Source organism: Porphyromonas gingivicanis JCM 15907, from assembly GCF_000614585.1.
GTDB lineage: Bacteria > Bacteroidota > Bacteroidia > Bacteroidales > Porphyromonadaceae > Porphyromonas > Porphyromonas gingivicanis.
Map to the genome: position 1 here is coordinate 56875 of NZ_BAKX01000004.1, position 57671 is coordinate 114545.

The window sequence follows — 57671 nt, forward strand, 5'->3', positions numbered from 1 at the left end:
GCAACTCTTCGATTATCTGGAGAAAAACGCTCCTCTTCAAGACCAACAAGCAGGTTACGATATTGCCGATTATCTCCTCCAAATCAAAACACAAAATAGTGTACTGAAAGACCTCATTCGGCAAAATCCCAACCTTCAACTTTTGGTCGATAAACTCGGACTTCAAGTCGTGAAAGAGCAAAGATTAGCACAACCTCTTCCACAGAAGAGAAGACTGCATAGGTAGAGAAGCAAGTTTGTGTTTTGGGTTACCCAAAACCTCCTCAACGCCCATCAAACAGGACGAAATAATCCCGATGGTCTCATCAATAAAACAAAAGGAACAATGAAAACAGAAGACAAAAAGAAAGGGGGACGCCCCACTAAAAAACTATCCGAGAAGAGAAGCTACTCCGTCCTACTAAAACTGAATACGATGGAGTACTTCACTCTCAAAAGTAAAGCCTCAGAGGCTGGTATCAATAAGAATGACTTTCTGAGAATGCTTATCTCAGAAAGTCCCATCAAGCCCAGAATTACTCCTGAACAGATGCGAGAGATACGTCAGCTCTCTGGAATAGCAAACAACATCAATCAGATAGCTCATCGCCTTCACACTTTTGGCATCTCCACCATACCAACCGAACTACGAATGCTCAAACTTTTAGTCGATGAACAACTCAAAGCTCTGAAATCATGATAGCCAAGATAATCAAAGGGACATCCTTTTCTGGAGTGCTCGCCTATATCCTCGGGAAGCAAGAGGGAAAAGCAAGAGTTCTCTATGCAGAAGGAGTTAGGAGGGATGCTTCGTCCCACGAGATAGCCAGCGACTTTGCACTACAAGCCTCAATGCGTCCTAATGTGAAGAAGCCTGTCTGTCATACCATTTTGAGTTTCTCGGCTGAGGATGCTGAGCGACTGGACGACAAGACGATGAATAACTTGGCACTACAATACTTGCAAAAGATGGGCTATGGAGATACACAATACCTCATAGTACGCCATCTCGACAGAGAGCATCCCCACGTACACATCTGCATCAATCGTATAGACAACAACGGCAAGACAATTTCCGACAGCAACGAAAAGTACCGATCAACAAAGGTTTGCAAAGAAATCACCGAGGCTAACCAGTTGAAATGGGGCGAAGGAAAAGAGGCAGTAAAACGTGATCGGCTTCGAGGGAATGACAGACTTCGGTATGAAATCTTCGATACCATCAAAGCTGTATTGCCTCAGTGCAAGAATTGGAACGAACTCTCTTCTGCTCTGAGACTGCCAAGGGATAGACATACAATTCAAGACAAAAGGACAAACTGAGCAGGTCGAGGGCGTACTCTTCAGCAAAGATGGCGTAAGTTTTAGTGGTTCACACATCGACCGCTCGTGTAGCTACTCCAAACTCTCCTTTGCTTTAGAACAGAATGCAAAGCAAGCTCTTTCTTCGCCACTACCTTCCTCTGAAACAGGAAGTTTTATCGGAGAGCTGGGCGAAGCCATAGAAGACCTTGGTGAGAGGCTTTTCGATAGCAATGCGCCTGCCGTGGATGTCGCAGAACTCGTATTCCAACGTAAACTAAGAAATCAAGCTAATAAGAAACCAAAACGTAGAAGATTATGAACGAACAAATGAACATCCTTCTCGAAATACTCGAGGAAATCAAGCAACAGAACAGAGAACTCAAAACGAGTATCTCCAACCTTGCATCTCAACCAATCTCAACAACTACATCATCAGAAGAGGATGGCATCTCTCTTACGGATGTAGCACGCCTTATTGGGCAAAAGATTGAAATAGATGGCAAATTCAAGAGTGAACTGACAGATGTCGCTATCGTCCTAGGCAAACGAATCCGAGAAATCAAAGATGGCATCACAAAGACCCAAGAGCAACAAGCCGAAAGCATAGCCTCTCTATCCGAGAAAATTCAAGAAACTCAATCTCCTCCAACAGTCAAGAAGTACTACCTCTTTGATGTCAAGCGATGGGTGGAGTGGCTCATCTGGGGTATATCTTTTGTACTCCTCGCCTGTACAATTGGCTGGGCAGTATATCTCCATAATGCCAATCAGACTCTCGAAAGCTACGCCCTTCGCTACCGCATCCTACGTATGGAGCAAGGCTATAATAGCCCCACTATCGCCCATCTCGACAGTCTCTTCACTTCCGAAGACTCCTCCGACTCCATTCACCAACTCCGCCACCAAGTCAGCAACTACGAACTCGCAATCCAACGCCAAGCAGAGCTCGTCCTCCAGCAACAACGACTCACAGAGGAGCAAGCTATTATCTTCCAAAAACTAAAACGATGATTAACAACCCCAAAAAACATAAACAGGATTATTGCTGTCCGGTAAAACTCAAAATCACATATTTTTCCAGCCCGAAGGCCTTTATAATAGGCCTTCGGGCTTCTATTTTCAAAAAGCAAGCCCCCTAATCAAATAATGATGGCTCCGGTGGTGGTGAATTTTCCCTTTCCGCAAGAATGGCGCACTCATCTTTCATCGGATTCTCCATGAAAGCCATGAAGTCGGTGTAATACATCAAGGTCAAGCGGAGCATGGTCACGATTTGAGAGAAAGAGACGTACCTTTTTATCATCCTCGAGAGTATCGTACAGAGCAGATTAGCGATGAGCACCACCCAAGTTTGGATTTGTATGGCATTGACACTCTCTCCGTAGAAGAAATGCAGGGGGAAATTTTGTTTGAGCTGTTTGTAAAGCGTTTCTATCGCCCATCGGCGCTTGTAGATTTCGGCTAAATCTGTGACGGAAAGTTCAAAATTGTTGGTCAGCAAAACGACAGACTTCTTCGTATCCTTACTCCATAACTCTACGCATCTTGCTTGATGCCTTATTTCCCCTTTTTCAAAGAGGATATGCTTGTCAATATGCGTTACCAGTCCATCGGGAGAAACATAGGCCGTAGAAGACAACTCCTTGTATTTGAGGTTCTTCTTCATCTTTGTTACATAACATACTCCCTCCTCCGTCAGTCTCTGAAATTAGGCATAATCAATGTAGGCTCTATCCATGGCTAGGGTGGAATCTTTGGGAAGATGCACCTCTTTGAGCAGGTAGTGGTTATGTTTGGCAGCAGAGGTAAGTTGAACTACCATAGGAACGCCTACCTGATATTTCATGACCGTGTGCACCTTCATTCCCCCTTTCTTCTTGCCACTCTTAGGGTGTCGCCCCACTCCCTTTAGGATATTATCAAAGAGAGTAATGGTGGTTGAATCCATCATATAGAGCTGTTTTATCCATGGTTTTTCGTTGCCTGCAGAGCGGCTGTCCGCTAAAAACGGGCTGTAGCGTTCCAAGAGAGAGGCATAGACCTTGGCAAAGAACTCCTAGGGGCGACGTTGATTGGCCTCTGCCAATGTACTGCGACGCACAAGGTAGTTGAGTCCCAAGTGGGAGAGTTTCCTAGTTTCGGCTTTCATGCCAATCTCTAATTCACGCAGAGAATCAAAGTGTTTGAGGATGCCAAAAAGCATGATGATTAGATGATACCACCCTGTCAAACGTTTGACGTAACGCTCGCTACCCAAGGTATCAAGGCTTATTTGTTGGATTTTTGCCTTGTCCAACAATTTTATCACTTGACTATAGACCGGCTGTCCGGTAAAATATGTACTTTTGCCCACCCTACTCGTGTTTTTCTTTACATACAAAGTAGCAAAAAAGGTTGGAGACCTCCAAGAGGACTTCAGCCTAATTTTATATCAGAAGAAAAGTGTTTACCGGACAGCAATAAAACAGGATTTTTGCCTTGCGCCAAACTCCCTATAAGAAAGCGTATAGGTCTAAAGTAATTACCCAAAGATAGAGGACATATAAATCCACAAAAGGACTTGTTTCGCGAAACAAGTCCTTTTGTCATAAGTCCCCAATAATAACTCCTTATTCTATTCTTTCTTTGTTATTTCAGAATCCTCTCCTAGCTCCTTTAGCCATTCTGATATATTAACGCTTTCATCTTTACTGAGAATACCTGAGCCGAAATTTCTTGTATGTATATCACCCATACCATAGTATAGTTTTATTTTCTTGTTTTTGGGCAACCAAACAAGATGATGCTGATGAAGCCAAAGCAACATAGCAGAGATTTTCTTACTGAACAGTTTCTTAATACTTGAATATCTTCGAACAAAGTCTGAAGGTTCATAATTCCTGATTTTCTGATGTATAAAACCTTTATTATCCATATAAGCATAGCCACCGTTCTGAGCATGATTGGCTCCTATATCTTTTGGATAACGAATCATTCTCTCTGTTAGGATAGGCCAAAACATAGTCTTTCCGTTAGTATTTAGATACTCGAGAAGAAAATCTTTACGAACGAATAATGCTCTATGACCACTTGAGTACATATAGTTATCCAATACAACAACCTCGTTTTTACCATTTACCCATACTCCAGTATCATTAGAGAATCTCAACTGGAGTCCTTTAAATAACCACTCATTAGGCATCAGCAAATTCACGGACTCTTCTAATGAAATATCATCATCGGTTGAAAGCGTGTATTGTAAATAAGCAGGCTCAATGATAATACCATCGAAATTCTTGTGTCCAACAGAGAATGGTATCTTTTTGTAATACTCATCACTTACAACTTGCATATAAATTGAGGACCAATAAAACTCTCGGGTAAATATGTTATAAATATCGGAGTTCTCATGAAAGGAACGTCCTTCTATTCCTACATTGTATAAATTGTCGCATACTGTACTCAAATCCTCCTTATTGACAATATATGCTTGGATAAAAGTCCATAAATCTCTTATAGAAGACTTATCGTCATTTGGTTCATGCACAAACCTGCTATACGAAAATAAATTTACCCATTCAATTCCATTTTCATCAGTAATAAGAACATACTCACTAATCCTTGGCATATTCTTCCATGCTTTCAACCATTTAACATCACTCTTTGGTCTTGATATATCAAATTTAGGAAGTTTATATTTGCTCTGATGATGTAATGACTTGCGTATAGGATATATCGTAGGATCGATAGTTCTAGCTCTTTGTACAGGAATAGACCATTCATTACTCCAATCTTTTTCTGGGTATTTATCCATCATTCGAGCCATAATACGATACATGGCTATCCATTGATATTTCTTTCCTATACGTTCAATCTTGTTGTGATGTCGGTTGTAACTATTGTTGGTTCTATCAAAATGAACAAAGATATTAGGATCATATCCATATTCTTCAAAAATTATATGTATAGCCCAATTTGACAACATCTCGATATCCTCCCCAAAACTAGAAAGATTAGATTGGAATACATATCTACCAAAATCACCATAGCTCCGCACACCATATTCAGGAGCCATAGATGATAAGATTGAATGCTGAACCCTGTATACGTCTAGTTCATTTTCTGGAATTGTTTTCCAATCTCTATCATACTTTGCGGTTATCTCATCATTTGAAGGGATTTCTGGTAAAGAACCATCCGTAAATGGTACATGTATAGATTTCTTATCTATAGCTACGTCTAAGCCATAGCTAAGACCAAGCTCTACAATATTACAAGCATAGTCGCGAACTAAAACATGTTCAGGAACGCACTTCTGAAGAAACACATTGTCGTATACCCACTTTGCTGTGGTACAACAACTTTCTCTATCTTGCATTAGGAGTAACACCCCATAAATAGCACACCAAAGACGCTCTTGAATGTAAGGGTCATTAACGAAACTATATTTCTCCAGCAATGGCAAAAGAAGATTCTTATGCTGAGTTAAGATATTCACAATAGCATGAGTGATGTAATCTCTCAGTTCTCTCCAAGTCGTGGCTAATCCCCAAATTAGAGTCTCAAGGCATGCTTTAGCAATCTGATTATCTATTGATTTAAGAGTGTCGACCGAAGCCCCACACCCCCATCGAGCCAAATCCATGAGTTGCTTGCCATGTGCCCATGGATCAGAAATAAAAACAGTCCATATTTCGTCTCTTTGCACCATGCTTAAATTCCACAGCACATCATAAAGAGTAAATCCATTTGAAGTTTCATCTGCTCTGTAAGGACACGATAAGATAATTTCAAACAACAAACTGTATTCTTTTGCATCCTTAATCCTATGTATTAGCTCCTGACCTTTCTTTGTAAAAATATCTCTCCATACCGAACTATTAATAAATGCTTGAAACGCCTTATCCTTATCCTTTTTCTCAACAAGTTCTATCAGCTCTGTATCTTTAGTCATTGGAATAAGAATAGCTAAAGGTTCAGTAAGATTACCCCAATGATAATCGAACCATTGCGATGCTGGAAGTTTAGAAATCATATATTCAGCAATGAAATAATCACCTAGTCTTTCAAAACCAAAGTTTACATAAGTAGTACCATTGTAGAGCTCCGTTCTTAATAACCCCTCATCAATCAGCAATTCAAAGAATTCATTGGGAGCCTTTGTATATTGAGCATCCTGAGCCAACCGCATCATTACGACTTGGTATTCGAGATACCAACGACTACCAGCTGTAACCATTAACTCTGCTACTGAACGCAGTGCTTTAATTACAAGATTTTGAGCTTCGTTATATTTAAAATCTATCGCTATTTCATGATTGGTATCATTACAGTACTCTAGAAGGGTTATCCAGAAATTTGTAAACACCAATGGACGATGACTTCTTTCATGATTGCGACAGTACTTGATTAAGAAAAGAGGATTTGAAAATTCCTCTCCATATATAGGCCAAGTCGGTTGCTCTATCCCGAAAGATGAGAACATGTACTCACAAGCTTCACGCTCATATCCTTTGAACCCATGGTGTTGATATACTGCGTATGCTGGATTGTGGGCAACATCATAAAACCAATTTTTACGATCAGATATGCGGAAACTTATAACAAGGCGCAGGTACTCACATGACTCTATTTCTTGCAAAAAGGCCAACAGAAATTTGCTCCATAACTCCTCGCCAGCTCCTTCATTAATAGCATCAATAAATATTACCACAGGTTCTCCTATTCTCCTTCCATAATTATTGAGTTGCGTCAATAATTTCTCCTTCTTGCACTTGATATCCAATAACTCTCGAATTTGGGAGAGAGGATCAGATGATAGTGTGAAATGTTGCCCCAAAAGTAATATGGATGGCTCGTGAATACGTTTTCGTTGAGTTACCATATCTCCTATGAGATGGGATTTTCCCGTACCAGCAACACCTGTAACTATAATTGTATGATATTTCTTGAACTCAATCCATCTATTGGAAAGCACTTTCTTTAGGGCATATCCATCTTCACGAATAGAATTCCCTTTTGTTTGAAATCCATCTCTATTGTTGTTCCCAGAATTATAATAAAGATCGTCAAATGCGGATAGAAATTCATTTACCGATTCTCTTAATTCAAGATAAGAAGTTACAGTTCCACTTAGGTTGTCCATATTCTCAACAAGAAGTCTACATTGAGCTAAAATTTCAGAATAAGACAGTTCTTTATCTGTATTTCTAATAAATGATTTTAATGTATCCCTGAACCTTCCTATATCCTTTTTTAGTAAAGGCTTGAACTTATCAGTGGTGTGCAATGAAGCCAATGCGAAATCCATATTTTCAAATGGAAAATTTCGTTCTTCGGAATAACGTTTGTCTAGATTCTTTATTTGCTTAGAATTTTGTTCTTCAAACCATTTCTGAGAAGGAGTGAAGTTAAATTCCTCATCAATCAGACTACATGCTTCAACTAGTTTTCGCAACTCTTCAGGTTTTCTCTTATTTGAATACCAAAGATAAAGATAATAGCCGACTGCAATTAATATGGCTATTCCAAAACTCAACCATTCAGAATTTTGGGACAGATACCCCAAAAAGGTTATTTCTTTATCTGCGGAACGGACAGAAATGTGAACTCTCAGAAGTTGAGGTATAATACCTGCAAGAGCCGTCTCTGTTGCCATAAAAGTGTAGAACACGTTACGCTCAGCATGCTTCTTCAGAAATCCTACAATTATATTAGTCCATTCCTTCCAATTTGCCCTACGCACCTCTTTTATAACAAGAGCAATAAAAGTAAATCTGGCTACAAACCACAGGAACAAGGAAAAGAATATAATAAATACAATAATCATTTAGTTGGTGTGTTTATACTCAATAAGTTTAGTTATTATAGTTATTATCGATAGCATCTATGAAGGATTTTAGTTCAATAATTAATGATTCTATACATTGGTCTTCTTGCATTATCATTGCTACTTCCTATTAACACTACCCTCCTTGGTGATTTTCCTTGAAGTGCTCCACCTGCTCCATCACTTGGTCGATAACCTCGTCATTGTACTGAGGGGGATAGCCATTTTGGTGGAGACAAATGAATATCTTGTTGTTGAGGTCTGCACGGATATTACTATTATTGAGCCAGTCGGTAAAAGAGGATTGGATGTCTATCAGCTCCTTAATCTTCTTCGCCAATATCTTACACTTGTCATTGAAGATAAAACCATTCTCCTCTTTATCCTCTCCATACTCGAAATTGTACTTATCTCGTAAGTGCATTAAAATATCATAGAATGCCTTTTCCTCAAAGGTCAGACCCAGATGTCGAAAACTCTCTCGATCCTTGCCGAGTTGTTTCAGCAAATCCAGAGCCTGCTTCGTTGCCTCTTCCATAATCTCAGAAACTGCTGTCGCTTGTGTATGCGAGGCTTCTTCTGCCGAAAGAGCAGATCGACGTTCGTGATACTTGTCCAATGTTTCCTTTAGCAACTCCTCATACTTCTCTGCTGCGATTTTATTGGTATTCTTATACTCTCTAATGGCTTTGCGGAGCATCTTTACTAATACTTCCAACTTAGTTGCGGGTAGTTTGATACCCTCGAGTTGTGCTACAAACTCAGCACTAAAAATCTGTTCCTCCACATCGGTATCAAGAATACTGACCACAGAGTTACACACCAGAGCTTCCCTCACCATCTTCTCCACGGCTCTATTCATACTCTCAGCATCGTGCTTGTCACCAGAAGTCTTTCGAATATAAGAAGCTATCGCCATAAAGCATTGCGAGAGCGAAAGTAATTCGTGATTAAGGACAGCTGATGGCTGACAGATATCATACGCCACTCGAAGGCGTTTGATATGAGCTAAGAAATAACTTTGAGCGCTGACGGCTTTTGGAGGACGATTTCCTTGGTCTTTGTTCCATCCAGACGTTTGCGACTGGACATAATTGGCAGCTTCGGAAAGGCATTCCAGTCGCTCCAATGGCTTTGTATTCTTGTCGATGAAAGGAGTGAGGTCAAAGCCCACAAAGAGCTTTTTGATGAGGTCAATCTCTACGATGAGAGCTTCCAATGCCTGCTGTACATCATCCTCACTTGGTCCAAAGTCTTCCCCTCCAAATCGACTCATTGCCTCCATCATATTCTTTCGGATACCGATATAGTCTATGACATACCCAAACTCCTTGCCTGCAAATTTACGGTTCACACGACTAATGGTCTGTATGAGCGTTTGTTTCTGCAATGGCTTATCGTTGTATAGATAGGTTAAGCAGGGGACATCGAAGCCTGTAATCCACATATCGACAACTATGACAATACGGAAGTTGGACTGCTCCATCTTGAATGCATCGTCGAGCAACTTTGTCCGACTTCTATCCCCCAGATAGTCATACATTTCTTTCGGGTCATCCTTTCCACGTGTTGCCACCATAGCAATGGTAGGCATTGGGGGCAGACTTCGTAACTCATCATCACTCAATAATGTATCATCAGGAGACTTTCGCTCAACGAACCAGTCTGGATATAAGGACTCAAACTTCTTCAATAGATTGTATGCAATAGATCTTTTGCTGCACACAATCATAGCCTTTTGGGGTACATCCGACTTGTTGTTACAAGCCTGAGTATAGTGCTCTGCTATATCCTTGGCGAGTCGCTCCAGTCGCTCATCGTCCCCCAAGATAACCTCCATAGCACTCATTGCCTTCTTGCTTGTCGCAATATCAGCCTCTGTCGCTCCCTCCTCTGCACACTGATTGTAGTAATGGTCTATTTCTTCAACTTTAGCCGTGTCGAGTGTAACCTTGGCGATGCGTGGGATATACTTCAAGTCTACGGTGATGCCATCATCAACAGCCTGCTTCATCGTATAGCTATCGACAATACCACCAAAGACCTGTATCGTTTCATCTATGGGCGTACCAGTAAAGCCGACGAAAGTAGCGTTGGGGAAGGCAGTACGCAGATGCTCGGCATAAGGCTTCGTGACAAAAGCTCCTATTTGCTCAGCCTCTTTGGGTGATGTTCCCTCCTTGGCTGTATGCCGAACCTTGAGTTGAGTGTTGAGCCGTACTTGGCTACGATGAGCTTCGTCGGAAAAGCAAATAATGTTGTGTCGTGTATTGAGCAGCCCTATCTCCTCACAAAACTTCTGGATGGTACAGATAAAGAATCCTCCCGACTGCCGAAGGGACATTTCAGTTTTCAGGTTCTCTCGGTCAGCGATGATCTTGGCTGCACCTATCGAGAGAAAATCCTCAGAACGTAAGAATAGTTTGCCCGCTTGGGACTGCAAATCCTCACGGTCTACTATCATCACAATGGTAGGAGAGCCAAGTTCGGGACAACGCAAGGAGAGTTGGCGAGCCAAAAACATCATCGTGTAGGTCTTGCCACACCCCGTAGCCCCGAAGTAAGTACCTCCCTTGTTATCTTGCCTCTCAAATGCTTGAACTACACTCTCTCGAAGCATACGAGTCGCAAAGAATTGAGGGTAGCGACAGACGACTTCTTCTTGCTTAGGATAGACCTCGTCTGGAAAGTAGATATAATCACGCACAATCTCCAGAAAACGCACAGGGGCATACACTCCCGATACGATTGTACGCACTTGGTCCAAACCTTTCTCTGCTGCCTTGTCTTCGTTATTGACTTTCTTCCAAGCATAATAATGCTCATAGGGCGTATAGGTCGTACCCAGTTTAGTATTGTTGGCGGTCGCATCGCTGATACAGGAGAGTGGACAGTATCGCAGTAGATGCGGTATATCCCTCATGTAGCGAGTGTGGATTTGCTGATAGGCATCTGCTATGGTTGCCGTGGCATCCGTAGGGTTCTTCAGCTCAAAGATACAGAGGGGGATACCATTGACAAAGAGTAGCACATCAGGAATACGCCTATCCCCTTGTATCCCATAGCCCACTTCGTATTGATTGACACAACGGAAGCGATTGTCCGAAGGGGTATCGAAGTCAATATACTCTATATCGAAAATCTCGCCATCGGAGTGACGAGTATAGCGATAGCCCTCTCGCAGAAGACGATACGTATTGCGGAGTATATCAAAGTTAGTCTGTCCCCCTGTATGCTGTAGGTGGCTGACAATTTCATCCAAATCATTAGCTTCCAATGTCGGATAGCGTTCTTGGAGGTACTGGTGTAAGTCTCTGGAAATAAGAATATCTCTATTGTTCCGTCTTATATTACCTCCGTGCGTGTACTCCCATCCTTCCTGCTGTAGCAAGTCTATGAGGGCTTCCTCATATTCACTTTCATAAAACTTCATTTTCGTTTACTTTCTTTAGTTATGTTCGGCGTACTGTAGCAGTGCTGGACATAGGGTTTGTAATTGTGCTCGAGCTTCGCTCGCAATCTTTTTTGCCTCCTCAATACAGTGATAAAGATTCACTATTGACTGCTGAACCTCAGGGGGAGGCAAGGCAATAGACACACGACACAGCTCCGTCCAATCAAAAGTTTCTCGAGCACTTCCCCAAGAATGATATATTGCATAACGGTCGAATTCAGGTTTAGTCAATAACAAATATAGATACTCAATACTCAGTTTACGACTATCCCTAACACCGAGAACTTTATTTACAGAGGTTACCACGATAGATTCTCCTAACCTATTCAATGCACAAGCAAAACATTTTTCATTTTTTGTTGTCTGTACGTATGAAATAAACATTGGAGGCACTATTTTATAGCCTGACAATTCGTTTTTATTTACCTTAGCTCCAGTTTCCTTAAACTCTTTGGCTACAGATACACTTTTAACGACTTTGATAGTATTATCTTGATTAAGCTGATTATATTCCTCGATGTACTTACCGAGTTCAACTGTTGGATATTTCTTCTTGCAGTCTACAATAAATGCTTGACAAGCCTCCGTAAGAGGAGCTATTAAGGCTTCGTTATCTTCGGCTAAACGCTTTAGTCCAGTATAAGTATCGACTAACTCTTGTTGTACTTCAATTGATGGCAACGGAATACGAATATCTTGCATATTAGCCACACGGAAATAGTTACGTGCGGAGCCAATAGCATCATACCAACAATATCTTGCAAATTCTCCTCTCTTAATATACAAGTATAAGTATTCAGGAAGAAGTTTGTCTGGTTTATTGATATAAAATATTTCGTACAAAGAAGAGCAGATAGCCTTTTCATAATCTGTATTCAAGGCTATTGAATTTAACTCCATTCGTGCTGGATTGAATACAAAGTCTTTTTTATAGAAGACATTGTACAACATTGTATTTGCATCCAATTGTTTAGGAGGAATAAACCCATCGCTAGTAACTCCTCTTATTGGAAGAGATAATCCGCTGTTCTTTTCCCGTCTTTGGGTTATATAGTCCCCGAGCCTTACCCACGGAGCTATCTTATTCTTCGCAGTCATAGCCTAATTGTTTAAGTGCTTGACGTAACCTCTTATCATTCTCTCTTTGACGCTTGAGTAGGTCAGACACTGTGTTAGCTGTTGCGGTGAGTACTTGGTGGTAGTCAATCTGGCTATCCCTATCTACAAACTCGATATAACGACTGGGAACCAGTGTAAAGTCATTGGCTCGCAGTTCGTCTATACCCACTGATCGATAGAGTTCGGGTTCGGCATATTGCGTACCGTCTGTGCCCTCTCTCTGCCAACGAAAATAGATGTCAGCGGCTTTACGTATTTGGTCTGATAGCAACTCTACCTTTTTCTTTTGTTCGCCTTTTACTGCATTGCTCGTCCATTGACGGAGATCCATAAATAAGATTTCTCCCGAGCGATTGCGTAGCCTTCGACCATGATGGGTGCCACCTCTCTTGTTTTGGTTAAGTATCCAGAGGGTAACGGATATATCTGTAGCGTAGAATAGCTCTCTGGGAAGTACGATGATGGCTTCCACTTTGTCCCCTTCGATAAGTTTGCGACGTATCTCACTGGCATCACTGTCTCCCAGTGCGCCATTGGCAAGGAGGAAGCCGGCGACACCACGCCCCGCTTTGAGCTTCGAGAGGATATGCAGTATCCACGCATAGTTGGCATTGCTCTCTGGTGGCACACCATAATCTGCCCATCGAGGATCGGTGCTGAGTGCCGTGTCGTACCACCGCTTGAGATTAAAGGGAGGATTAGCCATAATGTAATCAAAGGTGAGTCCTTTGTGTAGGTCGTTGGTGAAGGAGGAGGCATTCCGCTCGCCTAAGTGGTGCGAAATACCTCGCACCGCTAAGTTCATCTTAGCCAAACGATAGGTCGCAGGGTCGTTCTCTTGACCATATACATTGATTTGGGCGATGTCTCCACCCTTTTCCTCTACATACTTGGCACACTGCACAAACATACCACCCGAACCACAACAGATCGTAGAGTGTACCATCATAAGGCTCTATAAAGGCTGCTATCAGCTCTACAATATCGTGAGGGGTATAGAACTCACCCTCCTCTTTGGAGGCATTGACAGCAAAAGACTTGAGGAAGTATTCATAGACTCGTCCAATGAGATCTTTCTGCTCTCCGAAGACCTTGTGCGAAATCTTATTGACCTCATCCACCACCTTTTTGATGACACTCTTCTCTAAGTTTATCGAAGTGAATAGTCCTAAGCGCACACAGCCTTTGAGCGTATTGCCACTCTCCTCAAGACATTGGAGTGCATCGTCCAGCGTACTATTTAGCTTTTCACTCGGAGTTTCCAAGAAGAGACTCCATCGGGCCTTTTCGGGGACAAATGCAGTTCCTCCGTATGCTCGAGGGTTATTGAGGCGCATAGAGATGATATCCTCGTCAGTGATCCCACTCTCTATGAAACTCTGACGCAATATCGCTTGAGCATCCTCAAACTTCTCACCGATGAAGCGGAGGAATACCAATGTCAAGAGTAGGTCTCTCTTGTCGTTGAGGGTGGCATTACTCCGGAGATAGTCTCGACAGTTGAATAGTATAGTTTCGAGACTGAATGTCTCTTCCTTTTTCTTTTTAGCCATTCTATTATATGCTTAAATTGAATGTTTCAAATCTATGTTTTATCAATGCAACATACCGCTCCTGCATCTCTCCAGGAAGGAAGCTCTGGCGGATGCAGGCTTCCCATTCGGGGAGGATGTGTTGGAAGCGAGCGAAAATATTGTCACACACTTTATCATCCAGTCCTGAGACTGTCATCGCTTCGAGGAAGTGTTGGCGAGTGAGTTTGCGCTTTTTTGCCACAGAGGGTCAGTGCCAATTCTTCTGTATCCTCAGGAATAACAAGTGCCGTAGACAGCAGGTCATAGGCTGGAGTAAGTTGATATTCGTTCCTCTCTGGAGCATAGAGCGAGTAATTCTTGAGGTGCATATCGGCATTACCTATCAGCCACGAAAAGAGTCCCCGCTCCCAGTACTTGACAAGATCAAGTTTCGGCACAGAGCTATACTTGGAGATCAGCTTGGCTACCTGCTCGTGTGAGCCTTTGTATTTATATTCGGTCAGACGCTCTGAGAGCTGGCACATATCTTCCATTGGGAGCTTTTCCCCTTGCCCTGTTCGGTCTATGCGACGAGTGATGTAGCATAGTTCGCCATCGCTGAATCGCATCAGTCCATGAGGAACTGTCTCTATCTTGGCAATCTCAGCAAGGTGCATCGATACATCCTCCAGCTCGGGGAGATGCGGATAATGCTCTGTTTGAGGTTTAAGAATAAATCGCCCCCATAAGCCCACAATGGTAAATTGCTTGGGGAAATGGCTCATCTGATCAAAATCAAGAGATAGCTTGGGTTGTACTCCTGTAATTGTGGTTTGTGAACGAACAACCTCGTCTGCCAATGCTCGTACCTCACTACTTGTATAAGGCAATATCGGCGCTTGGTTTGTTCCAAACAATTTACGACAACACTTTGCATGGTAATCCACCTCTCCATCAACCAAAGGTTCGTAGCAGTATAGGCATCTATTCTTCATCTTCAATCGTTTTTAGAGGTTCGATACTTACCGCTCCAATGCAGTCTCGGCAACAAGCCAACAGCAAAGCCATTCGATCCCTTGCGTCTATCTTCCAATTCTTCTGAGCAATATCTAACAGCCATCCCTCAGGGATAAGTCCGTCAAAAAATGGATGAAGCATATTGCTTTGGAAAGGTTCTTTTCGCAAAGGCATTGTTAGGCTTATGCCTTGAGCTTCGGGCATAGTGAGATAGTCCTTGTCGTAAGCAAAGGAATAGCCTTCATCACTTTCTGTGAGGATGCCTGCCTTGAGGCTTTTCCAATAAACAATTGCCTGTTTCATACGTCATCTCCTTCTCGTTTCATCGGCACAGGACCACACTCCGAGCCAAAGAGTTCAAAGATTTTATTGACCTTGTCGAGGCGGAGCGTGGTCTTACCCTGCTCGAGTTCACGCACGAAGCGTAGCCCCACTCCTGCTTTCTCGGATAGGTCTACTTGTGTCAGTTTATATTTTTTGCGCATTTCCTTCACGTACTGCGCTATGATTGTCCTCGCTACCATTTTATATCAATTGCTGCTTGAAGTGTCACACTCTGGATATGTACCCAAAATGCCGTTTTCGGGTACACGTCCCAAAGATATGTACCCATTTTGTCTCTTTTGGTACATATTCAAGGCATATCACTATGCACGACTCACTCCGCCAAAGTCATTATATACCTTATCAGTGGCAAATATAAGGAATGGAAATCTATTATGCCCCTTTTCGGGGGTATTATTTCAATGAAAGAAGGAATTATACCCAATAAGGAGGACTATGATATTTTCCTTGCATCACTTTGCTTTGATATGCTCCGAAATGGGTACCACTAAATCCTATCTGTATATTTATTCCCCATTATCTCTTTCTTGCATCGGGAAGTAGTAGGAAGAGGTGATTTCAGGTAAGTTGCTGAGTCTGTATTTCTTGAAGTCTCTTTGTCTGGGAAAACGTCGGAGATTGAGTCACTCCTTTGTGAATAGGCTTCTTTGGGAATATTTATATGCAGCAGTAAGGTGAAATATTTATGGGAAAATGTAGAGTTGCTCTCTTTTCGTATGAAGGTTTTTGTTCTTTGTTGCGAAACGCCACGTGGATACGAGATGTGCTAAGTTCAGCCATTTTTAGGAGGAGGTACTCCGATGTCCTGTCTGAGTTTACCCACATTTTAAGCTCGTTTAGGAAGTTGTCAGCAATACAAAATGAGACGATGAAGTAATTTATTGTAGTTTTTTCTAATAGGGAGGGTTAAAGCTGCGGTTACTAACCATCAACCCTTTTGCTCAAAAGCATTAACCCTTTTGAGAGTTTGCTTGGATGGTTTATGGAGTTTGTACAGAGGCTTTTGAAAGGAGACGTTACTCGCTATTGTATTCATCTCTCCTGTGCTCTATTTTGAAAGAGTGTGAGCCACTGATTGCACTATCGTGGATTTCAAACTTTGCTACCACTTTCCAGCATAGCTCCCGACAGAAGTTTGCCCTTTTGGTGCGATAATTCAACTCTTTCTTCTAATTACGCAAAGAAGGTAGAACTATTGTTATTGTGGTTTCGTTTTTTTGAGGCGAACTAAGTCATCCTTCAGTAGTTCTATCCTTCTTTCCTTGTAACTATACACTTTCCTTGGAGGGGTTTTGTTTGTCAAATCTCTTTTAGGAGTAATTTTTTTACTCTGTGGCTAGCACCCCTCGGGAAAGATTGAGTATAAGCCTGATATGTCAAGATGTCTTCTTTAGATCTATGGACGAGTTAAGTAAGTAGCTGTGAGGAGTGTTATAGAAATGTTTGAACCCTATCCAGAAGGGCCTTTGATAGACTAAAAAGGATGGGATTCAGGGATTGTTGTGGGTTAGTTGTGATGTTTTTAACTCCTTTTTGACAACTATCAACATATTTGTTTGTATATTTGCGATGGCTCTTTAGTGATGTTGTCGTTATTGAAATAGAAAAAAGAGCTGAATGTGAAACGAAGTTTTTATATGTAATTGATAAATGCAGTTATGAAAAAAGCAATATTATTTGCCCTTACGACTCTCCTTTTTTCTATAGGAATGTGGGCACAGAATGAAAAGAAAGAAAGCGGTGCTGTAATTAGTGCCGAAGTCGTAGAATATGATTTTGGAGCCATAAAAGAGGCTAATGGTCCTGTTTCTTACACTTTCAAACTTAAGAATGTAGGCAAGGCTCCGCTCGTTATAACTCGCATCAATGCTTCTTGCGGTTGTACAACTCCTGAATTTTCTACAGAGCCTGTTGCTCCTGGAAAGGAAACACCTGTAAAGGTGACTTATAATCCTGCTGGTCGCCCTGGACAGTTTGTGAAAACAATCGCTGTCTATAGTAATGGAAAGGATGGTGCTTTTACGCTTCGTATTAAGGGTGTAGTAGAGTAAATCAGTAGATTTATCTATTACTACATATAGAAAGGACTTCTTATACCAACCTCTCTATAGGAGGGTATTGGAGGTTCTTTCTTATATGTAGCTCTGTCTTATAAGAAAAACTTGGTCAAAAAGGAGGAAAATAGAGTTTATAAACGATTGTGGGTTATGGAGAAAATTCGAATTTGCTACCTCTTTTTGCTTCTGATTTTGGGCTTAAAAACTCATGCTTCGTATGCCCAAAAGCAAAATCCAGTCTTGGTGCTGACAGATACAGTGCATAACTTCGGTAATATTGCAGAGGAGAAAGGACTTGTTACTGCTACTTTCTCTTTTATTAATGAGGGAACCATTCCTTTGATTATTACTCAGGTTACTACAGATTGTGGGTGTACGACTTCTTCCTATACTCAAGAGGCTATTGCTCCAGGCAAGAAGGGGAGCGTACAGGTTGTGTATAATCCTGCAGGTAGACCAGGACCTTTTGTTAGAACTGTGCGTATTTATTCCAATGCCAATAAGGTAGCTAAAGCCCTTGTTAAAGGTGTGGTAACTACATTGGGAGGAGCAAATTCAAAAAAATATACCCATAGTATTGGAGAGCTTCAGTTAGGTAATAAGGAGCTTTACTTCTCTATAATAACTGATAAGAAAAGAATACCTCTCCGCCTTGAGGTGCAGAATTCATCTTTACAACCTCTGCGTGTCAAGATTGTGAAGGCTCCCTCTTTTTTGAGCTTCGACAAAAAAGAGTTTCTTCTTGCATCTAAAGAGCCTGATGAGATAGAGATAACTCCTAAGATGCCTACAACTAAGCGTTCTGCTCTATATCAAGGAGATGTTGTTGTTGAAGTGTCTGATTTGAATAATGTGAAGAGGAGGGGCAGTGTTCGTGTTACAATGCCTTTCTTGCAATCGAGCGATTTAGCTTTAGAGAAGTCTCCGAAGTTAAACCTCAATACTTACCAAGATTTAGGTGTTGTAGAGCCAGGCATCTCTTATAAGGGATTTGTAGAGCTTGAGAATGAAGGTGAAAAAGAACTTTTTGTGTATGGTGTAGTGTCGGAAAATGAGGTGGTGAAAATCAATTCTTTTGACTCTAAAATTAAATCTGGAAAAAAGGGACGTATAGCCTATACAATAGAGACTCGTAAGATAGGATCAGGTAAAGAGTTCTCGACCAATATATCCCTATTGGTGAATGATCCATCGGCTCCTCTTAGAAAAGTTAAGGTGTTGATAAGGACCTTAAATACAAGGAAGAATTAAGTATAACCATTGTTGCATATTTTGTCTATGAATAACAATCCCAATAACGAGCCTTTTGAGTACGATGATGCCGAGGCTGTCTCTTTTATCCGTGCTAAAATCAGCAAATCTCTCGCAGAAAAACTTACAGACGATGAAATCTATTATTTTCTCGATCTTATAACAGAGTACTATGAGAGTAGAGGCGTTTTTGAAGAGTTTGAGGAGGAGTCTAATGATAGTTTTGTTTCAATAGATTTGAACGATATCGCTGATTTTATCATTAAGAATGCTCTTCGTGATCAGATTGGAAAATACACAGAAGAAGAAGTCTTAGAGGTCGTAGAGGCAGAAATGGAGTTCTGTGGTTTTGATGAGGTTGGAGAGGAGTAGTGGGTGCGAGATAGCTTTCTAATCAAGTCTTTCTATGGGACAGAATAAACTTAAAAAATTTGCCGATCTTGATACTTATAAGTGTGTTTTGCAGTACCCTTATGCTCGTTTAGAGGCAGAAGGGTTTCCCTATCGAGGGGCTTGGAGAGAGAAGTTCTTTCAGGCTCACCTTCCTGTTGTTGTAGAACTTGGATGCGGCAGGGGGGAGTATACAGTAGAGTTAGCTCGAAAGGATAAGGATCGTCTCTATATAGGCATTGATCGTAAGGGAGCTCGTATATGGGGAGGTGCCACTATTGCGGAGCGTGAAGTACAGACGAACGTCGCTTTTTTACGAACGGATATCAATCTCTTAGAGCACTTTTTTGCTCCTCAAGAAGTGGATGAGTTGTGGATTACTTTCCCAGATCCTCAGATGAGCAAAACGCGTGCTCGTTTAGTTTCTTCTATGGCATTTACCCTTTATAAAAAGATATTACGTCCAAATGGGCGTATCCATCTCAAGACAGACAGTCCTTTTTTGTATGCTTATACCAAAAGTTTATTGGAGGTTAATGAGATTTTTACTTTGCTTGACACTGCAGATCTTTATGGTGATAATGGAGTTGTTTTGCAGCAAATACCCAATATACAGACACAGTTTGAGCGCCAATGGCTTAGTCGAGGTAAGAGTATAAAATATCTGTCTTGGTACCTCCCAACTGATAGACCGTCCGCTTTTGTGGAACCTAAAGAAGAACCTGAACATGATGATTATCACAGTGTTCCCAGAGGGTATCAGCCTACTAAAGGGGAGAAACGTTACGATGGACGATAATGGATAGTAATTAATAAGAAGTGTTTGTGGAGATGCACTAATCGTTTGTTAAATCTATAGTTGTGGTTTGAAGAGTTTTATGAAACATTTATATCCAGCTTTGATATTAGAGGCTTTGAAACATGTTCGTTACCCAGGTACGGGAGAGGATATAGTTTCTTCAGGAATGGTACAGGATGATATACGTATAGAAGGAATGAAAGTGTCTTTTTCTATCCGTTTCCCTAAGTCCAACGACCCTTTTTCTAAATCGCTTATTAAAGCTGCAGAACAAGCAGTGCTGACTTATGCCTCGGAAAATGCCGAAATAAAGGGAAATATCACAGCTCTTTTTGAAGCTCCCGATTCGGAAATAAAAGAAAATCCGCTGGAACAGGTGCATAATATAGTGGCTGTTTTCTCGGGCAAGGGAGGAGTGGGCAAAAGCACCCTTACAGCCAACTTAGCTGTTGCTTTGGCAAGAAAGGGCTATAAAGTAGGTTTGTTAGACGCTGATATTTATGGTCCTTCTATGCCCAAAATGTTTGCATGTGAGGCTGCTCGTCCTGTAGCAGAGCAAACTCCAGAGGGCGATAAAATTGTTCCTGTGGAGGTAATACATGGCATAAAACTACTCTCTATTGGCTTCTTTGTGGATGCTGACAAGGCGTTGGTCTGGCGTGGGGCTATGGCATCTAATGCTTTGGGACAACTTATCAGAGATGGTCTGTGGGGAGATTTGGATTATTTGCTTATTGATATGCCTCCAGGAACCAGTGATATTCATTTGACTTTAGTGCAAACTATAGGTATCACGGGTGCTATTGTAGTTACTACACCTCAAGAGATAGCCCTTATAGACGCTCGTAAGGGAATTGATATGTTTACTACCGATAAAGTAGGAGTTCCTATTTTGGGGATTGTAGAAAATATGTCTTGGTTTACCCCTGCCGAACTTCCTGAAAATAAGTATTATATATTTGGAAATGGAGGAGGAAAACGTTTGTCAGAAGAGCTTCAAATACCATTCTTAGGACAAATACCTCTTGTACAAGGGGTTTGTGAGGGGGGCGATACTGGTGTGCCTGTAGCAGCTCGCGACAATTCCCTATTGGCTACTTATTTCTCAGATTTGGCGGATAGAGTTGTGGAGCAGGTATCATATCGTAATAGCAATGAGCCTCCCACAGAGAAAGTAAAAATTACTACTTGAAAGAGACTATTACGACAGTCTTTACATAATATAAAGTATAGCAAATCGGCTTGTCGCTGGTCACTCTTCTTAGAAAGAGTGAAAAGAGGAAAGTCCGGGCAACGTAGAGCACCATACTTCCTAACGGGAAGTCTTTTGTCTTTGAGAAATTGAGGACAGGAGGAGTAGTGTAACAGAGAATAACCGCCCTGTTTGTACAGGGTAAGGGTGAAAAGGTGAGGTAAGAGCTCACCGGAAAGGGTAGTGATACTCTTTGCCGTACATCTTATGGGTTGTAAGATCAAGTATACCGATGTTTATGAGGGTTGCTCGTCCTCTATCGGGGGGTAGATCGCTTGAGCTATGCGGTGACGTATAGTTTAGATTAATGACAAGCGCCGCTCATGCGGTACAGAACCCGGCTTATAGATTTGCTGTACTTTTTTAGAATAAGAAATTGTTTCTCACTGAGATATATGTGTGATTTTGAGACTGAGATAACTTATCACCTGCCTGTGTTGTGTACAGAGGCTATAAAGGCATTGATATCAAATCCCAATGGAGTATATGTGGACGCCACTATGGGAGGAGCTGGTCATACTCAAGCTATTTTGGAGGCTTTAGGTCCTCAGGGAATATTGTATAGTTTGGATAGAGACCCCGATGCCGTCGCCAATGTGCCTAAAGACAGTAGATGCACTTTTATAGCCACTAATTTTCGTCATATTGCCCAATGGATGGCATACTATGGAGTAGAGCATGTAGATGGTATTTTGGCAGATTTGGGGGTCTCTTCTCACCATTTCGATACCGCCGAGAGAGGATTCAGTTTTCGTTATGAAGATGCTTTGCCCGATATGCGTATGAATAATAGATCGGGTATAACGGCTGCAGAGATACTTAATACTTACTCAGAAGAGGCTTTAGCAGATATATTCTACTATTATGGAGAGCTCAGAGATGCTCGTAAAATAGCTTCCCTTATAGTTGGTAAACCCTCTGAAGAACGAAATTATAGAAGATTGAGTGAGATCATTGAAAGTATAGCTCCTACTCTTCCTTCCAATACACAACAGCGGAGGCGAAAGCTAAGTCAGCTTTTCCAAGCCTTGCGTATCGAAGTTAATGATGAGTTGGGAGCTTTGCGCTCTCTACTCGCTTCTTCGCAACGTTTGTTAGCCCCAGAGGGACGTATTGTAGTGCTTACATATCATTCGTTGGAGGATCGTATTGTAAAAGATTGGGCTAAGGGTAAGGAAAACAGGGAAGAGATTGCATATTCTGTATATGGTGTTCCGAAGAATCCAATAGAGCCTTTGACTCGAAAGCCTATAGTTCCATCCGAGGGAGAGATAAGACTTAATTCTCGAGCACGAAGTGCTAAAATGAGAGTTTACAAGATAAACTAATCTATAATCTGCATGGGTATAGGAGGAGAGGTATTGGAGTTTTTTGAGAGATAAATAATAGTTTGGGCAACCAAAAGAGGATAGTATGGTCAGAATAGGTTACTTTTGTGTTGTTCGAATAGGAAAAAGACATTTATTGAGATGATAAAAGTACACCACGAAGGAGTCGGTATTCTTATAAGTTTCTTCCTCGTTTTTGTTGTTGCTTCGGTGACAGCGTTCTTCTATGCTCACTGGATGATATTTTGGATTGTATTGCTATCTTCTGTTGTTTTGATGGGGTTAGCATTAAATTTTTTCAGAAGCCCGCACCGTAGTAATGCTTTGGTTAATGAACCTGGAGTTATAGTAGCTCCTGCCGATGGAAAATTAGTGGTTGTAGAAGAAACTTACGAAAGTGAATTTTTCCATGAAAGACGCTTAAAGGTTTCGATATTTATGTCCATTTTCGATGTTCATGCCAATTGGTTCTGTTGTAATGGATTGGTAAAACATGTAAGCCATACGGAAGGTAATTTTTTGAAAGCTTTTCTCCCCAAAAGCAGTGTGGAGAACGAACGCTCTGCCGTGATTATAGAGACCCCTGAGGGGTATAAGGTTTTAGAGCGTCAGATTGCGGGAGCAGTGGCTCGTCGTATTGTAACTTATCCGGAGGTAGGAGATGTTGCTACGATAAATGATTTTATAGGGTTTATAAAGTTCGGTTCTCGAATCGATTTATATCTTCCCATAGGGACAGAAATTTGTTTGACTCCTGGCATTAAAGTCAAAGGTAATACGACTATATTAGGGAAATTGCCCGTATAAAGAAAACTGCGATGAGTAAGATAAGAGCCTTTATCCCTAACTTCATAACCTTGATGAACCTTTTGTCTGGTTGTATAGCTATCTATTTCGTGCTTGTTAAGGGCGATTTTACAGGGGCTTCATGGATGATTGTGATAGCTGGAATTTTTGACTTGTTCGATGGTTCGGTTGCTCGTCTGTTGAGAGTCCAAAGCAGTATTGGTGCCGACTTGGACTCTCTTTCTGATTTGGTGAGCTTTGGGGTAGCTCCCTCTTTTCTTCTTTTCGAGTATGTGAGAGGTGGAGAGTTAGAAAACTCTTTTTTCTGGGCTCTCCCAGCTTTTTCTATAGCTCTCTTTGCAGCCTATCGGTTGGCTAAGTTTAATAATGATACAAGACAATCTACAAGTTTTATAGGTCTTCCAGTTCCAGCTAATGCCCTTTTTTGGATTGGAATTGTTGCTGTACTTCCTCAAGTGGAATGCTGTTTCTCTACGATAGCCTTGATTATGGGGCTTTACGGACTTTTACTCTTAATGGGTTGGGCTATGATCTCAGAAATTCATTTACAGAGTTTTAAGGTACACTTCCCTATTACTTTGAAAGAAGATCGTGAGAGACTTTTTTTTGCCCTCGTCTTAATAGTATTGGGAGTCGTTACTTGTTTTTTGTGGGGCTGGGGAGGAGTTAGTGTTGTAATAGTTGCCTACTTTGCAGGGTCTTTAATAATGGGTAAGAAAAAAGATAAATAGATGACATTGATTTTTTTTCTATTGATTTTTATTTTCCTTTTGATCCTTTTGATTGGAGGGAGGGTTTTGTCTGTTCTGTTGGGATTCTTCTCACAACCTTTTAGACAAAAAACGACTGGAGCTAACAAAAAAGACTCTACTCCTTCTGCTCATCGGGGAAAAGTTGATATGCAAGAAGTTAATCTGCGTCGTTTTGATAAGGATCAGGGGGAATATGTAGATTTTGAAGAGGAGAAAGATAAAGATTAGAGGGTAAATAGTAGTACTTTTACGAGAAATAAAAAATCAGATAAATAAAATAGATTATGGCTTCAAAGAGAAACTTGAAAAAAGGAATAAAGGAGATTACTTCCTATTTGGTAGACGATATTTTTCTGCTCTACAACATATTGGGCGAAGAGAGTTACGCTGAGATAGAGGCTCTTTTGGGACGTACTGTTTCTTTAAGCATAGACACGATAACAAAGGTATCTCATGCTATTGGCGAAAAAAACTCTACTTCGATAAGGAACTATTATCAAAAACTTCAAGAGAAGTTCAATGATGAGGTAGAAGAAATCGAAGAATCGATAGAAAAACTATTGCAAAAAACTATTAAGTAAGAAGCGTTGAAATTTTTTGCTCGAGCATTACTCAGGATTATGGGATGGAAGTTAATACTTCCTCCCGATAATCCAAAGAAAAGTGTGATATGTGTGGCTCCTCATACGAGCAATGCAGATTTTTTTATAGGTAAGCTCTATTATATGTCTATTGGAAGGAGTGCTTCCTTTATGATGAAAAAAGAGCTCTTCTTTTTCCCTTTAGGATATTTACTGAAGGCTATGGGAGGAGTGCCTATAGATCGCTCTCGAAAAGGAGAGATCGTAAATACGATGGTTAAGCATTTTGCACGACAAGAATGTTTTTCTGTGGCAATAACTCCAGAAGGAACTCGTAAGCCTGTGGAAGTTTGGAAAACTGGCTTTTATAGAATTGCTCTTCAAGCAGGGGTTCCTATTCAGTTGGCTATGATAGATTTTTCTAAGAAAGAGGCTGGTATATTTTCTACCTTCTATCCTACTGGAGATGAAGAGGCAGATATAAAATATATACGTAGTTTCTACTGTAGCGAGCAGGCTAAATACCCTGAGAATTTTATAGAATATAGAGAAAGATGATGAGTGAAACCCTCAAAGTAGCCTTAGCCCAAGTTGATATTGTTTGGGAAAAACCTTCTGAAAATTTAGAGATTATTTGTACCCGAGCTTTCGAAGCTGCTCGTCAAGGAGCAGAAGTAATCGTTTTTCCAGAGGTTATGACTACAGGCTTTTCAATGAGGTTAGAGAGGGTGGCAGAGGATTTGCCTTCTTACTCATTGGCTCGTGTTCGAGAGATTGCAAGAGAGGCAAATATTGCCATTGTGTCATCTATATTGATAAAGGAAGAGGGTAAATATTACAATCGAGTGTATATGATAACTCCTCAGGGCGAGGAGTATTATCAAGATAAGCGTCATCTTTTTAGAATGGGAGGCGAAGCGAAGTGTGTTTCTCCAGCCACTCATCGTACAATCTTTTCGTATAAAGGATGGCGCATATTGTTAATTGCATGTTACGACCTTCGTTTCCCTGTTTGGTGTAGGAACAAATCTAACGAGTATGATCTACTCATAGATGTAGCCAATTGGCCAGAACCACGTCGTGTGGTTTGGAGTACGCTTCTTAGAGCTCGTGCGATGGAGAATATTTCTTACGTCTGTGGTGTTAATAGGGTAGGGGTCGATCCTGAGGGTTTTGTTTACACGGGGGACTCTGCCTTGATTGACTCAAGGGGAAAAGAACTGATTCTTTGTCCTTCTAAAGAGGAGATACTACAGGTGGTTACTCTTGAGAAGACCCCTTTGCTACGTATGCGAGAGAAGTTTCCTGCTTGGATGGATATAGATCCGTTTACCTTAGATTTAAGTGCCCCTTATCCGATTTATTAACTATTTAAAAACTTAGCTCTTGATTCCTATTTTTCTTTATCTTTTCATCGCATTCAATACTTTATTCAATTTGAGCCTTTTTATGATGGAAGAGCCACAAAACTTGAAAGAACCGCAAAATATAAAAACGATCTACTTAGGGGGTGGATGCTTTTGGGGTATGCAAAGCTATTTCGAAGGTGTGCAGGGTGTGGTTGGTACCTCTGTGGGGTATGCCAATGCCAATCGCCCTAATCCTCGTTATGAAGATGTAGATACGGACTATGCAGAGGTGTTGCGCATAGATTATGATACAGATAAGTGCTCCCTGCCTTTCTTGCTGGATCTTTATTTCGATGTAATAGATCCTACCTCTCTCAATAAGCAGGGAGGAGATGTAGGACGCCAATATAGAACGGGTATCTATTACGTAGATAAAGCAGATGCTCCTGTTGTTACTCAAGCTTTGGAGCAATTGGCAAAACGTTATAAAGCTCCTATTGTAGTAGAAAATATGCCCTTGATTAACTTTTACTTGGCAGAAGAGTACCACCAAAACTATTTGAGAAAAAATCCTGCAGGCTATTGTCATATAGGGAAAGATAAGATTGCCAAAGCACGGCAAGCAAAATATGTCGATCGTGTTGCTCTGAGAGAACGATTGACAGAAATGCAGTATTATGTAACGCAGGAGAAAGGTACAGAACCTCCTTTTCAAAATGAGTATTACAATCATTTTCAAAAGGGAATTTACGTTGATATAGTAGATGGGACTCCTCTTTTTATCTCATCTGATAAGTTTGAGAGTGGTTGTGGATGGCCTGCTTTTTCGGCCCCAATAGACTCTGCTGTGGTAAACTACTATCGAGATTTGTCTCATGGTATGGATCGTGTGGAGGTAAGGAGCAAAAGTAGTGGAGCTCACTTGGGACACGTGTTTGAAGATGGTCCCATAGAGTCGGGAGGAGAGCGTTTTTGTATAAATAGTGCTGCTCTTCGCTTTATCCCTATAGAACGCATGGAAGAAGAGGGGTATGGGAGATACATCGAACTTTTGAAGTGATTTTTTAGGATTTTATATTCCTATAGCTGTTCACTTTAGCGTTATATAGAGGAATATAAAATTTTTTATTCTACCTTTGTGCAAGTTTTCTTGGAGGGAGGTCTCTCCCTCTGTTATTGGATTTTGAAATAAATTTAATTACATAGTTGTTTTAGGATATGGATGCTAAAATCAGGGAATTAACTGATAAGATTTTTAATGAGGGAGTTGAAAAAGGTAAGCAACAGGCTAATCAGTTGATTGCAGAGGCGGAACAGAAAAGTCAAGACATTCTATCTATGGCTAAGACCGAAGCCGATCGTATACTGAAAGAGGCCGAAAAGACTGCTTCTGAGTTAAAGAAGAATACCGAGTCTGAACTCAGATTGTATGCAGGTCAAACTTTGGAAGCCCTCAAAGCTGCAGTGGTGGATAGCATTACTGACAAAATTGTAAACGCTAATATCAAGTCTGCTACAGAAAATCCCGATTTTATGCGCAGTGTTATCCTCAAAGTTGTACAAAATTGGACTCCTGGCGAAGAAGTAATTATCGAAACTGCCGATGCTAAAGCTCTGGAGACCTATTTTGCTTCTAATGTGAAAGATTTACTTGATCGTACTGTAACGGTACAAGAAGCTGCAGGATATACAACAAATTTCGTTTTAAAGCCAAAGGATGGAGCCTACAAGGTTGAATTTGGTCAGGAAGAACTTGTAGCATTTTTTAAGAATTTTCTTCGTCCTCGTTTGGTTGAAATGTTGTTTTAAGTTATGGCTAAGTACTATGCCACCATATCGGGGTTGCCTAATATAGGGGTTGACGATAGGAAAATTCCTTTTTCGTCGGCTTTTTTTGTGAAGGAACTCGAGCAGGAATTAACCCCTAGGGATAAGAAATTGTTTCTTTATCTCCGTTGGGAAGAGGAAAATCATTTTTTGATAGACTTTTTGGAAGACCCTGACCATGCTCGAGAAGCAGTTGAGCAACCTACGTTGTTTTCTTTTGAGGAGTTGGAGCTTGTTTTAGAGGCTCTTAAGAAGAAAGATCGTTTGCCTAAGAACAATCTTCCTCCTTATTTTATCCCTTTCTTGAAAGAGTTTGTTATTGGGCGTGAAGAAGAAGAGGACTCTCTCTCCGAAGAAGAGAGTCGCCTTTGGCCTACTCGTTTGGAGGATAAACTTGCTGACTTTTACTATTCTTATGCTTTGGATAGTAAGAATGAGTTTATTGCTGAGTGGTCTCGCTTAAACTTAGATATACGAAATGTGTTTGCCACATTTACGAGTCGTAAGTTAGGTTGGGAACCCAAAGAGTATATTGTTGGAGACACAGAAGTGGAACGTAAACTAAAAGCCTCAACGTCTCATCATTTGGGTTTGTCTGAAGAGGATATGTCCTACATCAATACACTAATTTCTGTCCAGAACGAAAATGATATAACTCGTCGAGAGAGAATGATTGATGTACTTAAATGGAATTGGCTGGAAGAAAAGACTTTCGACTTAGTTTTTGATATAGAAAGTTTATTGGCTTACTATTTACGCTTGCGCATCATAGAGCGTTGGACAGAGTTAAACGAAAAAACGGGAGAGGAAACTTTCCGTAATATTGTAGCTACTTTGAAAAAGGAGAGTAATAGCTCTCTTAATGAGTTTAAGAAAAATCAAAAGAAATAATATATCCATGACAAAAGGAGTTGTTAAGGGGATTGTGTCCAATCTTGTAACCGTGGAGGTTGATGGTCCTGTTTCTCAAAACGAAATTTGTTTTATCACGGTAGATAAAACTCGTTTAATGAGCGAGGTTATCAAGATCATTGGTAGCAAGGTCTTCGTGCAAGTATTTGAAAGTACCCGTGGTATGCGTGTTGGCGACGAAGCCGAATTCATGGGGCACATGCTTGAAGTTACATTGGGTCCAGGTTTGTTGTCCAAAAATTTCGATGGACTACAAAACGACCTTGATAAAATGGAGGGGATATTCCTACAAAGAGGTTCGTATACCTATCCATTAGATGAGGGTAGAAAGTGGGATTTTAAGCGCATCGCTCAAGTTGGGGATACCGTAGAGGCTGGTTCCTGGTTGGGAGAAGTGGACGAAAATTTTCAACCTCACAAGATTATGGTTCCTTTTGTTTTTGAAGGAACTTATAAAGTAATTAGCATCAAGGAAAATGGACAGTATACTACGGATGAAGAAATCGCTGTTCTTGAAGATAAGAATGGGGTTAAACATTCTGTAACTATGATTCAGAAATGGCCTGTAAAAAGAGCTATCCCTTGTTATGCCGAGAAACCTCGCCCCTTTAAGTTATTAGAGACAGGTGTACGTACTTTAGATACACTTAATCCGATTGTAGAAGGTGGTACTGGTTTTATCCCTGGTCCTTTTGGAACCGGAAAAACGGTGTTGCAACATGCTATTTCTAAGCAAGCAGAGGCAGACATCGTTATTATTGCTGCCTGTGGTGAACGAGCCAATGAGGTTGTGGAAATTTTCGCTGAGTTTCCTGAATTGGTAGACCCTCATACAGGACGTAAATTGATGGAGCGTACCATCATTATTGCGAATACATCTAATATGCCTGTAGCAGCTCGTGAAGCTTCTGTATATACTGCGATGACTATTGCAGAGTATTATCGTTCTATGGGACTTAGAGTGTTGTTGATGGCCGACTCTACATCTCGCTGGGCACAGGCTCTTCGTGAGATGTCTAACCGTTTGGAAGAGTTACCTGGTCCAGATGCTTTCCCTATGGAGCTTTCTGCTGTTGTGGCAAACTTCTATGCTCGTTCGGGATATGTTTATCTTAATAATGGAAAAACTGGTTCTGTTACTTTTATCGGGACGGTTTCTCCAGCAGGAGGTAACTTGAAAGAACCTGTAACAGAAAATACCAAAAAGGTAGCTCGTTGTTTTTATGCTTTGGAGCAAGAACGAGCCGACAGAAAACGCTATCCGGCAGTAAATCCCATTGATAGTTACTCTAAGTATTTGGAGTATCCCGAGGTTCAGGAATATCTCTCCAAGCACATTTCATCGACATGGATAGAGATGGTACGTGAGGCAAAGATGAATTTGCAACGCGGTAAAGAAATTGCTGAGCAAATCAATATCTTGGGAGATGATGGTGTACCTGTAGAATATCACGTTGTGTTCTGGAAGGCAGAGCTTATTGACTTTGTTATATTGCAACAAGATGCTTTTGATGATATTGATTGCAATACTCCATTGGAACGCCAAAAGTATATGATGGAATTAGTTACAAGAATTTGTCGCTCAAACTTTGATTTTGAAGACTTTAATCAAGTAACAGCCTACTTCAAGAATCTCATAAATATCCTCAAACAGATGAACTATTCACTTTATGAAAGTGATGACTTCAAGAAGTATTATGCTCAATGTGAAGAACTCTTGAATAGTAAGGTGAATAACAATTAATAATCTCCCAAAAACTTATGGCAACACAAGCTTTTAAAAAGATATATACTAAGATAACGAATGTTACTAAGGCTACTTGTATGCTCAAGGCTACGGGAGTTGGTAACGAAGAGTTAGCTCAAATCCATGGGCGTTTGGCTCAGGTTGTAAAAATTGTTGGAGAAGAAGTTACGCTTCAGGTATTTGAAGGAACTGAAGGTATTCCTACTAATGCTGAGGTAGTTTTTATGGGCAAGGCCCCAACATTGAAAGTTGGAGACCAGTTGGCAGGTCGTTTCTTCAATGCTTATGGACTACCTATTGATGGAGGAGCTATACCCGAGGGACGTGAGGTTGAACTTGGGGGACCATCTGTGAACCCAGTGCGCCGTAAACAACCTTCAGAGTTGATTGCAACGGGTATTGCTGGTATTGACTTGAACAATACACTCGTAACAGGGCAAAAGATCCCTTTCTTTACTGACCCAGACCAACCCTTTAATGAGGTAATGGCTATGGTGGCGATGCGTGCTAAGAGTGATAAGATTATCTTGGGAGGAATGGGGATGACCAATGACGACTACCTTTTCTTCAAGAACACCTTTAGCAATGCTGGTGCTTTGGATCGTATCGTGAGTTTTATTAATACAACAGAAGATCCTTCTGTAGAGCGTCTTTTGATTCCTGATATGGCTCTGACTGCAGCCGAATACTTCGCTGTGGAAAAGAATGAGAAGGTTCTTGTTCTTTTGACTGATATGACCAACTATGCCGATGCTTTGGCTATCGTCTCTAACCGTATGGATCAAATTCCTTCAAAGGACTCTATGCCAGGATCTATTTACTCCGACCTTGCTAAGATTTATGAGAAAGCAGTACAGTTTCCAGAAGGAGGATCTATTACGATTATTGCTGTAACAACTTTATCTGGTGGAGATATTACCCATGCCGTGCCTGATAATACAGGATATATTACAGAGGGGCAGCTTTATTTGCGTCGCGATACCAATGTCGGTAAGGTGATTATTGACCCCTTCCGTTCTCTCTCTCGTTTGAAGCAGTTGGTTATTGGTAAAAAAACGCGTGAAGACCATCCTCAGGTGATGAATGCTGCGGTACGTCTATTCTCAGACGCTGCTAACGCTCAGACAAAAATGGAGAATGGTTTCGACCTTACGGATTATGACAATCGTTCTTTGGCTTTTGCCGAAGATTATTCTCGAGAATTATTGGCTATTGACGTAAATGTTGATACCGATGAGATGCTTGATACTGCTTGGAAGCTATTTGCAGAGCATTTTACCCCAACAGAGGTAAACTTGAGACAATCTTTGGTAGATAAGTATTGGGTTGGAGAGAAAAAGGCTTGATAGAGGCTATATAGGTTATGGCTATTAAGTTTCAGTATAACAGAACTTCGCTTCAGCAACAAGAGAAACAGCTAAAAATGCGTGTGCGTACACTCCCTACGATTAAAAGTAAGGAGAGCGCACTGCGTCTTGAGGTAAAGAAGACCAAAACAGAGGCGGCCAACTTGGAACGTAAATTGGAGGAGGGTATTTCCAGTTACCATCACATGGTTGGACTCTGGAATGAGTTTGATACGAGCCTCATTACGGTGCGTAATGTGCGCCTCTCTTCTAAGAAAATAGCTGGAGTGCTTGTGCCCGTACTCGACGGTATTGACTTTGAGGTGAAGTCTTTCAGTTTGTTTAATTCTCCTTCTTGGTTTTCCGAGGGGCTTGATCTCCTTAAGGTCCTTGCAACGACAGGTATCGAGGCTGAGTTCTTGGGTCTAAAGCTTGACTTTTTAGAGTATGCTCGTAAGAAAACGACACAGAAGGTAAATCTTTTTGAGAAGGTACAAATCCCTGGTTATAAGGATGCTATTCGAAAGATTAAGCGTTACTTGGAGGATGAAGAAAGTCTTTCAAAGTCTTCTCAAAAGATTATGCGTGCAAATATTGAGGAACGTGAACGTAAAGAGAAGGAGGCTGCGTTATGATTGAAAGAATGCATAAATATCTTTTCTTGGTTTATCACAAGGAGTACGAAGTTTTTTTACATCAACTACGTTCTTTGGGGGTAGTTCATATCAAGGAAAATAAGAATGCTAAGCAATTCGAAGAGTTACAGTCTTTGCTTTCTGTTAAGAAAGAGCTTGCGATTTTAACTCGTCAGGTGAAGAGTCGTCGTTCTAAAGAAGCGCCTGAAATAATGGAAACACTTCCTGCTACTATTGAAGAGGGGAAGAAGATTTCAGAAGAGATTGTTCAACTTTTCAAAGAAGAGGAACATTTGCTAAATCAGGTGGCCTCTCAGAAGAGGGATATTGCCTATTGGAATATTTGGGGAGAGTATAGTATCGAATTGTTACATAAGCTGAGGGATCAAGGCTATCCTGTTCGCTTCTATGTGGTACCTTCTCAACAATATCAAGAGGAGTGGGAAACTACATTTCGTGCTGTACGAATAAATGATTTAAGAGCTCAAACTTATTTTATTACAATAGGAGAGACTGCTACAGAAGAGCGCATAGAGGCAGAGGAAATAAAAGCACCAAAGTACACTATTGCAGAGAAAGAAGAGCAATTAGCTCTTTTAGAGCAGGAATTGCAAAACATACGCACTAAGATACAAATCTTTGCAGATAATCGTATCGGAGAGTTGCAAGGGTATGATTTGCTCTTGAGTCGTCAATATGATTTTTCTAATGCTTTGCTCCAAGCCAATGCAGAAGCAGAAGATACTTTAATGCTTTTGGAAGGATGGGTGCCTGAGAAGATCTCTGAGGAGGTAACCAAGGGCTTAGCTACTACTTCATGCTATTTTAAACAGGTAGAAATTGAAGAGAATGATACTATTCCCGTAAAACTATCGAACAATCGTTATGCACGTTTGTTTGAACCCATTACAAAGATGTACTCTTTGCCTAATTATGGAGAGATAGATATTACGGCTCTTTTTGCCCCTTTCTTTATGCTCTTCTTTGCTCTCTGTTTTGGAGATGGAGGTTATGGATTGCTTCTTCTTTTAGGAGCAACTTTTGCTAAGATAAAGACGAAGTCTCACTCTGTAAAATCTCTTTGTTCCATGATGCAGTGGTTAGGTGGTACTACGGCTATTGTAGGGTCTCTTATGGGAACTGTATTTGGAATGGTAATGCCTTGGGCTGGAGATAATCTGTTGGGGAGTGTTAGCAATGATTACTTTTTAAATCAAGACAATATGATGGCTCTTGCCGTAGTGTTAGGGCTTATACAGATTGTTTTTGGTAAGTTCATCGCGGGTTATAAAACACAAAAGCAACGTGGCTTTAAGTATGGATTATCCAGCTACGCTTGGGCGATGCTCATATTATTTGGAGCATTGGGCTATGTAACCAGTATGCTATCTGCCTCTCAGGGAGATTGGGCTAAGGCGGTATCTCAAGTGTTCTTTGGTATAGCAGCGGTGTCATTTTTGATAGCTCTCTTCTACAATACTCCAGGAAAGAATATTTTCCTAAATCTTGGCTCGGGTTTATGGGCTACATACAATAATGCCTCTGGGCTTTTGGGAGATACCTTGTCTTATATCCGTCTCTTTGCCATTGGTTTGACAGGAGGAATTTTAGGAGGGGTATTTAACAACCTCGCTGTACAGATTGGAGGAGATTTACCCGTAGGACTCAATTTTATTGTGATGGGTATTATCCTACTTTTTGGACATGGTCTTAACTTTGGTCTCTGTATGATTAGTTCACTTGTACACCCTTTACGTTTGACTTTCGTAGAGTTTTACAAGAATGCCGAATTTGAAGGTGGTGGGCGTGAATACAAACCTTTCAAACTCTAAGTATAATAAAGCAAATCAAAATAATTTTTAAATTACATTTTTAAGTATGAATCTCGTTCTAACCTACTTAGGAATTGCCATTATGGTGGCTCTTACCGGTATCGGATCTGCAATTGGTGTAACCATTTGCGGTAATGCAACCGTTGGTGCAATGAAAAAGAATCCAGATGCTCTCGGTTCTTACATCGCCCTTTCAGCATTGCCTAGTTCACAAGGTCTTTATGGTTTTGTGGGCTTCTTCTTAGCACTTAACCTTGTTAATCAGTTGGGTGCTGGTCTCGATATGGTAGCTGCTTGGGCTATCTTTGGAGCAGGATTAGCTTTGGGGGTTGTTGGTCTTTTGTCAGCAATTCGTCAAGCACAAGTTTGCGCAAATGGTATTAAAACCATTGGAGGTGGTGATAACGTTTTCGGAGCAACTATGGTGATGGCCGTATTCCCTGAGCTTTATGCTATCTTGGCGCTTCTCGTGGCTATCTTGATCTTTAATGCTGTTCCAGCACTTGTTCAAGCTGCAGCTGCTGTAGTAGCATAACTGAAGTAGTTATCCCCCTTTTGGGGACAGATTAAAAAGAGGGAGGAGTTCTCGTTTTGGGAACTCCTCTTTTTTTGTGCGTTTGGCATGTGTATTGTTTAATGGGTACGATAGTGTCCTCAAAAAGTGTGTAAGCCGATAGTGTCCTCAAAAAGTGTGTAAGCCCCGTAGCTCTTAACTTTGAGGTAAGAAGAAAAAACAAACTAAGAACAATGGAGCTTACAACATCACAAAAGTCGGCAATTATTTCGGAAATGCTATCATCGGAGTCAGGTATTAACGAACTTATTCGTGTATTATTGAACACCTTCTCGGAGCAAGAACGTTCTCTTTTTGTCCAAGAGCATAAAGGCGAACAGTGCAATGGTTTCCGTCCCCGTCGATGGCGGGGCTATGGATGTAGCTTTGAGCTTCGGAAGTGTCCGAAAAAAAACTGGGATACTGTTCTATAAAACTATATTGGACAAATGTACGTCTTTTTTTTAAACAAGTTGATTTGAAGAACTAGCTCTTATCCTTTAAACTCTATCAGTTAATAAGATTACTGGTTATTAGAGGTCAATTGCCATATTACGGATTTCAAATCTCTCTTTTTAGATACTACTCGCATTTATTTCCCAATAAACCGCTATTGTTGTTCGATGTGTTTAAGGAGAGCGTGGTGTTAGGCTCCCCCTTTTAAGCAGTATAGTGTCCTGCTAAGCGATGGGTTAGAAGGGACATTTGAGCCACTAATGCACGGGGATGTAGCACTCTAACCTCTGGACCAAAACTCAATAATCGGGCTGTAAGTTCGGGATTGATAACAACTTTGAACTCGATAATATGCTCTCCTCGTTCGTTGCACCCTACAACTTTTTGCGAGTGATGTAAGGGTTTGGTTTCGATATATGGGTAAATCTCCTGAGAGACCCACAGGCGAATAAGCTTTGCCTTCATCTTCCCATACTTCGTTACTCCGATAACATCATCAAAAAATTGGGAAGGGTCAAAATCTTTACTCTCATAGTAGGGTGTGGAGATGTCGATTTTTATTTTCTGTATGCGATCTAAGGCAAGTATAATAAGTTTATTCTCTTTGTGATAATGTCCAAATAGAAACCAACGATTATTGAATTCTTTCAAAAGATAGGGCGATACTATGAAATCGTGACTGCGCTTTGCCTTGAAGCTCCGATACTCCAATCTTAGCACTTGCCGACGGATTATATGCGTATAGAGCTGGTTCAGCCAGTGTAGACCTTTCAGATTATTGTTTTGCTCAAATTGAATGATAGATCTACTCTGTTTATTGACAAGCGAGAGATAGTCGCGTAGTTTGTTCACCGACTCTGTAATCCCAACAAAGAAATCGAAGTACTCAAATTGAGCCAATACCTCTACTGCTCTTTGCATCTCCTCAATAGCCTCGGCAGAGAGAGGAAGGTGTGTAATGGAGAAATTCGGCTCTAAGTAGCGATAGTATTTGTTGTCATAAACTTCAATGGGTGCATTGTAGCCAAGTCTATCACTGCGCATCATTTGTATGTCGGCTTGTATTGTCCTGCGAGAGACTCCATTGGTAGAGCCATCGTACTCGTAAAGAGCTTTGGAGCAGGCATCAATAAGGTCGTCAAGCGTCCACCGTCGATAGGGGTTATTCAGACAGCGGTCTATGGTTTGGTAGCGTAGTAATGCGTTACGATTTACAGGCATAGTATATTTTTTCTGCAAAGTAAGCATTTTCTTTAAGTTGCGCAGATAGGTTGCGCACCCTATGCCGACCTTTGTCGTGTCAAATTTAATTAGAAGAGAAAATGGAAGTATTTATTTCGAACCAAGTGCCCGTATATAACTGGGCAAGCACGCTTAACGAGCGTGTAATGAAGGAAGTAGAACATCTATCCAGCCTCCCTTTCGTCTTTCATCATATAGCTTTGATGCCTGATGCTCATGCAGGAAAAGGGATGCCTATCGGGGGAGTACTGGCAACCCTCGATACCGTAGTACCGAATGCCGTTGGGGTAGACATTGGTTGTGGTATGTGTGCCGTGCGTACCGATTTGAAGGTAGCAGCTATTTCAGCCGAAGTGCTACGTGAGCAAATTTTAGAGGGTATCCGAAAAAGGATCCCAATAGGTTTCGACAAGCATACAGAGCCGCAAGAGGAGTGCTATATGCCTCAAGGTTTCGATACAGATAGCTTGACCGTGGTTTCTACGCAACTAAAGGCAGCTCGCAAGCAAATCGGAACATTAGGAGGAGGTAACCATTTTATCGAGTTACAGAGGTCTGAGGAGGGAGAGCTGTGGATAATGATACACAGTGGAAGTCGTAACTTAGGTAAAACAGTGGGCGATTATTATAATAAGCGTGCCTCACATCTTAATCGACAATGGTATTCGTCCGTAGCTCCTGAGATAGAGTTGCCGTTTTTACCCCTCCGTAGCCGAGAGTTTAAGCAGTATTGGGCAGAGATGGAGTATTGTATTGAGTTTGCTTTTTGCAATCGTCGCCTAATGATGCTTCGTATTCAAGAGGTGATTCGAGAAGTTTTTCCAGAGGTGGTTTTCGATGAGATGATAAATATAGCGCATAACTATGCCGCTTGGGAGGAGCACTACGGACAGCACGTTATTGTGCATCGTAAAGGTGCTGTGCGAGCAGATAAGGGACGCATCGGTATTATACCCGGCTCACAAGGCACGGCTTCGTACATTGTCGAAGGTCTTGGAGCAAAAGAGAGTTTTATGAGTTCCTCACATGGTGCTGGTAGGCAGATGAGTAGATCTCAAGCACGCAATACGCTATCTGTCGAGGAGGAGGCAGGGCGATTGGACAATCTTGGCATTGTGCATAGCATCCGCCAACTTCGAGACCTTGATGAAGCTCCCAGTGCTTACAAGGATATTGAAGAAGTAATGGAACGCCAAGCCGAATTGGTGCGTCCGCTTATCAAACTTATGCCGATTGCAGTTATCAAGGGTTGAGTCCCAGAGAATGTAGGCTATCTTGTTTAAGTTGTGTAAGGGATTGAGTCAAAAGATGATTTTGGCTCTGTCCCTTTATTTATACCTATAATCCAGTTTTATGATGGTGTGTCATAATGTGCAAATTGCTGTGTTTGGACACTGTTCTATGAGTGTTATACTTATCACAAGTGAAATGGAGGAGTAGGGTATTCTTTACGGAGATAACATTTTGTTTCTTAGCTCTGCTTTCTTTTTTTATGACTATCAAAACGTGTAGTCCAACATTGGACTGTACTGCGGAGAAAAGAACAGTAACCATCAAGAAAGAAACGATAAGCAAAGCAAATCAAAAGCAGAGAAACCGTCCGCCTCACAGTTTAATGCGATGAAGCGAACGCCTAAAGGGAAAATCATAAAGCACCCTAGTGTGATAAGTTGTGGAATGTAGTTATCGTTGATGTCTAATGGCTTCATATTTGTCTATGTTTTGATGCAAACATAAACAGGTATTCATCACTCTGGGAAATATCGGGAAAAGAAAGAGAATCGAGTTTTCTCCTTTAGGGAAATCTTTTCACTTGTCTCACGTTTATTCGAGTTGACAAGGTCAGCCCCGATTTTAACGAAAAGACTCATTCATAGTATTCTATCTCTTTATCAACCCCAATCTTCAGCACACCAGACATCGATAAAACGGGAGTCCCACAATAAAGGAATGGATAAGACTTCCGGTATAGTTCAAGAATTTTAGAAACACAATCTGATTCGGGGATAAAGTTAGCATCATTTCCTTTTCTGTCCTTAGGAAATCTGAATAAAAAAGAATTAGTATCAAGTGACGAAATTGTGTCTTTATATTGTTCTGTTATACGACGTAAATCTTCGCTTCGCCTCTTAAAATTTGGATTAGGTATTGATTCAATAGCAGGATTTATATGCTTAGCCAATATGTCGTAGAGGTTTTTCACAGAGTGAGTATGATATACCTCTTGACAATCTTCTTCCTCTACAATATCCCCCAGTTCCATTATAGAAAACTTAAGTCTTATTTCTAAGCAATGGCGTAATAAAAATAGCAGAGGTAAGTATACATCGTTGATTGATATTTGTTTGTACTTGATTGCGTGTAAAATATCTATAATTGCAAAATCATATTGAGTTCCAACAATCCCTAAAGTGTCACATTCTCCCATATGAAATGTTAGTTCCTCCTGAAGCTTTGGATCTATGTTACCCTTAGTCAATGAATTGCCATTATCCAGGAAGCAGCAATAATAATCGCAAGCTTCAAATGCTTTTATTTTTTCTTCTTTTCCAAAATGTGGTTTTCTGTCTTTGTCTGAAATATATCTCCAACAATCTCCTTCAGAATTGCAATTTAGACAATCAAAGTATTCTAAGAATTTTGCTTCGTTAATGTTGGCTATTGGGTACAAATCAGTCAGATTGTGAGTTTTGCCATAATGATCCCAAGGGATTCCGATGTTTGATATTTCCTTCTTCAAAAACAACTCAAGAGAATGCCGCATTACAAACAAGAAGGGCATGAATTTACGGTTGGTTTGAGTACGTTTTTGCTTTGCAATTTCAAGAAAAATATCATAAAACACCTTGTGGTATTGCTTGTAGTAGTATTCCCAAGTTCGTTCGTGTTTATTTCTGTTAATTTTAAGAAGGTTCTCTTTAAAGAGGCTGTCTAGCAGTTCCTTATTTTCTAAAATCATAATTTTCAAAGTTTAAAGTATTCGCAAGAAGGAAAAGTTGATATTAGGATGTCGTACTATGAAATAATCCTCCTTGCTTTTTTGCAAATATACTCATATTTACCTCTTCAAAGAGATTTTATTGGCTGTTTCACGCTTCTTCAAATTCACAAGGTCAGCATGATTTGGGTTGTGGACACATTCTTATGAGTGAGTATCTTCAATACCGTATAAATATCTGTACTCGACACGAGTTAGGGGGATAATGAATTTGACACACCTCCATAAATCTTTCTATTCAAAGGGTACGGCAGTGTTTCTCGAAAAGGTATAACCCTTTCGAGAGTTTGCACGGGAGGTTTTGAGAGTTTGCACGGATGCTTTCTAAAGTTTACACCTATGGGAGATTTTCTCCGCATAGACCTTTAAGAACGTAGGGTGGAGTGGAGCAATATTTACATGTCTTATTGTTGGATTTATACGCTCGGGGCAAGGCTTATAGACCTCGTTAAGAAATCATTTACACATCTTATCATTGGATTTATACCACTCCTTTTCCTATGATTTTTTATTGCCAAAAACTTTTCATAGGAGTCCGATAATACATCTTCTGTATACTGCCAAAATCTTGAGTGTCTCTCGAAAGTCTTTTTAGAAGTGAGAGGGAGATGCGCTATCGTTGTGAGGATTTTCTGCAAGTATCAATGCCTCTTTTTTTAACACGTGTAGAAAAGCCTGCCGATGAGAGTAGAAACCTCCTCTCTATCGGATGCCAGTGGTATAGGTACATATCTACAATAGTTGTCGCAAAAAAAGCACCCATACCCCGCTGAGTATGAGTGCTCTCCTAAGTTAAGGAAAATGCTTTTTTACTTTGTGTAACGCTCTTCAATTACAGACCAGTTGATAATAGACCAAATGTCTTTAACGTGGTCTGCACGACGGTTTTGATATGTGAGATAGTAAGAGTGTTCCCAAACGTCGATACCCAAGATAGGATTCAACCCCTTGCGAATAGGGTTACCTGCGTTTGGCTCTTTTTCGATTGACAAAACGCCATTCTCATCAGAAGCCACCCATACCCAGCCAGAGCCGAAAAGTGTAACACATGCATCAAGAACCTCTTCTTTGAACTTGTCGAAAGAACCCCATTGCTTATTGATAGCTTCAGCCATTTTACCGATAGGCTCACCACCAGCGTTAGGAGCAAACTGTGTGAAGTAAAGATCATGGTTGAGCGTTTGACCCGCATTGTTGAAGATCTTGCCTTCGCTCTTGCGAACGATGTCAATCAAAGAAGCGTTTTCAAACTCAGTTCCTTCGATTAACTTATTCAATGTATCTACATACCCACGGAGGTGCTTGCCATGATGAAATTCGATGGTTTCTTTGCTGATTACAGGGGCCAAAGCATCTGCACTATAAGGGAGGGTTACTAATTCGTGTTTCATACGCGATTGTCTTATTATTTATTTCTACTTATTCTAAATGTTTCAATAATCTCTTTCTACAAGCAAAACACTTACTCTATAGCATTTGTTCGATGAGTTGAAAGATTTTTTTGCTTCTTAATAAAAAGTGAGGTGAAAATCTTGTTTTGAGTGTTTTTCTTGAGCTAAAATGAAGTGTTAGTACTACGAAAAAAACAGTTTATGCCAAACTACGGACTTTTAGACAAACAAAAGAAACAGTGTGTTAGTGCCAGTAAGAGATGAGTTTACGGCGAAGAAAGATAGTTTGAAGTACAGAAAAGAGCAGTACAAAAACGAGAGTAAATAACACACTCAAACCATTGAAAGCGCTTGTATTCAGTACCTCCCAATAGGAAGTATAGGCATATCGAACTAAAAGGAGAGCCACTATAACGGCTATCCATGCAATGAGATTAATGCCCCAAATGAGGCTTGTATAGGTACGTCCCACTTCTTTGGGAGTGTAGCCTATGAGATAAAGAGTCTGTATACGTTCCCTATTTTTTACCATAATGAGGTAGACACTCAGCATGAGTAGGAAGAAAGCCAAGAGCGAGATAAGTAGACCAATGAAAAGCACCACGGAAAGGGCAATCCTGAAAAGGTAGATTATTTGGCTACTTTTCTGTGCATCGCCTGCTATCTCATAACCACTTTCACGTATAGCAAGGGTAGTGGTGGGGAGTTCCGAAGGCTCTACCTCTATCATAAGTCGAGAGGGTGCTTGCTCCTGATTGTGAGAGAGTTGCTCGTTACTCCACTGCAAAAAAGGCTCGGGTACGATGAAAGCGTTTATCCTCTGGGTAAAGCCTACCACTCGCCCTTTAAGGTAAAGCACACGACCATTATCTCCAACCAGTTGGAAGTCTATCGGTATTTGCTGGATGATGCTCTCACTCAGTTGAGGAAGTCCCTGACTTTCTGCCATAGAGAAGTTGTACAGGGTCAGAAAATCTTTGGGCACAATAATCGGGATAGAGGGGGCGTTAGGGTCGAAGCTCCACTCCGAGGGAGTAATATCGAGGAAACTATCGGGTATTGACTCAAAAGAGAGTAGTGAGGCCATGCCCTCTGCTCCATAGCTACGACTAATACTTGCAATGACTTGATAGCGAGCTGTTTGGAAAGCGCCTACTCGCTTTACGCCTTTTAGTTGCGTGAGCTGTTCTATTTCGCCTGCCGAAAAGCGTTTATAGCTACCTACTCCCAAGACCGAACCGATGGTCGAGAGGCTATGTACCTTTTTGGTTACCACGAGGTATTCATTGCCAGCGAGGCTATCCTCTTTATAGAAAAGGGCAGATAAATCTTGATACAACTGTACTCCTAACGAAATGATAAAAAGCCCGATGATATTGGAGAAAAGGAATCCCAATAGTTGTAACCAGCTGATGTGGTGGGTAACTAAAAATTGGATGCCTTTGCTTTTCATAGTTGGAGGGTGTGGGTAAAGGGAAAATCTAAGGAGTACCCAACCGAGGTAACCAATAGAGAGGAGCCTTCGGAGCGAGTCTTCTGCTCGAAAAGAGAGCCGACTATTTTATTGTTTATGGGGTCTAAATGGCTTACAGGTTCGTCCAAAATATAGAAATCTGCCTGCTGACAGAGGGTGCGTATGATAGCTACTCGCTGTTGCTCTCCCAAAGAGAGTTGGTTTACGGTGCTATTTTTTTTGTCGGCTATGCCCAACTGCTCAAACCATGCCTCTATTTCTTGTTGGGTACAAGTGTTGGTAAGTTTATTTTTTAGTAATACGTTTTCAATACTTGTTAGGTCTTTGAAAAGTTTGAGCTCTTGGGGTAGGAAAGCAAGAGCGGTACACCTCAGTTGGCTCCATCCAGAGGGGCGTAGGGCGCGAATATCTTTTTGGTCAAAAGAGATAGTACCCAAATAGTCGTTTCTTAAGCCATAAATAAAAGAGCAGAGCGAAGATTTCCCCGCTCCACTCTTGGCAGAAAAGAGGTAGTGGCCTCCCCTTTGCAGAGAAAGGGTTTGAGACCACACCTCACTTGATAGATTGGTTTGATGAGCAAACACGTTGGGAAGAACTTCTTCCAAGCTAATGGTATGCATCGTCAAAGTGCATGTTTTCTTAAGGTAGTAGAGGCATGACACCCCTTTTCCCTCTCCCTCTAAAAAAGGGGAGAAACTACTTAATAATCCGATTCTTCTTGTCCTTGATCAACAACTACTGTCTCTTCGAGGTCCGAGTCCCTATCTGCCTTTGCTATGGCACGTACTATGCCCTCTAAGATATTCTTGTCGGTAGAGGCTTCGTTGTGGAAGACAAATTCTCCCGTATTACCATTACTACTAAAAGCAATAAAGGCGTCAAGATCGTAATACTCGCCCAAAGAAGTGCGTTGCATAATGCTGTTAAGAGAACTTCCCTTTCGCATATCGACGAGAAAATATCCTTTCTCATCTTTAGCCAATCGACTAAGATCGTTTTCCAAGAAAGAGGGCTTGTTGATGCCTATTGGAGAGCGAGAAATATAGACAGCTCCCTCTACATAACCTATGAATATAGTGCCGAAAAGGAAGTTCTCCAAAGAGGCTATATTATCCACATAGGTAAGATCTTCGGGGGCTATGCCCATCAGTTTGATAACGGCTTGTTGTACCTCTTTTTCTTTGCCTTTGGTTACCTGGGCTATAATAGTAGCTGTTTCGGGTAGTTCGTATATCTCCGCAAGCTTTGCTCCAAAGGCGGTGGTACCATTGAGGTTGGATAAAACGGTTCGCATAGCAGGAGTGCGCCATGTGGCAGGTAGCTTTTCGTATGCTTGTTGCCAATCCTTGTTTTTACTGCCCTGAACAAACAATATATTGGTAGATTGGGGGAAGTACTCCAATATCTTGCTATCTATTTTCATAGGCTTGCCTACCACCCCTGTGAAGAGTTTGCCCTCACGGTCGATGACCTCGAAGTAGCTCTTTATATCCTTTTTTTCAAAAGATATATTACCTACGATACGATTGTCTGCAAATGTTTGAGTATCGACACCGAAGAGCACGACCATTTCTTTTACCGACTTGACGGGGTTGATGTAGAAGCCTATGTCGCCATCGAACATCTTATCAATGCCTTTCGTATCGGCAAAAGAGGGGAGTTGCTCTTGGGTTCTCTTAATCGACTCCATGGCAATCTCTGTAGAGTTTGCGTTGTAAGCCAACCAAAGCTGACGGTCGTTGAAAAGCAATGCTTTGTCGTCAATTTGAGTTGAGTAAAGTCCATCCTCTTCCTTTACAGAGAGAGAGGCAGAGAGTAAAAGATCTTTCAAGCCTTTAGCATCGGTAACCTTGGCGGTTATGACCAACTGTTCTTCGATAGGTTCTTGGAAAGAGACAATGTGCTTCACGTCGATACACTTCGTGAGTAGTGAGAGCTGACTGAAAACAGGAGATCCCAAAACCTCTTGTAGAGCCTCACCTCCAGCCTTTTCGTATATAGAGGCTCCGTCCAATACCCAAACTATACTTGCATCTTGTGGTAGAGAGTGTAAGAGGTCTAACTGCTGTTTACGCTTACAGCCTACCATTGTAAGCGATAGTAGTAGCGTTGCTACTGCTAAGAGGGCAATCTGTATCTTTTTCATAGTAAACTTAATATTGTTGGTTTATAATAGATGTATTTTTACTCTTCTTCGATGTAACGTTTTTGGTACATTACTATTTTGTGAATTAGAGAGGCTATTGAGGCTGCTTCATTTTGGAGCAAGAGCGTTGCCCCATCGGGACGTACGCTCAAAACAGCATAGCCATTGAGGGGATAGTCTAATACTTGCTTAGCTATATGAGCTATCGTACCATTACTCTTCATGTCACAAATTATATAACCCATATCGTTCTGTATCAAGGTATTTGCAATAGGGTGATTGTTATAGTTGGGTTGTGGTTTTTTAGCGAGAGGAGTTGGTGCAAGATAAAGAACATTTTCTCTAAAGCCGAATACATAATCTCCGAAGGGTAGGTTTAGTGCTAAATCGTTGCCATCTTTACTTCCATTTTTATCATGAAAGTCTGACAACATATCCGATATAGTAGGGAATAGTTGAGCAGCACTGTTCCCTTTAGTTTGTATCAAGATAGTACCCTCTACATCTTTGGGGGTATTTATCGCAGTACTCTTAGCATTTATTGCAATGACTACTGTACCATTTATGGCTGAGAGAATAGGCATAAATTGCTGTACAGCAGGGATGGCAAGGTTCTCAAGTATTTTTACAAAGGCTTCGTTTTTAATAGCTACGCCTGCAAAAATGTCTTGTTTGAGTTCTAAATAGTCCAATAGGGTTTTGTCAATAGCTCTGGCAATGTTGTGCTTGTCTCCTAAAGCGTTGCCTTTGTCATCTAAAAGGGCGGCAGAAATAGCAAACTTGTCCTTTTTGAGGCTTATGCTACCCAAAAGACAAGTATTGTACTTATTGATGTCGTCCAACGCGGGCTTTTGCCAAGTTGCATCTGTAAAGTCTAAACCAGAGATGATAGCTTTCAGATTAAGGTAAATGCCCATTTCGTTGTCCAAAATGCTCCTGATATAGCTTATGCTTCTAATAGATTGACCTGCTTCCTTTTTCAACTTGAAAGACTCTTCTGCCAACTTTTTATCTCTTTCGGAGAGAGAGCAAACCCACACCTGATCTTTATCGAAAATGATATGGAAGGGAGAGAGCTGAGCTGTACTGAAGCCCGATTTTTCCTCTATTGTTGCTCCACTGGCTGTAATGGTTTCTACAAAAGCATTATAATCTTTAATTACAGTGGTAATTACACTATTGTTTCCCATAGGAGACATACGACCAAAAAGGATAGCCTTTTGCGTATCAAGATTCTTCTTGAATAGTTTGATTTGAGCTACTATTTGAGGAGAGGCCATTTCCTCCAATTCTTTCTGTTCAAAGGCATCCATAATGGCATCTACACCTATGGCTACAACCATACTGGCATCTTGAGGAACAGTATTGAGCAAGAGGCTCTGAGGTGTTTCTTTGGGCTCTTTTTTGTTACAGGCGGTAAAAAGAGCGAGAGTTGCTACTATTGCCAAGGAGAGTAGGCAACTAAAACTCATCTTTTTCATAATGTCTTGTGTTTAGTTAGTTTGTTTCTATTAGTGTGTATAGAGTTTGTATTTCCTCTGCCCAAAGAGATTCGTCGGGAGTCTCTAAAATAATGGGTAAATTGTCCAAGTTGGGGTCATTCATTATCATACGGAAGAGTTCCATACCCATAGTACCTTACCCATACTCTCATGGCGGTCTACTCGGCTACCCAACTCTTTCTTAGAGTCGTTGAGGTGAATGCCTGACAGGTAGGATAGTCCGATGATGCGATCAAATTCACTCCAAAAATGTTTGTAACCCTCTGGAGTACGTATTTCGTAGCCAGCAGAGAGGGTGTGGCACGTATCAATGCAAACACCTACCCGACTCTTATCTTCTATTTTGTCAATGATATATGCCAAGTGCTCTAAACGAAAACCCAAATTGGAGCCTTGTCCAGCGGTATTTTCGAGTACTGCTTTTACACCAGAGGTAGCCTCCAGTGCCTTATTAACCTCTTCTGCAATATAGGTTAGGCACTGCTCTTCGGAGATAGTGTTAAGATGACTTCCAGGGTGAAAGTTTAAGAGTTTAAGCCCTAAAAGCTCACAACGTTTCATCTCATCACGGAATGCTAAACTACTTTTCTCTCGCATTGCCCCGTCGGGGTTGCCCATATTGATGAGGTAACTATCGTGGGGAAGAACATAATCTGCCGAGAAACCATACTCGTGCATTAATTCTTTGAAACGTTCAATATTCTCCTGCTTAAGAGGGGGAGGTGTCCATTGACGTTGGTTACGAGTGAAAAGGGCAAAAGCCTTGGCTCCGATAGCTTTAGCATTTTCAACAGCATGTTCCACTCCACCTGAGCTACTTACGTGAGCTCCTATATATTTATTTATCATCACGTTGCGAAATTAATCTTTTTTATCATTAAAAACAAAAAGGAGGATTATTCTTACTCCCTACACAACTTTGTTAAGTTGAGAAATAGTCTTTAGAACCTATATGTACTAAGGAGAGAAAACTAACGCCCCATAGTTCCTCCTTTCTATATGGAAAGATAGCTGTGTTTGAAGGGATGCGCTACTTGTGGTAACTTCGCCATTGGGTGATAGTCTCCCACTAATCCAATAGGTACTGCGTGGCGTATATCGTGTGCCAAACTGATACAAGGACGTACCTCTTCGAGACCAAAGCCTCTTCCAGCCAACACTTCTCTATAACTTTCGGTGTGTAGCTCTGTGAAACCATCGCTAAACTCAAACTCCTCGCCATTTATTTGGATAGAGCGAAATGTGCGCTTACCTTGCTTGGCGACATCAATGGGGAGTGCCGTGGCATTGATGGAGAGGAAGTAACGTACACGAGCACGTTCAAACTCCAAGTAGCCTGCACAGCGGTCGTGTTCTTTGCAGTGCACAATGTTTTTTTGTAATGGTCCGAATACCCACAAAAGCATATCGTAGAAGTGGATACCGATGTTGGTTGCTATTCCTCCACTCTTGGATTCGTCTCCTTTCCACGAGGTGTAATACCAATTACCCCGAGAGGTTATGTAGGTAAGGTCTACATCGAAGAGAGTATCCTTTTCAGAGCGTTCTATCTTCTCTTTCAAAGCAACAATAGAGGGGTGTAGGCGTAGTTGCAATATGTTGTAGACCTTTTTACCCGTTTCTTTCTCTACCTCTTGTAGAGCATCTATATTCCACGGGTTTAGCACTAAGGGCTTCTCGCAAATTACGTCTGCTCCTAAACGGAGACCATACCTACAGTGTGCATCGTGCAGATAGTTGGGTGTACATACAGAGAGCATAGAAATGGCCTCTTGGGAACCTCGTAACTTAGAGTTGTGTCTGTCAAAAAGCTCCTGCTCTGTAAAGAAAGAGGCCTCGGGAAAGTAACTATCTATAATTCCTACACTATCGAAACGATCGTAGGCAGAGACTAACCGATGCCCTGTGTCTTTAATAGCTCGTAGGTGGCGAGGAGCAATATAGCCTGCTACTCCTATCAATGCAAAGTTTCTCATATCGTCACATTCTCTATTTATAGCCAAAAGTAGCCTTTCTATGTAAAACTAAAGAGATAAATTGAATAGAGTGCCGAAAGGTTCGGTCGGTCTCTGTTCAACTTATCTCTTAGACTAAATACCTTATTTATAAAATCGTTATCCTGCTATATTATAACCGTCTATAACTAAAACTAAGTTCTTGATAAAAATGTTGGTCGATATAGCCAAAAGGATAACTCCGAAAAATTTACGGAGTGCAAATATCCCCCCTTTTCCTAAAACTCGTTCGATAATGCCCACAAAGCGCAACATTAGATAGATGAGCACCAAGATGGCTACCATAGCAATGGATATATTTGTATAAGAATGCCCATCCGAACGAAGTGTAAGCAGAGTAGTAAAAGTGGCAGCTCCTGCAAAGAGAGGGAAAACGAGCGGTACGAAGTTAGCTCCCCCCTCGGGGCCGTCGTCTTTGAATATCTGTATCCCGAAAAGCATTTCTACAGCTAAAACGAAGAGTACAATAGCCCCTGCTACAGAAAAGACCTCTCGGCTAATGTCGAAGATGCTTAACATAGGTTCTCCCACAAAAAGGAAAGCGAAGAAAAGCACGCCTGAACCTAAGGTTACAACCTCGGCACTAATCTTTTTCCCTTTCTGCTTCAAATCCAAAACAATAGGTATTGCCCCGATAATATCCACTGCTGCAAAGAGCAGGGCAAAGGCAGCGCCAATGGCTTCTATACTAATACTGCCAAAGTCTGCGGTTATCCTATCCCACATAGTAATTCTGTTTTTATTTAATTCAAATAGCGATTTTGTTTATTCGTATAGTAAATAGGCAGAGGGGGAGGGGCTCTATGGAGTTGTTACACCAAAATAGCGAACATTCAATTAATGTATCTCCGCATTCCCACTTACATTCCGTTCCTACTCCTCCTTATTTCTTCCGAATAGTAGCTCCAATAGGGCTTCTAAGGAGTAGTCTATAGCCTCGTGGATAGCCTCCTCTGTAATTCGCCAACAAAGGTAGTTATTTCCATTTTTTTATAAAGAGGTTAAAGAAAAAAGAGATGCTAATATTTGTCTTAAAGACAGCATCCTTTTAGAGACAAGAGGTGGTGGTATTTTTTGCTTTCATGGAGATTGTACTTCTAAACGACTTACCTTGGGGTTGAAACCATCGATGCTTTTGCTTCTAAGCATTAACCCTTTTGGGCAAAACCCTTATACCTTTCTAAGGATAGGGTTATAGTAAGCGTTGTGAGGGTCTTAAAGTTATTTTGTGTAGGATTAAGAAGGGTAAAGCATAGCCCCTGCAGAGACTCTCGACAAGATTAGAAGTCGGCTCTCAAGCGAACGTTTATCTGCCTGCGTGTAAGATAGTTCGGTACGGCATATTGATGGTTAAAAGCATCGGTTATCCAATAGTATCCACTGACATTAGCATTGTCTAAAAGATTGAAAAACTCCAGCGAAATATCTATGCTTTTGAATGCTGAGAGAAACGATTTCCCCATTCTTCGTCGGGGTAGTGTCTCTTCATCGTAGAGTCGGTATATAAGCCCCATATCGACACGTTTATAGCTTGCACCCGTAAAAGCAGGCATCTCAAAATTACGTGAAGGGCGGAATTGAGGCAAGCCGCCCGATAAAACGCCTCTTAGGCTAAGGCGTAGCTTTTTGTAGCCAGGGAAGTAATCTTGGAAGAATAGCGAGAAGTTGTAGTTTGGTGCATTGGGCAACGCCATAGAGCCTACGTTGGGGATGTGCTGTTGGCTCTTGAGTAGAGAGGCAGTCAGCCACGAGTCAACTCCTGGAACAAACTCTCCGAAGAGTTTCACATCTACCCCAGCAATGTAACCTTTGCCAATATTGTCGCCTAAATAGCGCACCTTCACATTGTCTACAACGTAAGGGTTAAGGTGGTAGAGGTGTTTGTAGTAGAGTTCGGTGGATAGTCGGAAGTTGCGGTCCTCTATCTTAAATTGGTAATCACTCCCTACGAGGAAGTGTAGAGAGCCTTGTGAGCGTATCGAAGGGTTTAGGTGTACTTCGTTGTTGCCATTGGCATCGGTTACAGTGGTACGTATTTCTTTGTAAAAAGGAGCTTGGTAGTAAAGGCCCGAAGCGAAGCGGAAAGTAACTTTGGGCATTGACTTAGGTGAGAATGAGGTTACCAAACGTGGGCTTATGATAAACTCTTTATTGAAGCTCCAATAGGAGGCTCTCACTCCCGGATAGAGGGAGAAAGCTCCAATAGAGGTTTCCCAATGCACTTCATCCATAAGGTAGCCTGCCCAGCGATGGCTCTGTAACGAGTTGGAAGAGTAGAGGTTGTAGAGCATCTCTATACGTTCTTCTTGGCGAGGTTGATTGTAACCAGCCGAGTCTCTTCGAGTCCACTCGCTGATATGATCACTTACCAACTCTCTGCGGTATGAGATTCCCCCCTTTAGCGTATGGGCAGGGAGCACTTTCCACAGAGCGTTATAGCTGGCTGTAAATAGGGTATAACTCAATCGATTGCGCGCGTGTTCTAAGTTGGTTCCCGTAGCTAAAGCATTGAGATTGGTCGAGATGTCAGAAGAGTTCTTGCTCTCTCCATGCAATTGCGTATTGTCAAGGTAGTAGGCTCCTTCTATGTCGTACGTTTCTTCCTCTTTACTATTGTACAGCCCTATGTTGAGGCTGTGTCTCTGTTCTGTAGAGGGGGTAAAGGAAACTCCTAAAGAGCCAAAGAAAGAAAGGAAGTGATCGCGCTCCCGACCATCGAAGTAAATTTTTAGAGTCTTGGCGTTGGTTAGCGTGCCGAAAGAAGTTTCTCGAGTTTGAGGGATAAAGGAGTAATGCGTGGAAGAGGTATTGCCCAAGAAATGGAGCATCCAAGCCTTATTGAGACGAAAGGTTAAGTAGGTTTGTGCATCGAAGTAGAGCGGTTCGTACTCGCCTTTGGTATCGAATGTATTTAGTAGAGCTTTGCCATTCTTAAAACGAACACCCGTTACTTGTGTAAAAGCTCCATGACGAGAGCCTATGTAGAGCTGAGACCCTTGCAGTCCTGCCTCAGCAGAGGCTTCGAAGCGGTCTGGTATTTTATAGCGAATATCCAGTACGGAAGACATTTTGTCTCCATACTCAGCAGTAAATCCTCCCGCCGAAAAGTTTACCGAGCGAGTCATTTCTGGATTGACAAAACTAAGTCCCTCCTGTTGGGCAGAGCGTACCAAAAGAGGGCGGTACACCTCCATCCCATTTACGTAAACCATGTTTTCGTCATAGCTACCTCCACGTACAGAGTACTGACTACTCAATTCATTATTTTGGGTTACTCCTGCATAGGTAGAGACCAGCGATTCAACGCCCCCGGTAGGAGAGCTGTTGATGCGGATGTTTTCTGCTGATATGCGCTCCATGTTTTGTTGCTTCTTCTGAGAGGCAACGACGGTAACGGTGTTTATTTCGGTGGCTGTTTCTGGAAGCTCAACATTGAGTCGTAGGTCGGCTTGAATGCCTTTAGGAAATGTTTTCTGTACGGATCTATATCCTAAACTGCTAAATTCTATGATGAGGGAGTCGGTAGAGAGAGGGAGTGAAAAAGAATAGTATCCTTTTAGATTGGTCGAAGCTCCCAACGCTCGTCCTTTGACTTTTACGTTGGCAAACTCAATCGGTTTGCGCTCTCGATCCAGTACATAACCATAGACGCGTACACTTTGCGCCCAAGAGTTACCAATAGTAAGGAGTAGTACCCCCAAAAGGAAGCCCCACCTCTTTTGAAATCTATTCTTTTTCATTGCAGATGCAAATATACATTACCACGAGAGGAAAACGAAATACTCATCCCTTTTATTGAGTTTCAAAGAGCATATAAAAGATATATACTACCCATGAGTTGGCTTTTAGAGTAAGATAATGTATTGTGTTTATTTTGATATTTTTATATTTGCAGACATAAAAATAAGAGGACTTTCTCAGAAAAAGATGCAAAACACTATGTGTGGATTGACATATAGACTTCCAAGAGTGCCTCTCGATAGGCTTTTTGCGAGATATTAGAGAGAAGTTATTGTAAGATTTTTTCTCGAGCAGGTTAGTCCCTTTTTGTAGAAAGGAAGTAGGGGAATTGATCTGTTTTTCTATAACAAGCTATCTTTTCTTGGGAGCTATTGTGAGTTCATTGGGGACTCAAGGAATGTACACACCACAAAATGAAAGACGAATATCAATCTCATTTTTAGTGAAAGTAATGGGTTCTTCTTTCACTAAGAATAATAGGAATTTAAGAACCTTAATTTATAGTATATGAAGAAGGCATTCTACTTTTTATGTTTTTCTTTGACATTTTTGATGTTCTGCACCACTGCACAAGCTGGTGAAGGATTTTATCAAACCATCGCTCCCCAAAAGAGTAAGCAAACAGAGGTAAAAGGCATTCGCTTGAAAACCCAAGCAGAGGTCGGTTCAGTGCTACGGATGGAAATTGCTGCCAATGGATCTTTTGTGGTAGAGGGAATAGAGTTTGTGGAACAAAAAGAGGTTTTAGGCGAAGTCCACAATTACTACAAAGTACTACAGAAAGATATCTTTATAGGAGGAGATATTACTTCTTTATACTGTAATTACTGGGAGTTGGAGTCGGTAGATACAAGCCAAGCACCCTCTCTTAAAGAATTTAATTGTCATGATAATCAGTCCGTTTCGTTAGACTTTTCACACAATACCCAGCTAAAGAAGCTGGTTTGCAGTCTATGTGATCTTGAAACGCTGGATTTATCCCAAAACACTCAATTAGAGTACTTAGATTGTAGCGAAAATAAGCTGACCAGTTTAAATCTTGACAATCATAAGAAACTACAAATACTATCGTTTCAACGAAACAAAATCTCGACTTTCAACTTGAGTGACCTGACTGCATTGAGAGAGTTTTATAGTGATTATAATTTATTGACCTCAATAGACTGCTCAAAGAATCTTCAACTCCAAGTTCTAAAGTGTAATGCAAATAAATTAACTGCGTTAGATCTAACAAACAATAAAGAACTGAAAGAGTTACAGTGTGATCAGAATGAAATAAAAAACTTCTCTCTAAACTCGACTTCTTTGATCGAATTTTATATCTCTAATTGTAAAACAGAAAGCCTCTCTATAATAGCACCCAATCTCGATCTTTTCGTTTGTTATGGCAATCTTTTGACTTCTTTAGACCTATCTAAATGTCCCCTTTTGAATGCTCTCTCTTGTCATACAAATAAATTAAAGACGTTAGATCTCTCGACATCTCCCAATCTTGAATACATCTGGTGTAATAACAATCAATTAGAAACACTGGATTTTTCTGCTAATCCTCGTGTCTTTTCTGTTACTTGTTATGGTAACTCCCTTCAAGATAAGGAAATGGACAAACTTATAGAAACATTGCCAACGAGAATAAAAGACGATATGGCAACTCTTATCCTTATTGATACCCAAGATGAATCCGAAAAGAACCAGTGTACAGTAGCATCTGTAAACAAGGCAAAAGAAAAATCTTGGAGCGTATACGACTATGATGGCGGAAAAACACCTTACCCAGGAATCCCTTATGAGGGGAAGGATACTGCCAATGAGATTATTCAGAAAGATGCTATTAGCATATACCCTAATCCTACCACAGACTATCTTTTTCTTCGCAACAATACTGATAACCCCACAGAGGCTAAGTTATTTGCCGAAGATGGACGCCTGCTTCTTTCTGTACGTGTGGTAAGTTTAATAGAGAAGATAGATTTGAGGTCTTTTAAAGTGGGTACCTACATACTACGTGTTGGAGACCAATCGAGAGTTATCTTAAAGAGATAATTCAATCTGAAGGTTTGTAAGTGAGGGTATTAATACCCTTTAATAGCCTTAAAAACAAGAAGGAGTAGCTGGTATGACCAACTGCTCCCTCTTTTTAATCTTATGGAAACTTCAAATACAGTAGAGGAAAAAGATGCTTTCTAACGCTCCCCTCGAACAATCATACCGCTACCAAAACAAATGTGCTCATCAGTGTCGTAGATAACCGCATATTGTCCTGGAGCAATGCCCTGTATGGGTTCAGCACTTTCTATCCTATATCCCCCCTCTTTTCGCTTATAGATAAGTCCTCGAACGAATTCGGGAGTGTGTCGTATCTTCAGTGTTATGGAGATGGGAAGTCCTGCATCAAGTTCCTCTTGCGATAGCGGGTTGCCTACGGCTCCATAGTCAAAAAGATCTTCCGTAATGAAGTTAAACTTGTCAATGTATATCTCTCTGCCATATTGAGTCAATGGGTCGTAGCCTCGACTAACCAGTATAATGTTACGTTTACAATCCTTTTTCACCACAAACCACGGACCACCACTAAGCCCGAGACCCTTTCTCTGCCCGATAGTGTGAAACCAAAAGCCTTGATGGGTGCCTAATACTTTTCCCGTTTCGTACTCGATTATCCGCCCAGGCTTCTTACCTAAGTAGCGTTCGATAAAGTCGTTATAGTTAATCTTCCCGAGAAAACAGATGCCTTGACTATCCTTACGCTGTGCATTGGCTAAGCCTGCTTCTAAAGCAACTTCTCTTACTTGCTGCTTATTCAGATGCCCCAAGGGGAAAAGAAGTTTAGAGATTTGTTGAAAGTTTATCTGCGCTAAGAAATCGGTCTGGTCTTTCACCGCATCGGGAGCCGTGGCTAAGAAAGTTTTGCCCCCTATAATCTCCGTAGAGGCATAGTGCCCCGTGGCGATATAGTCGTACAAATGCCCGATACGCTCCTCGAAAACTCCAAACTTGATGAACTTATTGCACATCATGTCGGGATTAGGTGTGAGTCCCTTACGTACACTTTCGATGGTATAATTAACCACACGCTCCCAATAGTCCTTGTGAAGGTCTATCATCTCGTAGCGCAAGCCATATTTGCGAGCCAGCAAAGTAACCATCTCCATATCCTCTTCGGCAGGACAATCTATGTATCCCTCCTCGTCCTCCATACCTATGCGTATATAGTAAAGGTCAGGACGGAAGCCAGCCTCTATCAATAAATGCGCCGCCACGGAGCTATCTACCCCGCCCGATGCCAGCAAAGCGATGCGAGTATCGCGGGAAAGCTCTAAAATGTGTGGAGGTAAGGGATAGCGCATAGGGATTTAAGTAATAGGAGTGGCGGTGATTACATCTTTTCGGGCATTTCGATACCCAACAAAGCCATTGCACGGCAGATGGTGTCGGCTACTGTACGGCTGAGGAAGAGACGCACTCCACGGAGGGCTACATCGGACTCTTTCATAATTGGGCAGTCGTGGTAGAAGGAGTTGTATGCCTTGACCAAATCGTACACATAGTTGGCAATGAGTGCAGGGCTATAGATGCGCCCAGCCTCTTCGATAACCGAAGGATAGTCAGAGAGCTGTTGTATCAGTTCAATCTCACGAGCCGATAAGGTGGTTACAGTTGTAAGTTTGTCCGAAAAGGTGTCCCCACTCTGCGTTGCTTTTTCGAGCAAAGAGCGGATACGAGCATAGGTGTACTGTATAAAAGAGGCGGTGTTTCCGTTGAAGTCGATAGATTCCTCGGGGTTGAATGTCATATTCTTGCGTGGATCTACCTTGAGGATGAAGTATTTGAGCGAGCCTAAGCCTACACGACGTGCAACCTCACGACGCTCTTCGTCGCTGAAGTCGGCTGCTCGCCCCGCCTCTTTGGCTATTTGCTCGGCTGCATCAATCATTTCGTCCATTAGGTCGTCGGCATCTACCACGGTACCCTCACGGCTTTTCATACGTCCGTTGGGGAGCTCTACCATACCATAGCTAAAGTGTACTAAACTCTTGCCGAAAGCAAAGCCCAATCGGTCCAAAAGGAGGGAGAGTACTTTGAAGTGATACTCCTGCTCGTTGCCTACCACATAAACCATACGATCTATAGGATAGTCCTTATAGCGCAACTTGGCTGTACCGATGTCTTGTGTCATATATACAGAGGTACCATCGGAGCGGAGAAGAATTTTTTCGTCCAACCCTTCTTGGGTTAAGTCTGCCCATACGCTACCATCTTCGTGACGCACAAAGAGCCCTTCATCTAAGCCTCGAAGTACCTCTTCTTTACCCCGTAGATAGGTCTCGCTTTCGTAATATATTTTGTCAAAATCCACCCCGAGACGACGATACGTTTCATCGAATCCATCGTAGACCCATTGGTTCATCGTGCGCCAGAGAGATAGTACCTCTTCGTCGCCATTTTCCCACTTGCGGAGCATTTCTCTTGCTTCTTTCATCAGAGGAGAGGCGTTCTCAGCTTCCTCTTTACTCATCCCTTTGCCCATAAGCTCTTTAAGCTCCTCTTTATAGTGCTTGTCGAACTCAACATAAAAGTCCCCAACTAAGTGGTCTCCCTTCTTACCAGTGGACTCAGGAGTAGCTTGGTTACCCCACTTTATCCAAGCCAGCATAGACTTGCATATGTGTATCCCCCGGTCGTTTACGATATTGGTCTTGACGACTTTCAAACCATTGGCATCAAGTATACGTGAAAGACTATAGCCAAGTAGATTATTACGAATGTGTCCTAAGTGTAGGGGTTTGTTTGTATTGGGCGAGGAGTACTCAATCATCACCAATGGAGCCTCTTCTGTTACCTTTTTGTGCCCGTAGTCCGAAGTGTTACCTATTTCTTGCAACGCACTTATCCATAAAGAGGGGGTAAGAGAGAGGTTCAAGAAGCCTTTCACTACATTGTAGCTAGCAATCCATTCATAAGAGGATTGGAGTGCTTTCGCAATTTCTTCCGCAGTCTCTTCTGGTTTCTTTCGAGAGAGTTTGAGAAGAGGAAAAACAACCAAGGTGATATGCCCTTCAAACTCGGGACGCGTTTTCTGTATTTGTAGTAGTTTGCACGCTTGAGCTCCGTAGAGTTTTTCAAGAGTTGTGCTAAAAGCCGTTGATAACTGTTGCTGTAAAGACATTGGGCAGTTGATAAAATATGAATGAACTTACATGTCAAAGAGAATAGTATCGACCGATACTATTTTCCGTGCAAAGTTAGCTATTAGCCAATAAAGGAGATACATATTGTAGGAGATTGTGGAATAAATCTTTTGAAATCTACTCTTTTTGAATCCATAGTATGCTCTCTTGTGAGAAAGAATGCAATAACCTCTTTTTGTGTAATAGAAGAGAGAAAGAATTTTTATCTTATTTTCGTGGTAACAAGTATTCTATAGATCTGTTATGACATATTATTTCTTGATTATTGGTGTTCTGTGTTTTTCGGTTGGCCTTTTGTGCTATCGTTTCCCCTCCCTTATTGCAGGATATAATATGATGTCGAAAGAGGAGCGGAAGAAGATTGATATTGGCTACGTTAAGCGGACTATTCTAATTTGTCTATCGCTACTTGGATGTCTCTCCATCTTATTTATGTTTTTGCCCGATCGTACTATAACACACATTGTATGGCTTGTACTTTCGTTGTCTGTTATAGGGGTAATGCTTGTCATAGTTAATAGAAAAAAGAAATAGAGACTCAAAAAGTCTCTATTCCCA

General features: G+C 41.3%; 47 protein-coding genes, 1 other RNA gene and 7 pseudogenes (1 of these 55 running past the window's edge). 30 read left to right on the forward strand and 25 right to left on the reverse strand.

Annotated features, from left to right (window positions below):
• From JCM15907_RS11010 to JCM15907_RS05655, 4 genes and pseudogenes are all read left to right on the forward strand, one after another.
• Positions 1-226 (forward strand): annotated as a pseudogene (locus tag JCM15907_RS11010) (DUF6371 domain-containing protein) (it extends 834 nt beyond the left edge of the window).
• Positions 227-325: 99 nt separating this feature from the next.
• Complete coding sequence (locus JCM15907_RS05645) at positions 326-679, forward strand: MobC family plasmid mobilization relaxosome protein (RefSeq protein WP_025843057.1); 354 nt, start codon at positions 326-328, stop codon at positions 677-679.
• Positions 676-1603: pseudogene (locus JCM15907_RS11015) on the forward strand (relaxase/mobilization nuclease domain-containing protein). The gene JCM15907_RS05645 and the pseudogene JCM15907_RS11015 overlap by 4 nt, the downstream one beginning before the upstream one ends.
• A complete protein-coding gene (locus JCM15907_RS05655; RefSeq protein WP_025843058.1) occupies positions 1600-2295 on the forward strand; it encodes a hypothetical protein in 696 nt (231 codons plus the stop codon). The pseudogene JCM15907_RS11015 and the gene JCM15907_RS05655 overlap by 4 nt, the downstream one beginning before the upstream one ends.
• 124 nt (positions 2296-2419) lie before the next feature.
• Here JCM15907_RS05655 and JCM15907_RS11020 read toward each other — a convergent pair.
• The 10 genes and pseudogenes from JCM15907_RS11020 to JCM15907_RS05710 all read right to left on the reverse strand — a co-directional run bounded on the left by JCM15907_RS11020 (position 2420) and on the right by JCM15907_RS05710 (position 15720).
• Positions 2420-3235, reverse strand: a pseudogene (locus tag JCM15907_RS11020) (IS4 family transposase).
• Between the two features lie 105 nt (positions 3236-3340).
• Positions 3341-3637: a DUF4372 domain-containing protein gene (locus JCM15907_RS13385; RefSeq protein WP_051522410.1), complete on the reverse strand. Its 297-nt coding sequence runs from the start codon at positions 3635-3637 to the stop codon at positions 3341-3343.
• A gap of 261 nt (positions 3638-3898) precedes the next feature.
• Positions 3899-8092, reverse strand: coding sequence for an NACHT domain-containing protein (locus JCM15907_RS05680; RefSeq protein ID WP_025843059.1), 4194 nt, complete (start codon positions 8090-8092; stop codon positions 3899-3901).
• 136 nt (positions 8093-8228) lie between these two features.
• Complete coding sequence (locus JCM15907_RS05685) at positions 8229-11525, reverse strand: type I restriction endonuclease subunit R (protein ID WP_025843060.1); 3297 nt, start codon at positions 11523-11525, stop codon at positions 8229-8231.
• A gap of 15 nt (positions 11526-11540) precedes the next feature.
• Positions 11541-12644: a restriction endonuclease subunit S gene (locus JCM15907_RS05690; protein ID WP_025843061.1), complete on the reverse strand. Its 1104-nt coding sequence runs from the start codon at positions 12642-12644 to the stop codon at positions 11541-11543.
• Positions 12628-13575 (reverse strand): N-6 DNA methylase, encoded by a 948-nt coding sequence (locus JCM15907_RS13680; protein WP_277906999.1) that lies wholly within the window; start codon positions 13573-13575, stop codon positions 12628-12630. The genes JCM15907_RS05690 and JCM15907_RS13680 overlap by 17 nt, the downstream gene beginning before the upstream one ends.
• Complete coding sequence (locus tag JCM15907_RS13685; protein ID WP_277907001.1) at positions 13472-14218, reverse strand: N-6 DNA methylase; 747 nt, start codon at positions 14216-14218, stop codon at positions 13472-13474. Before JCM15907_RS13685 ends, JCM15907_RS13680 begins: the two co-directional genes overlap by 104 nt.
• A gap of 4 nt (positions 14219-14222) precedes the next feature.
• Positions 14223-15174: pseudogene (locus tag JCM15907_RS11035) on the reverse strand (HipA domain-containing protein).
• The gene (locus tag JCM15907_RS05705; RefSeq protein ID WP_025843062.1) at positions 15164-15499 is read right to left on the reverse strand and encodes a HipA N-terminal domain-containing protein; all 336 of its coding nucleotides are present in this window, start codon (positions 15497-15499) and stop codon (positions 15164-15166) included. Before JCM15907_RS05705 ends, JCM15907_RS11035 begins: the two are co-directional and overlap by 11 nt.
• Positions 15496-15720, reverse strand: coding sequence for a helix-turn-helix transcriptional regulator (locus tag JCM15907_RS05710; RefSeq protein WP_025843063.1), 225 nt, complete (start codon positions 15718-15720; stop codon positions 15496-15498). The genes JCM15907_RS05705 and JCM15907_RS05710 overlap by 4 nt, the downstream gene beginning before the upstream one ends.
• A gap of 90 nt (positions 15721-15810) precedes the next feature.
• Between JCM15907_RS05710 and JCM15907_RS13000 the strand changes: the two genes are divergently transcribed.
• The 23 genes and pseudogenes from JCM15907_RS13000 to JCM15907_RS05825 form a co-directional block, all read left to right on the forward strand.
• Positions 15811-16032, forward strand: coding sequence for a hypothetical protein (locus JCM15907_RS13000; RefSeq protein ID WP_159099918.1), 222 nt, complete (start codon positions 15811-15813; stop codon positions 16030-16032).
• A 1218-nt stretch (positions 16033-17250) separates the two neighbouring features.
• Positions 17251-17592, forward strand: coding sequence for a DUF1573 domain-containing protein (locus JCM15907_RS05725; RefSeq protein WP_370664413.1), 342 nt, complete (start codon positions 17251-17253; stop codon positions 17590-17592).
• Between the two features lie 156 nt (positions 17593-17748).
• Positions 17749-18849, forward strand: a complete 1101-nt coding sequence (locus tag JCM15907_RS05730; protein WP_025843065.1) for a DUF1573 domain-containing protein — start codon at positions 17749-17751, stop codon at positions 18847-18849.
• Positions 18850-18876: 27 nt separating this feature from the next.
• The gene (locus JCM15907_RS05735) at positions 18877-19221 is read left to right on the forward strand and encodes a hypothetical protein (protein WP_025843066.1); all 345 of its coding nucleotides are present in this window, start codon (positions 18877-18879) and stop codon (positions 19219-19221) included.
• A 34-nt stretch (positions 19222-19255) separates the two neighbouring features.
• Entirely contained in the window at positions 19256-20038 is a 783-nt protein-coding gene (trmB, locus tag JCM15907_RS05740; RefSeq protein ID WP_025843067.1) for a tRNA (guanosine(46)-N7)-methyltransferase TrmB, read from the forward strand.
• A gap of 79 nt (positions 20039-20117) precedes the next feature.
• Positions 20118-21230 carry an Mrp/NBP35 family ATP-binding protein gene (locus tag JCM15907_RS05745; RefSeq protein WP_025843068.1) on the forward strand — a complete coding sequence of 371 codons (1113 nt, stop codon included), beginning with the start codon at positions 20118-20120 and terminating at the stop codon, positions 21228-21230.
• A 37-nt stretch (positions 21231-21267) separates the two neighbouring features.
• Positions 21268-21651: RNase P RNA component class A (gene rnpB, locus JCM15907_RS12315), an RNA gene on the forward strand.
• A gap of 34 nt (positions 21652-21685) precedes the next feature.
• A complete protein-coding gene (gene rsmH / locus JCM15907_RS05750) occupies positions 21686-22618 on the forward strand; it encodes a 16S rRNA (cytosine(1402)-N(4))-methyltransferase RsmH (RefSeq protein ID WP_025843069.1) in 933 nt (310 codons plus the stop codon).
• A 141-nt stretch (positions 22619-22759) separates the two neighbouring features.
• Complete coding sequence (locus JCM15907_RS05755) at positions 22760-23425, forward strand: phosphatidylserine decarboxylase family protein (RefSeq protein ID WP_199897229.1); 666 nt, start codon at positions 22760-22762, stop codon at positions 23423-23425.
• An 11-nt stretch (positions 23426-23436) separates the two neighbouring features.
• Complete coding sequence (locus JCM15907_RS05760; protein WP_025843071.1) at positions 23437-24156, forward strand: CDP-alcohol phosphatidyltransferase family protein; 720 nt, start codon at positions 23437-23439, stop codon at positions 24154-24156.
• On the forward strand, positions 24157-24405 hold the full coding sequence (locus JCM15907_RS05765; protein WP_025843072.1) for a hypothetical protein: 249 nt from the start codon (positions 24157-24159) through the stop codon (positions 24403-24405).
• A 56-nt stretch (positions 24406-24461) separates the two neighbouring features.
• Positions 24462-24758, forward strand: a complete 297-nt coding sequence (locus tag JCM15907_RS05770; protein WP_025843073.1) for a hypothetical protein — start codon at positions 24462-24464, stop codon at positions 24756-24758.
• Positions 24759-24797: 39 nt separating this feature from the next.
• Complete coding sequence (locus tag JCM15907_RS05775) at positions 24798-25316, forward strand: lysophospholipid acyltransferase family protein (RefSeq protein ID WP_036883165.1); 519 nt, start codon at positions 24798-24800, stop codon at positions 25314-25316.
• On the forward strand, positions 25313-26125 hold the full coding sequence (locus JCM15907_RS05780; protein WP_051522411.1) for a nitrilase family protein: 813 nt from the start codon (positions 25313-25315) through the stop codon (positions 26123-26125). The genes JCM15907_RS05775 and JCM15907_RS05780 overlap by 4 nt, the downstream gene beginning before the upstream one ends.
• An 82-nt stretch (positions 26126-26207) precedes the next feature.
• Complete coding sequence (msrB, locus tag JCM15907_RS11040) at positions 26208-27167, forward strand: peptide-methionine (R)-S-oxide reductase MsrB (RefSeq protein ID WP_036885578.1); 960 nt, start codon at positions 26208-26210, stop codon at positions 27165-27167.
• A 158-nt stretch (positions 27168-27325) separates the two neighbouring features.
• Positions 27326-27916 carry an ATP synthase subunit E gene (locus JCM15907_RS05790; protein WP_025843076.1) on the forward strand — a complete coding sequence of 197 codons (591 nt, stop codon included), beginning with the start codon at positions 27326-27328 and terminating at the stop codon, positions 27914-27916.
• Positions 27917-27919: 3 nt separating this feature from the next.
• On the forward strand, positions 27920-28825 hold the full coding sequence (locus JCM15907_RS05795) for a DUF2764 family protein (protein ID WP_025843077.1): 906 nt from the start codon (positions 27920-27922) through the stop codon (positions 28823-28825).
• A gap of 7 nt (positions 28826-28832) precedes the next feature.
• The gene (locus JCM15907_RS05800; protein WP_025843078.1) at positions 28833-30590 is read left to right on the forward strand and encodes a V-type ATP synthase subunit A; all 1758 of its coding nucleotides are present in this window, start codon (positions 28833-28835) and stop codon (positions 30588-30590) included.
• A gap of 17 nt (positions 30591-30607) precedes the next feature.
• Positions 30608-31939: a V-type ATP synthase subunit B gene (locus tag JCM15907_RS05805; RefSeq protein ID WP_025843079.1), complete on the forward strand. Its 1332-nt coding sequence runs from the start codon at positions 30608-30610 to the stop codon at positions 31937-31939.
• 17 nt (positions 31940-31956) lie between these two features.
• Complete coding sequence (locus tag JCM15907_RS05810; protein ID WP_025843080.1) at positions 31957-32574, forward strand: V-type ATP synthase subunit D; 618 nt, start codon at positions 31957-31959, stop codon at positions 32572-32574.
• Positions 32571-34406: a V-type ATP synthase subunit I gene (locus JCM15907_RS05815; protein ID WP_025843081.1), complete on the forward strand. Its 1836-nt coding sequence runs from the start codon at positions 32571-32573 to the stop codon at positions 34404-34406. The genes JCM15907_RS05810 and JCM15907_RS05815 overlap by 4 nt, the downstream gene beginning before the upstream one ends.
• Before the next feature lie 46 nt (positions 34407-34452).
• A complete protein-coding gene (locus JCM15907_RS05820) occupies positions 34453-34941 on the forward strand; it encodes an ATP synthase subunit C-like protein (protein WP_025843082.1) in 489 nt (162 codons plus the stop codon).
• 212 nt (positions 34942-35153) lie between these two features.
• Positions 35154-35357 (forward strand): annotated as a pseudogene (locus tag JCM15907_RS05825) (IS256 family transposase); the annotation flags it as partial.
• 262 nt (positions 35358-35619) lie between these two features.
• Here the strand turns inward: JCM15907_RS05825 and JCM15907_RS05830 are convergent.
• The gene (locus JCM15907_RS05830; RefSeq protein WP_242396815.1) at positions 35620-36663 is read right to left on the reverse strand and encodes a helix-turn-helix transcriptional regulator; all 1044 of its coding nucleotides are present in this window, start codon (positions 36661-36663) and stop codon (positions 35620-35622) included.
• A 74-nt stretch (positions 36664-36737) separates the two neighbouring features.
• Between JCM15907_RS05830 and JCM15907_RS05835 the strand changes: the two genes are divergently transcribed.
• The gene (locus JCM15907_RS05835) at positions 36738-37910 is read left to right on the forward strand and encodes an RtcB family protein (RefSeq protein WP_025843085.1); all 1173 of its coding nucleotides are present in this window, start codon (positions 36738-36740) and stop codon (positions 37908-37910) included.
• A 300-nt stretch (positions 37911-38210) separates the two neighbouring features.
• Here JCM15907_RS05835 and JCM15907_RS13005 read toward each other — a convergent pair whose 3' ends face one another.
• From JCM15907_RS13005 to JCM15907_RS05890, 12 genes and pseudogenes are all read right to left on the reverse strand, one after another.
• A complete protein-coding gene (locus JCM15907_RS13005; protein ID WP_159099919.1) occupies positions 38211-38366 on the reverse strand; it encodes a hypothetical protein in 156 nt (51 codons plus the stop codon).
• A 158-nt stretch (positions 38367-38524) separates the two neighbouring features.
• On the reverse strand, positions 38525-39616 hold the full coding sequence (locus tag JCM15907_RS05845) for a hypothetical protein (RefSeq protein WP_025843086.1): 1092 nt from the start codon (positions 39614-39616) through the stop codon (positions 38525-38527).
• A 99-nt stretch (positions 39617-39715) separates the two neighbouring features.
• Positions 39716-39837, reverse strand: a pseudogene (locus tag JCM15907_RS12845) (site-specific integrase); the annotation flags it as partial.
• Between the two features lie 627 nt (positions 39838-40464).
• Positions 40465-41046 carry a superoxide dismutase gene (locus tag JCM15907_RS05850; protein WP_025843087.1) on the reverse strand — a complete coding sequence of 194 codons (582 nt, stop codon included), beginning with the start codon at positions 41044-41046 and terminating at the stop codon, positions 40465-40467.
• 244 nt (positions 41047-41290) lie between these two features.
• Complete coding sequence (locus JCM15907_RS05855; protein WP_036885568.1) at positions 41291-42499, reverse strand: transporter; 1209 nt, start codon at positions 42497-42499, stop codon at positions 41291-41293.
• Positions 42496-43140, reverse strand: a complete 645-nt coding sequence (locus tag JCM15907_RS05860) for an ATP-binding cassette domain-containing protein (protein WP_025843089.1) — start codon at positions 43138-43140, stop codon at positions 42496-42498. The genes JCM15907_RS05855 and JCM15907_RS05860 overlap by 4 nt, the downstream gene beginning before the upstream one ends.
• A gap of 80 nt (positions 43141-43220) precedes the next feature.
• Positions 43221-44666 carry a DUF4836 family protein gene (locus JCM15907_RS05865; RefSeq protein WP_025843090.1) on the reverse strand — a complete coding sequence of 482 codons (1446 nt, stop codon included), beginning with the start codon at positions 44664-44666 and terminating at the stop codon, positions 43221-43223.
• Positions 44667-44704: 38 nt separating this feature from the next.
• Positions 44705-46147, reverse strand: coding sequence for a hypothetical protein (locus JCM15907_RS05870; RefSeq protein WP_025843091.1), 1443 nt, complete (start codon positions 46145-46147; stop codon positions 44705-44707).
• A gap of 16 nt (positions 46148-46163) precedes the next feature.
• Positions 46164-47017 (reverse strand): annotated as a pseudogene (gene nfo / locus JCM15907_RS11045) (deoxyribonuclease IV).
• 146 nt (positions 47018-47163) lie between these two features.
• Positions 47164-48144 carry a Gfo/Idh/MocA family oxidoreductase gene (locus tag JCM15907_RS05880; RefSeq protein ID WP_025843092.1) on the reverse strand — a complete coding sequence of 327 codons (981 nt, stop codon included), beginning with the start codon at positions 48142-48144 and terminating at the stop codon, positions 47164-47166.
• A 138-nt stretch (positions 48145-48282) separates the two neighbouring features.
• Positions 48283-48915 carry a MarC family protein gene (locus JCM15907_RS05885; RefSeq protein ID WP_370664414.1) on the reverse strand — a complete coding sequence of 211 codons (633 nt, stop codon included), beginning with the start codon at positions 48913-48915 and terminating at the stop codon, positions 48283-48285.
• A gap of 548 nt (positions 48916-49463) precedes the next feature.
• A complete protein-coding gene (locus JCM15907_RS05890) occupies positions 49464-51923 on the reverse strand; it encodes a TonB-dependent receptor (RefSeq protein WP_051522412.1) in 2460 nt (819 codons plus the stop codon).
• A 508-nt stretch (positions 51924-52431) separates the two neighbouring features.
• Here JCM15907_RS05890 and JCM15907_RS05895 point away from each other — a divergent pair.
• The gene (locus JCM15907_RS05895; protein WP_025843095.1) at positions 52432-53967 is read left to right on the forward strand and encodes a T9SS type A sorting domain-containing protein; all 1536 of its coding nucleotides are present in this window, start codon (positions 52432-52434) and stop codon (positions 53965-53967) included.
• 140 nt (positions 53968-54107) lie between these two features.
• On the opposite strand, the gene mnmA is transcribed toward JCM15907_RS05895, so the two are convergent.
• Positions 54108-55271, reverse strand: coding sequence for a tRNA 2-thiouridine(34) synthase MnmA (gene mnmA / locus JCM15907_RS05900; protein ID WP_051522413.1), 1164 nt, complete (start codon positions 55269-55271; stop codon positions 54108-54110).
• Between the two features lie 29 nt (positions 55272-55300).
• Positions 55301-57091, reverse strand: coding sequence for an arginine--tRNA ligase (gene argS, locus JCM15907_RS05905; RefSeq protein ID WP_025843097.1), 1791 nt, complete (start codon positions 57089-57091; stop codon positions 55301-55303).
• Between the two features lie 265 nt (positions 57092-57356).
• Here argS and JCM15907_RS13990 point away from each other — a divergent pair, with 265 nt between their 5' ends.
• The gene (locus JCM15907_RS13990; RefSeq protein ID WP_081773808.1) at positions 57357-57647 is read left to right on the forward strand and encodes a DUF3784 domain-containing protein; all 291 of its coding nucleotides are present in this window, start codon (positions 57357-57359) and stop codon (positions 57645-57647) included.
• Positions 57648-57671 lie beyond the last annotated feature (24 nt).

What these genes read in the sequence shown, in the direction of transcription:
- JCM15907_RS05645 (WP_025843057.1), top strand. Translation starts at nt 326, where the DNA reads ATGAAAACAGAAGACAAAAAGAAAGGGGGACGCCCCACTAAAAAACTA.
- JCM15907_RS05655 (WP_025843058.1), top strand. Translation starts at nt 1,600, where the DNA reads ATGAACGAACAAATGAACATCCTTCTCGAAATACTCGAGGAAATCAAG.
- JCM15907_RS05680 (WP_025843059.1), bottom strand. Translation starts at nt 8,092, where the DNA reads ATGATTATTGTATTTATTATATTCTTTTCCTTGTTCCTGTGGTTTGTA.
- JCM15907_RS05685 (WP_025843060.1), bottom strand. Translation starts at nt 11,525, where the DNA reads ATGAAGTTTTATGAAAGTGAATATGAGGAAGCCCTCATAGACTTGCTA.
- JCM15907_RS05690 (WP_025843061.1), bottom strand. Translation starts at nt 12,644, where the DNA reads ATGACTGCGAAGAATAAGATAGCTCCGTGGGTAAGGCTCGGGGACTAT.
- JCM15907_RS13680 (WP_277906999.1), bottom strand. Translation starts at nt 13,575, where the DNA reads ATGTTTGTGCAGTGTGCCAAGTATGTAGAGGAAAAGGGTGGAGACATC.
- JCM15907_RS13685 (WP_277907001.1), bottom strand. Translation starts at nt 14,218, where the DNA reads ATGGCTAAAAAGAAAAAGGAAGAGACATTCAGTCTCGAAACTATACTA.
- JCM15907_RS05705 (WP_025843062.1), bottom strand. Translation starts at nt 15,499, where the DNA reads ATGAAACAGGCAATTGTTTATTGGAAAAGCCTCAAGGCAGGCATCCTC.
- JCM15907_RS05710 (WP_025843063.1), bottom strand. Translation starts at nt 15,720, where the DNA reads ATGGTAGCGAGGACAATCATAGCGCAGTACGTGAAGGAAATGCGCAAA.
- JCM15907_RS05725 (WP_370664413.1), top strand. Translation starts at nt 17,251, where the DNA reads ATGTGGGCACAGAATGAAAAGAAAGAAAGCGGTGCTGTAATTAGTGCC.
- JCM15907_RS05730 (WP_025843065.1), top strand. Translation starts at nt 17,749, where the DNA reads ATGGAGAAAATTCGAATTTGCTACCTCTTTTTGCTTCTGATTTTGGGC.
- JCM15907_RS05735 (WP_025843066.1), top strand. Translation starts at nt 18,877, where the DNA reads ATGAATAACAATCCCAATAACGAGCCTTTTGAGTACGATGATGCCGAG.
- trmB (WP_025843067.1), top strand. Translation starts at nt 19,256, where the DNA reads ATGGGACAGAATAAACTTAAAAAATTTGCCGATCTTGATACTTATAAG.
- JCM15907_RS05745 (WP_025843068.1), top strand. Translation starts at nt 20,118, where the DNA reads ATGAAACATTTATATCCAGCTTTGATATTAGAGGCTTTGAAACATGTT.
- rsmH (WP_025843069.1), top strand. Translation starts at nt 21,686, where the DNA reads ATGTGTGATTTTGAGACTGAGATAACTTATCACCTGCCTGTGTTGTGT.
- JCM15907_RS05755 (WP_199897229.1), top strand. Translation starts at nt 22,760, where the DNA reads ATGATAAAAGTACACCACGAAGGAGTCGGTATTCTTATAAGTTTCTTC.
- JCM15907_RS05760 (WP_025843071.1), top strand. Translation starts at nt 23,437, where the DNA reads ATGAGTAAGATAAGAGCCTTTATCCCTAACTTCATAACCTTGATGAAC.
- JCM15907_RS05765 (WP_025843072.1), top strand. Translation starts at nt 24,157, where the DNA reads ATGACATTGATTTTTTTTCTATTGATTTTTATTTTCCTTTTGATCCTT.
- JCM15907_RS05770 (WP_025843073.1), top strand. Translation starts at nt 24,462, where the DNA reads ATGGCTTCAAAGAGAAACTTGAAAAAAGGAATAAAGGAGATTACTTCC.
- JCM15907_RS05775 (WP_036883165.1), top strand. Translation starts at nt 24,798, where the DNA reads ATGGGATGGAAGTTAATACTTCCTCCCGATAATCCAAAGAAAAGTGTG.
- JCM15907_RS05780 (WP_051522411.1), top strand. Translation starts at nt 25,313, where the DNA reads ATGATGAGTGAAACCCTCAAAGTAGCCTTAGCCCAAGTTGATATTGTT.
- msrB (WP_036885578.1), top strand. Translation starts at nt 26,208, where the DNA reads ATGATGGAAGAGCCACAAAACTTGAAAGAACCGCAAAATATAAAAACG.
- JCM15907_RS05790 (WP_025843076.1), top strand. Translation starts at nt 27,326, where the DNA reads ATGGATGCTAAAATCAGGGAATTAACTGATAAGATTTTTAATGAGGGA.
- JCM15907_RS05795 (WP_025843077.1), top strand. Translation starts at nt 27,920, where the DNA reads ATGGCTAAGTACTATGCCACCATATCGGGGTTGCCTAATATAGGGGTT.
- JCM15907_RS05800 (WP_025843078.1), top strand. Translation starts at nt 28,833, where the DNA reads ATGACAAAAGGAGTTGTTAAGGGGATTGTGTCCAATCTTGTAACCGTG.
- JCM15907_RS05805 (WP_025843079.1), top strand. Translation starts at nt 30,608, where the DNA reads ATGGCAACACAAGCTTTTAAAAAGATATATACTAAGATAACGAATGTT.
- JCM15907_RS05810 (WP_025843080.1), top strand. Translation starts at nt 31,957, where the DNA reads ATGGCTATTAAGTTTCAGTATAACAGAACTTCGCTTCAGCAACAAGAG.
- JCM15907_RS05815 (WP_025843081.1), top strand. Translation starts at nt 32,571, where the DNA reads ATGATTGAAAGAATGCATAAATATCTTTTCTTGGTTTATCACAAGGAG.
- JCM15907_RS05820 (WP_025843082.1), top strand. Translation starts at nt 34,453, where the DNA reads ATGAATCTCGTTCTAACCTACTTAGGAATTGCCATTATGGTGGCTCTT.
- JCM15907_RS05830 (WP_242396815.1), bottom strand. Translation starts at nt 36,663, where the DNA reads ATGCTTACTTTGCAGAAAAAATATACTATGCCTGTAAATCGTAACGCA.
- JCM15907_RS05835 (WP_025843085.1), top strand. Translation starts at nt 36,738, where the DNA reads ATGGAAGTATTTATTTCGAACCAAGTGCCCGTATATAACTGGGCAAGC.
- JCM15907_RS13005 (WP_159099919.1), bottom strand. Translation starts at nt 38,366, where the DNA reads ATGAAGCCATTAGACATCAACGATAACTACATTCCACAACTTATCACA.
- JCM15907_RS05845 (WP_025843086.1), bottom strand. Translation starts at nt 39,616, where the DNA reads ATGATTTTAGAAAATAAGGAACTGCTAGACAGCCTCTTTAAAGAGAAC.
- JCM15907_RS05850 (WP_025843087.1), bottom strand. Translation starts at nt 41,046, where the DNA reads ATGAAACACGAATTAGTAACCCTCCCTTATAGTGCAGATGCTTTGGCC.
- JCM15907_RS05855 (WP_036885568.1), bottom strand. Translation starts at nt 42,499, where the DNA reads ATGAAAAGCAAAGGCATCCAATTTTTAGTTACCCACCACATCAGCTGG.
- JCM15907_RS05860 (WP_025843089.1), bottom strand. Translation starts at nt 43,140, where the DNA reads ATGCATACCATTAGCTTGGAAGAAGTTCTTCCCAACGTGTTTGCTCAT.
- JCM15907_RS05865 (WP_025843090.1), bottom strand. Translation starts at nt 44,666, where the DNA reads ATGAAAAAGATACAGATTGCCCTCTTAGCAGTAGCAACGCTACTACTA.
- JCM15907_RS05870 (WP_025843091.1), bottom strand. Translation starts at nt 46,147, where the DNA reads ATGAAAAAGATGAGTTTTAGTTGCCTACTCTCCTTGGCAATAGTAGCA.
- JCM15907_RS05880 (WP_025843092.1), bottom strand. Translation starts at nt 48,144, where the DNA reads ATGAGAAACTTTGCATTGATAGGAGTAGCAGGCTATATTGCTCCTCGC.
- JCM15907_RS05890 (WP_051522412.1), bottom strand. Translation starts at nt 51,923, where the DNA reads ATGAAAAAGAATAGATTTCAAAAGAGGTGGGGCTTCCTTTTGGGGGTA.
- JCM15907_RS05895 (WP_025843095.1), top strand. Translation starts at nt 52,432, where the DNA reads ATGAAGAAGGCATTCTACTTTTTATGTTTTTCTTTGACATTTTTGATG.
- mnmA (WP_051522413.1), bottom strand. Translation starts at nt 55,271, where the DNA reads ATGCGCTATCCCTTACCTCCACACATTTTAGAGCTTTCCCGCGATACT.
- argS (WP_025843097.1), bottom strand. Translation starts at nt 57,091, where the DNA reads ATGTCTTTACAGCAACAGTTATCAACGGCTTTTAGCACAACTCTTGAA.
- JCM15907_RS13990 (WP_081773808.1), top strand. Translation starts at nt 57,357, where the DNA reads ATGACATATTATTTCTTGATTATTGGTGTTCTGTGTTTTTCGGTTGGC.